The 57,671-nt window shown below is 44.6% G+C and carries 59 protein-coding genes (2 of these 59 running past the window's edge); 9 read left to right on the top strand and 50 right to left on the bottom strand.

The genetic code is table 11. The features are described from left to right. The 4 genes in view from IPM19_03085 to IPM19_03100 are tightly spaced (at most 7 nt apart) and all read right to left on the bottom strand, a layout consistent with a single transcriptional unit that may run on beyond the window. On the bottom strand, window positions 1–1,202 hold the 5' portion of the coding sequence (locus IPM19_03085; protein QQS22590.1) for a S41 family peptidase. The gene continues 64 nt to the left of window position 1, outside the view; only the first 1,202 of its 1,266 coding nucleotides appear in the window; its start codon is at window positions 1,200–1,202; its stop codon lies beyond the left edge, outside the window. Window positions 1,203–1,209: 7 nt separating this feature from the next. Continuing rightward, window positions 1,210–2,775, bottom strand: coding sequence for an O-antigen ligase family protein (locus IPM19_03090; protein ID QQS22591.1), 1,566 nt, complete (start codon window positions 2,773–2,775; stop codon window positions 1,210–1,212). Next, window positions 2,768–3,871, bottom strand: coding sequence for a glycosyltransferase family 4 protein (locus IPM19_03095; protein ID QQS22592.1), 1,104 nt, complete (start codon window positions 3,869–3,871; stop codon window positions 2,768–2,770). Before IPM19_03095 ends, IPM19_03090 begins: the two co-directional genes overlap by 8 nt. Continuing rightward, complete coding sequence (locus tag IPM19_03100; GenBank protein ID QQS22593.1) at window positions 3,865–4,269, bottom strand: hypothetical protein; 405 nt, start codon at window positions 4,267–4,269, stop codon at window positions 3,865–3,867. The genes IPM19_03095 and IPM19_03100 overlap by 7 nt, the downstream gene beginning before the upstream one ends. Before the next feature lie 66 nt (window positions 4,270–4,335). Between IPM19_03100 and IPM19_03105 the strand changes: the two genes are divergently transcribed. Next, entirely contained in the window at window positions 4,336–4,851 is a 516-nt protein-coding gene (locus IPM19_03105; GenBank protein QQS22594.1) for a hypothetical protein, read from the top strand. 47 nt (window positions 4,852–4,898) lie between these two features. On the opposite strand, the gene IPM19_03110 is transcribed toward IPM19_03105, so the two are convergent. Both IPM19_03110 and IPM19_03115 read right to left on the bottom strand, forming a co-directional pair. Then, window positions 4,899–5,288 (bottom strand): M48 family metallopeptidase, encoded by a 390-nt coding sequence (locus IPM19_03110; GenBank protein ID QQS22595.1) that lies wholly within the window; start codon window positions 5,286–5,288, stop codon window positions 4,899–4,901. Further along, window positions 5,251–5,601 carry a hypothetical protein gene (locus IPM19_03115; GenBank protein QQS22596.1) on the bottom strand — a complete coding sequence of 117 codons (351 nt, stop codon included), beginning with the start codon at window positions 5,599–5,601 and terminating at the stop codon, window positions 5,251–5,253. The genes IPM19_03110 and IPM19_03115 overlap by 38 nt, the downstream gene beginning before the upstream one ends. Before the next feature lie 91 nt (window positions 5,602–5,692). Between IPM19_03115 and IPM19_03120 the strand changes: the two genes are divergently transcribed. After that, complete coding sequence (locus IPM19_03120; GenBank protein QQS22597.1) at window positions 5,693–6,034, top strand: hypothetical protein; 342 nt, start codon at window positions 5,693–5,695, stop codon at window positions 6,032–6,034. 23 nt (window positions 6,035–6,057) lie between these two features. On the opposite strand, the gene msrB is transcribed toward IPM19_03120, so the two are convergent. Next, on the bottom strand, window positions 6,058–6,459 hold the full coding sequence (gene msrB / locus IPM19_03125; protein ID QQS22598.1) for a peptide-methionine (R)-S-oxide reductase MsrB: 402 nt from the start codon (window positions 6,457–6,459) through the stop codon (window positions 6,058–6,060). Between the two features lie 160 nt (window positions 6,460–6,619). Between msrB and IPM19_03130 the strand changes: the two genes are divergently transcribed. After that, on the top strand, window positions 6,620–6,901 hold the full coding sequence (locus IPM19_03130) for a hypothetical protein (GenBank protein ID QQS22599.1): 282 nt from the start codon (window positions 6,620–6,622) through the stop codon (window positions 6,899–6,901). A gap of 60 nt (window positions 6,902–6,961) precedes the next feature. Here IPM19_03130 and IPM19_03135 read toward each other — a convergent pair whose 3' ends face one another. The 7 genes from IPM19_03135 to IPM19_03165 form a co-directional block, all read right to left on the bottom strand. Next, the gene (locus IPM19_03135) at window positions 6,962–7,780 is read right to left on the bottom strand and encodes a hypothetical protein (GenBank protein QQS22600.1); all 819 of its coding nucleotides are present in this window, start codon (window positions 7,778–7,780) and stop codon (window positions 6,962–6,964) included. A gap of 1 nt (window position 7,781) precedes the next feature. Next, complete coding sequence (locus tag IPM19_03140; GenBank protein QQS22601.1) at window positions 7,782–8,078, bottom strand: hypothetical protein; 297 nt, start codon at window positions 8,076–8,078, stop codon at window positions 7,782–7,784. Window positions 8,079–8,197: 119 nt separating this feature from the next. Further along, complete coding sequence (locus IPM19_03145) at window positions 8,198–9,802, bottom strand: hypothetical protein (GenBank protein QQS22602.1); 1,605 nt, start codon at window positions 9,800–9,802, stop codon at window positions 8,198–8,200. After that, on the bottom strand, window positions 9,799–10,449 hold the full coding sequence (locus IPM19_03150; GenBank protein QQS22603.1) for a sigma-70 family RNA polymerase sigma factor: 651 nt from the start codon (window positions 10,447–10,449) through the stop codon (window positions 9,799–9,801). The genes IPM19_03145 and IPM19_03150 overlap by 4 nt, the downstream gene beginning before the upstream one ends. Before the next feature lie 143 nt (window positions 10,450–10,592). After that, window positions 10,593–11,480, bottom strand: a complete 888-nt coding sequence (locus IPM19_03155) for a hypothetical protein (protein ID QQS22604.1) — start codon at window positions 11,478–11,480, stop codon at window positions 10,593–10,595. Between the two features lie 85 nt (window positions 11,481–11,565). Next, window positions 11,566–12,108, bottom strand: coding sequence for an adenylyltransferase/cytidyltransferase family protein (locus tag IPM19_03160; protein ID QQS22605.1), 543 nt, complete (start codon window positions 12,106–12,108; stop codon window positions 11,566–11,568). Further along, window positions 12,095–13,540, bottom strand: coding sequence for a flippase (locus tag IPM19_03165; protein QQS22606.1), 1,446 nt, complete (start codon window positions 13,538–13,540; stop codon window positions 12,095–12,097). The genes IPM19_03160 and IPM19_03165 overlap by 14 nt, the downstream gene beginning before the upstream one ends. Window positions 13,541–13,637: 97 nt before the next feature. Between IPM19_03165 and IPM19_03170 the strand changes: the two genes are divergently transcribed. Next, the gene (locus tag IPM19_03170) at window positions 13,638–13,943 is read left to right on the top strand and encodes a hypothetical protein (GenBank protein QQS22607.1); all 306 of its coding nucleotides are present in this window, start codon (window positions 13,638–13,640) and stop codon (window positions 13,941–13,943) included. A 55-nt stretch (window positions 13,944–13,998) separates the two neighbouring features. On the opposite strand, the gene IPM19_03175 is transcribed toward IPM19_03170, so the two are convergent. From IPM19_03175 to rfbB, 9 genes are all read right to left on the bottom strand, one after another. Beyond that, entirely contained in the window at window positions 13,999–15,855 is a 1,857-nt protein-coding gene (locus IPM19_03175; protein ID QQS22608.1) for a hypothetical protein, read from the bottom strand. 87 nt (window positions 15,856–15,942) lie between these two features. Further along, window positions 15,943–17,838 carry a S8 family serine peptidase gene (locus IPM19_03180; protein QQS22609.1) on the bottom strand — a complete coding sequence of 632 codons (1,896 nt, stop codon included), beginning with the start codon at window positions 17,836–17,838 and terminating at the stop codon, window positions 15,943–15,945. A 63-nt stretch (window positions 17,839–17,901) separates the two neighbouring features. Beyond that, a complete protein-coding gene (locus IPM19_03185; GenBank protein ID QQS22610.1) occupies window positions 17,902–18,627 on the bottom strand; it encodes a glycosyltransferase family 2 protein in 726 nt (241 codons plus the stop codon). A gap of 192 nt (window positions 18,628–18,819) precedes the next feature. Continuing rightward, complete coding sequence (locus IPM19_03190; protein QQS22611.1) at window positions 18,820–19,893, bottom strand: hypothetical protein; 1,074 nt, start codon at window positions 19,891–19,893, stop codon at window positions 18,820–18,822. A gap of 45 nt (window positions 19,894–19,938) precedes the next feature. Next, window positions 19,939–20,658: a hypothetical protein gene (locus tag IPM19_03195; protein ID QQS22612.1), complete on the bottom strand. Its 720-nt coding sequence runs from the start codon at window positions 20,656–20,658 to the stop codon at window positions 19,939–19,941. A 391-nt stretch (window positions 20,659–21,049) separates the two neighbouring features. Further along, entirely contained in the window at window positions 21,050–22,561 is a 1,512-nt protein-coding gene (locus IPM19_03200) for a sortase (GenBank protein ID QQS22613.1), read from the bottom strand. A 71-nt stretch (window positions 22,562–22,632) separates the two neighbouring features. Then, window positions 22,633–23,562 carry a glycosyltransferase family 2 protein gene (locus tag IPM19_03205; protein QQS22614.1) on the bottom strand — a complete coding sequence of 310 codons (930 nt, stop codon included), beginning with the start codon at window positions 23,560–23,562 and terminating at the stop codon, window positions 22,633–22,635. 74 nt (window positions 23,563–23,636) lie between these two features. Then, window positions 23,637–24,653 (bottom strand): glycosyltransferase family 2 protein, encoded by a 1,017-nt coding sequence (locus IPM19_03210; protein ID QQS22615.1) that lies wholly within the window; start codon window positions 24,651–24,653, stop codon window positions 23,637–23,639. A gap of 65 nt (window positions 24,654–24,718) precedes the next feature. After that, on the bottom strand, window positions 24,719–26,893 hold the full coding sequence (gene rfbB / locus IPM19_03215; protein ID QQS22616.1) for a dTDP-glucose 4,6-dehydratase: 2,175 nt from the start codon (window positions 26,891–26,893) through the stop codon (window positions 24,719–24,721). A gap of 181 nt (window positions 26,894–27,074) precedes the next feature. Between rfbB and IPM19_03220 the strand changes: the two genes are divergently transcribed. Beyond that, the gene (locus IPM19_03220) at window positions 27,075–27,506 is read left to right on the top strand and encodes an FdtA/QdtA family cupin domain-containing protein (GenBank protein ID QQS22617.1); all 432 of its coding nucleotides are present in this window, start codon (window positions 27,075–27,077) and stop codon (window positions 27,504–27,506) included. 40 nt (window positions 27,507–27,546) lie between these two features. Here the strand turns inward: IPM19_03220 and rplU are convergent, their stop codons facing one another. The 5 genes from rplU to IPM19_03245 all read right to left on the bottom strand — a co-directional run bounded on the left by rplU (window position 27,547) and on the right by IPM19_03245 (window position 31,595). Further along, window positions 27,547–27,855, bottom strand: a complete 309-nt coding sequence (gene rplU, locus IPM19_03225) for a 50S ribosomal protein L21 (protein QQS22618.1) — start codon at window positions 27,853–27,855, stop codon at window positions 27,547–27,549. Window positions 27,856–27,931: 76 nt separating this feature from the next. After that, a complete protein-coding gene (locus IPM19_03230; protein QQS22619.1) occupies window positions 27,932–28,366 on the bottom strand; it encodes a hypothetical protein in 435 nt (144 codons plus the stop codon). 116 nt (window positions 28,367–28,482) lie between these two features. Continuing rightward, window positions 28,483–29,550: an undecaprenyl/decaprenyl-phosphate alpha-N-acetylglucosaminyl 1-phosphate transferase gene (locus IPM19_03235; GenBank protein QQS22620.1), complete on the bottom strand. Its 1,068-nt coding sequence runs from the start codon at window positions 29,548–29,550 to the stop codon at window positions 28,483–28,485. Next, the gene (locus IPM19_03240; GenBank protein QQS22621.1) at window positions 29,550–31,217 is read right to left on the bottom strand and encodes a glycosyltransferase family 2 protein; all 1,668 of its coding nucleotides are present in this window, start codon (window positions 31,215–31,217) and stop codon (window positions 29,550–29,552) included. The genes IPM19_03235 and IPM19_03240 overlap by 1 nt, the downstream gene beginning before the upstream one ends. A gap of 3 nt (window positions 31,218–31,220) precedes the next feature. Beyond that, entirely contained in the window at window positions 31,221–31,595 is a 375-nt protein-coding gene (locus IPM19_03245; GenBank protein ID QQS22622.1) for a hypothetical protein, read from the bottom strand. A gap of 46 nt (window positions 31,596–31,641) precedes the next feature. Here IPM19_03245 and IPM19_03250 point away from each other — a divergent pair, with 46 nt between their 5' ends. After that, a complete protein-coding gene (locus IPM19_03250; GenBank protein ID QQS22623.1) occupies window positions 31,642–33,360 on the top strand; it encodes a phospholipid carrier-dependent glycosyltransferase in 1,719 nt (572 codons plus the stop codon). A gap of 4 nt (window positions 33,361–33,364) precedes the next feature. After that, on the top strand, window positions 33,365–34,927 hold the full coding sequence (locus IPM19_03255; protein ID QQS22624.1) for a glycosyltransferase family 39 protein: 1,563 nt from the start codon (window positions 33,365–33,367) through the stop codon (window positions 34,925–34,927). Window positions 34,928–34,989: 62 nt separating this feature from the next. Here the strand turns inward: IPM19_03255 and IPM19_03260 are convergent, their stop codons facing one another. The 20 genes from IPM19_03260 to IPM19_03355 form a co-directional block, all read right to left on the bottom strand. Continuing rightward, the gene (locus IPM19_03260; protein ID QQS22625.1) at window positions 34,990–35,736 is read right to left on the bottom strand and encodes a hypothetical protein; all 747 of its coding nucleotides are present in this window, start codon (window positions 35,734–35,736) and stop codon (window positions 34,990–34,992) included. 73 nt (window positions 35,737–35,809) lie between these two features. Further along, the gene (locus tag IPM19_03265; GenBank protein ID QQS22626.1) at window positions 35,810–36,961 is read right to left on the bottom strand and encodes a hypothetical protein; all 1,152 of its coding nucleotides are present in this window, start codon (window positions 36,959–36,961) and stop codon (window positions 35,810–35,812) included. Further along, complete coding sequence (locus tag IPM19_03270) at window positions 36,962–37,879, bottom strand: D-alanine--D-alanine ligase (protein QQS22627.1); 918 nt, start codon at window positions 37,877–37,879, stop codon at window positions 36,962–36,964. It abuts the gene before it with no gap. 3 nt (window positions 37,880–37,882) lie between these two features. Then, entirely contained in the window at window positions 37,883–38,323 is a 441-nt protein-coding gene (locus tag IPM19_03275) for a hypothetical protein (protein ID QQS22628.1), read from the bottom strand. Next, window positions 38,313–39,143, bottom strand: coding sequence for a hypothetical protein (locus IPM19_03280; protein QQS22629.1), 831 nt, complete (start codon window positions 39,141–39,143; stop codon window positions 38,313–38,315). Before IPM19_03280 ends, IPM19_03275 begins: the two co-directional genes overlap by 11 nt. A gap of 16 nt (window positions 39,144–39,159) precedes the next feature. After that, a complete protein-coding gene (gene serS / locus IPM19_03285) occupies window positions 39,160–40,506 on the bottom strand; it encodes a serine--tRNA ligase (GenBank protein QQS22630.1) in 1,347 nt (448 codons plus the stop codon). Window positions 40,507–40,515: 9 nt separating this feature from the next. Continuing rightward, window positions 40,516–41,061 (bottom strand): non-canonical purine NTP pyrophosphatase, encoded by a 546-nt coding sequence (locus IPM19_03290; GenBank protein ID QQS22631.1) that lies wholly within the window; start codon window positions 41,059–41,061, stop codon window positions 40,516–40,518. Between the two features lie 4 nt (window positions 41,062–41,065). Continuing rightward, window positions 41,066–42,601, bottom strand: a complete 1,536-nt coding sequence (gene lysS, locus IPM19_03295) for a lysine--tRNA ligase (protein QQS22632.1) — start codon at window positions 42,599–42,601, stop codon at window positions 41,066–41,068. A gap of 183 nt (window positions 42,602–42,784) precedes the next feature. Further along, entirely contained in the window at window positions 42,785–43,246 is a 462-nt protein-coding gene (greA, locus tag IPM19_03300) for a transcription elongation factor GreA (protein QQS22633.1), read from the bottom strand. A gap of 41 nt (window positions 43,247–43,287) precedes the next feature. Further along, window positions 43,288–44,148 carry a bifunctional 5,10-methylenetetrahydrofolate dehydrogenase/5,10-methenyltetrahydrofolate cyclohydrolase gene (locus IPM19_03305; GenBank protein ID QQS22634.1) on the bottom strand — a complete coding sequence of 287 codons (861 nt, stop codon included), beginning with the start codon at window positions 44,146–44,148 and terminating at the stop codon, window positions 43,288–43,290. Window positions 44,149–44,187: 39 nt separating this feature from the next. Then, entirely contained in the window at window positions 44,188–46,119 is a 1,932-nt protein-coding gene (mrdA, locus tag IPM19_03310; protein ID QQS22635.1) for a penicillin-binding protein 2, read from the bottom strand. A gap of 32 nt (window positions 46,120–46,151) precedes the next feature. Further along, complete coding sequence (locus tag IPM19_03315) at window positions 46,152–46,715, bottom strand: hypothetical protein (GenBank protein ID QQS22636.1); 564 nt, start codon at window positions 46,713–46,715, stop codon at window positions 46,152–46,154. A gap of 5 nt (window positions 46,716–46,720) precedes the next feature. Beyond that, complete coding sequence (gene mreC / locus IPM19_03320) at window positions 46,721–47,518, bottom strand: rod shape-determining protein MreC (GenBank protein ID QQS22637.1); 798 nt, start codon at window positions 47,516–47,518, stop codon at window positions 46,721–46,723. Window positions 47,519–47,658: 140 nt separating this feature from the next. After that, window positions 47,659–48,711: a rod shape-determining protein gene (locus IPM19_03325; GenBank protein ID QQS22638.1), complete on the bottom strand. Its 1,053-nt coding sequence runs from the start codon at window positions 48,709–48,711 to the stop codon at window positions 47,659–47,661. Further along, window positions 48,711–49,973, bottom strand: a complete 1,263-nt coding sequence (locus IPM19_03330) for a hypothetical protein (protein QQS22639.1) — start codon at window positions 49,971–49,973, stop codon at window positions 48,711–48,713. Before IPM19_03330 ends, IPM19_03325 begins: the two co-directional genes overlap by 1 nt. A gap of 45 nt (window positions 49,974–50,018) precedes the next feature. Further along, window positions 50,019–51,176, bottom strand: a complete 1,158-nt coding sequence (rseP, locus tag IPM19_03335) for an RIP metalloprotease RseP (protein ID QQS22640.1) — start codon at window positions 51,174–51,176, stop codon at window positions 50,019–50,021. Beyond that, window positions 51,176–51,733: a ribosome recycling factor gene (gene frr / locus IPM19_03340; protein QQS22641.1), complete on the bottom strand. Its 558-nt coding sequence runs from the start codon at window positions 51,731–51,733 to the stop codon at window positions 51,176–51,178. Before frr ends, rseP begins: the two co-directional genes overlap by 1 nt. 33 nt (window positions 51,734–51,766) lie before the next feature. Further along, complete coding sequence (locus tag IPM19_03345; GenBank protein ID QQS22642.1) at window positions 51,767–52,813, bottom strand: hypothetical protein; 1,047 nt, start codon at window positions 52,811–52,813, stop codon at window positions 51,767–51,769. A gap of 4 nt (window positions 52,814–52,817) precedes the next feature. Beyond that, on the bottom strand, window positions 52,818–53,678 hold the full coding sequence (locus IPM19_03350) for a hypothetical protein (GenBank protein ID QQS22643.1): 861 nt from the start codon (window positions 53,676–53,678) through the stop codon (window positions 52,818–52,820). A gap of 58 nt (window positions 53,679–53,736) precedes the next feature. Continuing rightward, complete coding sequence (locus IPM19_03355; GenBank protein ID QQS22644.1) at window positions 53,737–54,291, bottom strand: cupredoxin domain-containing protein; 555 nt, start codon at window positions 54,289–54,291, stop codon at window positions 53,737–53,739. A gap of 43 nt (window positions 54,292–54,334) precedes the next feature. Here IPM19_03355 and miaA point away from each other — a divergent pair, with 43 nt between their 5' ends. Beyond that, the gene (gene miaA, locus IPM19_03360) at window positions 54,335–55,444 is read left to right on the top strand and encodes a tRNA (adenosine(37)-N6)-dimethylallyltransferase MiaA (GenBank protein QQS22645.1); all 1,110 of its coding nucleotides are present in this window, start codon (window positions 54,335–54,337) and stop codon (window positions 55,442–55,444) included. A gap of 60 nt (window positions 55,445–55,504) precedes the next feature. Further along, on the top strand, window positions 55,505–55,921 hold the full coding sequence (locus tag IPM19_03365) for a hypothetical protein (protein QQS22646.1): 417 nt from the start codon (window positions 55,505–55,507) through the stop codon (window positions 55,919–55,921). A 41-nt stretch (window positions 55,922–55,962) separates the two neighbouring features. Here IPM19_03365 and IPM19_03370 read toward each other — a convergent pair whose 3' ends face one another. Beyond that, a complete protein-coding gene (locus IPM19_03370) occupies window positions 55,963–56,844 on the bottom strand; it encodes a DMT family transporter (protein ID QQS22647.1) in 882 nt (293 codons plus the stop codon). A gap of 82 nt (window positions 56,845–56,926) precedes the next feature. After that, window positions 56,927–57,671, bottom strand: the 3' portion of a protein-coding gene (gene gatB, locus IPM19_03375; GenBank protein ID QQS22648.1) for an Asp-tRNA(Asn)/Glu-tRNA(Gln) amidotransferase subunit GatB. It continues 809 nt past the right edge of the window; only the last 745 of its 1,554 coding nucleotides appear in the window; the start codon falls outside the window, past its right edge; the stop codon is at window positions 56,927–56,929.

Consider the following 57,671-nt stretch of genomic DNA (forward strand, 5'->3'; position numbering starts at 1 on the left):
TCCGTCATCTTCACCTCTATATCCGGTACCAACCCGTCTTTGTGCAAATTCTTTCCGCCTGGGGTAATCCATTTTGCCACTGTTACCTTCACAGCTGTATTTTGAGACAATGGCACCAGCTCCTGGACACTGCCTTTTCCAAAGCTCTTCTCGCCAATGAGTATTGCTTTGCCATTATCCTTTAAAGCTCCCGATAATATTTCCGAGGCGCTAGCAGAACCGCCGTTAATGAGCACAACAGTTTTAATGTTCCCTAATCGGTTTAACCCCGAAGAAGTATAGTCTTTTACATCCTTTTCGCTATGAGCTTCTTTCACGATCAACTTGCCCCGCTCGAGCCAATCCGAAGCGACATCTACAGAAGTATCCAAGTATCCGCCCGGATTATTGCGCACATCCACCACAATACCTGCTACATTCTTGCTGCGGATATCCGAAACAGCTGCTTCGAAGAGTCTTTCGGTATCATCGCCAAACCGGGAGATCTTTAATATCGCAACTTGCTTGCTGCCCACCTGCTTATAAGAAACTTTTACGCTCTTCAATTCTATCTGCGCACGGGTAATGGTCACATCAAAAGTGCCATTGCCGCCTTCGCGGAATAATGTCAGCTTTACCTGAGTGCCAGATTCTCCTCGGATTATATCCACCACCTGGTCGACATTCTTGCCGCTAACAGATGCGTCATCTACGCGCACAATTATATCGTTAGCCTTTAAGCCGGCGCGCTGCGCAGGGCTGTCGTCTAATGGCGCCACAACAACTATGTTGCCTTCGCGCTTGCCTATTTCTGCACCAATGCCGCTAAACTTTCCTTCTAACTCTGTCTTAAACTGAGCCAAAGTTTCCGGGTCAAAAAATTCCGTGTACTCATCCCCAGCAGCCTGAACGGCGCCCTGGATTGCCCCGTACAAAACTTTGCGCTGGTCGATGTTGTCTTTTTCGATATATTTATTGCCGACTACATTCAAAGCTTCCCACAATAAGCCGTAATCCACTTCTGCGGTCGGACTAGTTTTATTTACAACTTTGAATTCCCGCAAGGAAAAACTATATCCAGACTGCCCAAAGTTGTAGCCCAATCGAAAGACTATCCCCAGAATAATTACAACTAGCAGAATGCCGCCAATATATTTGCGCAGAGATCTTGTGCTTACAACAGCGCTGTTAGTTTGGTTTGAATTATTTGTTTCTGAATCCATAAATATTTTAATTTTCTTGCCCTTTCTTAAGCGACAGATTTACGATTGCCGCCAAGGCCATTAGATATAACAAAACACGTTCATTAAGAATAGTAACATCAAAGAACCCGTAAGCCAACAGCCACACCATAGCCAACCCGATATTTAAAAGCAGGGCTGTATGGGCGTTGAATTCAAATTGATAGCTCTTCAGCTTTAACCAAATATTTTTAAAGAAAGACAGCCATACGATACCAAACAAAATCAAGCCAGCAACTCCCAATTCCACCAGCAGATGCAGATACAACGAATGGGCAGTGATAAATTTTTGGGGAAGATTATAGCGGAGATTTTTTTCTCCAGCCACCTCTTCAAAATTGCTGCTATTGCTGTGGGTAATTGACGAAATAAAATTGCCATAGCCGGTCCCTAGCGGGTGAGTGAAAGCATAGTTAATGCTGGATTTCCAAATCTCTAGTCGGCCAACGTTAGAGCTTTCATTTAAGTCGTATATGCTCGTAGCCCGGTCTAAAAAGTTGTCGTCTGTATTAATGGTCCGGATTAAATTCAACCCGGAAGAAATCAACGGAGAAAGCACGAATAAAACTACCACTATGCCATAGCTAACAAAGGGCAACAAAAGCAGTGATCGAGCTCTATGCCGGGCCAGCAAAAATAACCCTACCGCGACCGGGGCAAGCATGGCCAGCCATGCCCCGCGCGTACCGCTGGCGATGACAGCAAAACATAAGCCAACCAATCCGACCCAAAAATACCAGGGTAAAGATTTTAGAGAGCGGCCGGCAAAACGAGCTATCCACAAAGCCAGGGCGAAAATAACGATAACCGAAAATGCATGAGTGTCCTGCAAGATACCGAACATGCGCAGGCTTTGGCCGCCGCCGTTAGCGCTGAACCATGAATTGGAATAACTCAGCACTTCTCCCAAAGAATCTCCGTAATAACTGCTGGATACCAAAGTTGCCCAGTACTGCCAAAAATAATATGGTGTTGCAAGCAAGCTGGCTCCATATTGAACAAATCCCAAAATAACTGTAATCAGCAAAGAAAATTTTACATAATAAAGCAAACTAGAAAGAAACTCTTTCCCCGCAGCGGCAATTAAGCAAGTCACGTACAGCAAATAAATATTAAACAGAAAAATAATTTGCTTCGCGCCATGAATCTTAAAGCGCGCAGCCAGCAAAGATAAAACTCCTATAATCAACAAACCGAACAGCCACTTATCCCAGGGAGCGAACATTTTTAAAGACTTCAAAGTGAGTTCTTTTATACCCCCTAGGTTTTGCAGAAGATATTTGGCACAAACAACTAGAAACAGCCATGCTACCAGTGGGCGCCACATAGGCAATTCTCCAATCGGCAGCACAATCATGAACGGCAATGAGAGCAGAAACAAGCCTACAGCGTCCAACTTCGGTAAAATTACAAACAAAGCCGAAAGCAAAGCTAAATTAATCAACGCAACGGAATCCGGCCATACGTTGGTGGAGATTAATCCCACAGATATAAATTGCCAGGCGATTGCGATCGCTAGAATGAGATTATTTTTTTGTAACAATTTTTTAAACATGTTTGTTCTTCCCTGCTTCTATTAATACCGCCAAAGTTTCTCTAGCGCATTTTTCCCAGCTAAAATCCTTTAGCCTATGGTACCCTTTCTGAACCATATCCGCTGCCAGGCCTTCCTGGGTTAAGACTTTTAATATAGTTTGCTTAATCTCCTCTTTGCTATTAGGGTCAAAATAGATCGCCGCATCCCCGCCGACTTCCGGCAAGCTAGAATTATTGGAAACAGCAACCGGCACTCCGCATTCAAAAGCTTCCAGAATCCACATGCCAAAGCCTTCGTAAAAACTCGGATGAATGAACAGTTCGGCCCGATGAAAAATTGGCCAGCGATCCTGATCATCTACCCTGCCCAGGTAAACGACAATATCCTTATTGGCTTCCATGGCCTCCAGGCTCTGTTCGTACTTCCAGCCGGGCTTGCCTACTACTACTAATTTATGAGGCAATTCTGGGCGCTCTGATTTTAATTCTTTAAATGCGTCAATCAAGCCGATTAAATTTTTTCGCGGCTGGATAGTAGAAAGAAAAAGTATATATTTCTCCGGCAGTTTGTCGGCTACCTGCGGAGAAAGATTATTAAAATCTCGCCCCGTTTCTTCGTAACCATGAGGTACGACACTAATCTTTTGCGGGTTAACTCTATAGTGCTTTATTAGATCCTGTTTGGTATTTTCCGATATCGAAATAATCTTTGTCGAAAATGTTCGGGCTAGCCAGGAGAATATCCGATGAAACCAGCGCATGTAAAAGGTAAAAATCTCCGGATAATAAATCCAAGCCACATCATGTTCGGTGTAAACGCTTTTGGGATGGACAAAAGGCAATGTCGAAGCCGGAACAAACAGTACGTCCGGCGGATACCAGATCATTTCCCAGCTCAGCCGAAGCTGAGTCCAAAACACCGGAAACGGCATCACCTTAACCTTGAAGTTAGCCGGTAAAGATAAAAACCAGTCTTCTGGCTGGGTTTGTAAGTATAAAATATATTGATTGTCGGAGTCGATTTTTGCCAGATGCAAAATTAATTGCTTGGCATAATGCTCAACTCCGGTCTTAACGCGGTTATTCGCGCGTTCGGCTTCGATACCAATTACCATACTTGAGAATCATTGTTTTCGTAAATAAAAGTTCCATTGCGATAGCCAATGATTTCATCATCACCGGCAATCTTTTGCGCGATTTCTTGCTCAGCCGGATCTAGGGCCAAAAACTTAATGCTGCCATCACCGACCGTACGCCAAAATCCAAACACGTCGCGATTTTTCTCATCTTTATTCGGATAGATGTCTATTACGCCCAATTCTTTAGGCCGGTACTTGCCTTGCTCTTTATTCCGAACCAGAGTTCGAATAAGTCCCACCGTGATGGGTTCGTGCAATGGCTGCTCCCCTTCATTTGCGGCTTCGGTTGCTGCCAGCTCTGTTTCCGGCTTCGAATCGGCAACCTCATCTGGTTCCACGCCTGGCAAATAAGGATTTTCGTAATTTCTGTCCATGCATTCATTATATAAAATTTAGCCCGAAAGTGCTATAATGGAACAAAAGCTCATTAATCTAAATCAATGAAACAAAAGACTAACAAACATTTAATTGAAGGCCTAATTGCGCTGGTGCTGATTATCGGCTTAGGCTGGCTAGTTTTGCGCAGCCGCAATGCTTCTGCTCCCACAGAAACTACAAACACGCAAAATTCTCAACAACCAGCTACCCAGACTCCGGCACCGACTAACACCACTCCGGCTACGAATCAGTTGGCCAGCAACGACTCGGTTGCGGTGAGCACACAAAGCGACAATACTAAAGTTGTATATATAGACAATGTAAACTTGAGCAAACCGGGATTTGTTGTCATTACAACAGAAGGGCCTGATGACGCAGTTAAAGTGATCGGTACAAGCAAACTAATCACTGCCGGCGAAAAGCAGGATTTGCAAATTACGCTCAGCAACCATATTCTAGATTCAAGTATTAATTACAGCGTTTTACTCTATCAGGATAATGGCGACAAAGTCTTTAACATTAAAACCGATACACTACTCACCGGCAAAAACTCTTCCGCAACATTCATCGCTAAATAATAATACCTCTAAATAACAAAAAAACCGCTCTGCTTATCAGGGCGGTTTTAAATTTTCATCAATCCGTAAAGCTTGAGCAAATAGTTGCGCTGCTTATAATCCACAAATTTTGCGGCCATGGCCAATTTAAATTCCGCACCATGGTTTAAGTAAATCAGATGCAGGCATTCATGAAATACAACCAGTTCCACTAATGATTGCGGAAGCAACTTAAGCTTAGTATTAAAAGACAAAACCTTATGTTCGCTGCAGCTGCCCCAGCGGCTCTTCATAGTCCGAAACTTAAGCTGCTTGTAATCTGTCTGAAGTTCGGTCGTGTATTGCGCTACCAAATTAGCCACCCGCAGTCGAAACAAGTTTAAAGGCACATAAGGCAGTGGGTTTTGTTTATACTCAGCCTTAAGCTTTTTTAAATCTAACTGTAAAGACGGGTTCATATTTTTGATCGTTTTCATCGACAAGCTCCACTGTTTCGCCCGACATCAACTGATTAATCGCCAAGTCAGACATGAGTTCGTTGTCATTCTGAATATGCATTTTATAAGCTTCTAGTTTTTGAATCTCGCCCTGTAAATCCGATTTAATATCGGCTTCTATGCTCTTCTTGCGCGCTTTTAAATTCTCTAGCTTTTCTAATAGCTCCTGATATTCTTTATGCTGAGTTAATTCATCTTTATATAGAGCGCGAATTTCCTTTTGCTTGCGCTTGGTTTCTTTTATTCTCGCAAAGACAGTCTGCAGGTCGTTCATTTTGTTTCTAAAATCTTAATGTTAACTTATTGATTATATCACACAGGCAAGATAGAATAAGTAATACTAAAAGCATTCTGGAGGAATAATTATGTTCGAGGAAATTGACCCAGATATAAGCTCCATGCCTATTTATAAGCTGCAGCAGCTCGTCCAGAAACAGCGCAACGAGGCGAGAAAAGCCCTTAAAACCCTAGCGGCAAATGGGAATGACAACTGCTGGGATGACTTGCTCAAAGCTTTGGAAAGCATTTTGCCGCCGGAGGAAAGAAAGCTATTCAAGCTGGGTAAATTTAATATGTGCCCGACGGATATATTAAAGCATTGCGAGGCATGGATACGATATCAGGCCAGCCAAGGAAATATTTTAATAAAACCCTCAGATGATGATTCAAAATTTGCCAGGCTTAACAAATTTATCCTTATAGTATAAAACGAGCTTAAGCTCGTTTTTATTTATTCTTTCTTCTCAAAATTTAAAGCGCACGAATTTATGCAATAGCGCTTGCCACCTCTATCCCGCGGACCATCGTCATAAACATGGCCTAGGTGGGAACCGCAGCGCTTGCAAGTTACTTCCAACTGATGAATACCCATATAGCTATAATCATCTTGAAGCTCAATGTTCTCTAAGTTCGCGGGATCTGTAAACGACGGCCAGCCGGTGCCAGAATCAAACTTAGCACCAGAATCAAACAGCTGCAAACCGCAAGCTGCGCAAGCGTACATGCCGTCTTCGTGGTTATCTACATACTTACCGGTAAAAGGAGCCTCGGTTCCTCTCTCTCGCAAGATTTTATATTGTTCCGGAGTTAAATTCTTTTTCCACTCTTCTTCGGTTTTTATCAATTTGTCCATTTAGTCATTAATTAATATTAAACACCCTCCACCAAAAACTTCTTCTGCAACGCTTTTCATACCACAATAGTAACATATCCCACTTGAAAATAATCGCACAATATGCTAAAATGTTATGGTTGTTATAGAAAGAGTGACAGCACAATGCCAAGGGGGTTCCATGAGAAGACCAGACGAAATTTTTGAAGTCACCGGAGTATTCGCCGGTTTTACAAACACAACATACAACTGTATGTTTGTGGAACATAATTTCAATTCAGCTAATAGCTCCGCTATACAAATGCCTGCCGTATTCGAAATTATCGACCCCGCCCTGATTGCTAGAGCAAAAGAATTACCAGTGCGGTCAAAACTTAAGCTCACAGTCACCCGCAAGACAACCGCTACCGGTCTCGCGGCCATCATTCATAATTTCGAACACATTACAAAGCCTGTCAGTTAATCCTGGACAGGCTTTTTTATAACAAAACCCGCTCAATATTCTGAGCGGGTTATTATTTTTTTAAAAGCCTACGGTGACATCGCTGACCCGTTTAGGATTGGCGGTTTTCCAAAAACCTATTTCATCATAACGAATCATCAGCAAATGAGCGATCATCTCATCGCTGGGACAAAGAAAACCGGTGTAAGTGTTGGCGTAGTAACCGGTGGGGTGTGAACATAATCCAGACACAAAGTGGAACGAACCATCTTCCTGGGCACGAAATGCCAAGGTTGGCCTGTTGCGCCGGATGATGTAGTGCAAACCGCTCCGGGTCTTTGGCTCGCAGAAAGCATCAGTCAATTCTAATGCACGAACCTGAGCCGGCCGAAGCAAGCTAAGCAATTTTTCGCGGGCAATTTTTTCGGCATCAGCATTTTGCCAAATGAAAGCTTTTTTTAGGCTTCGGCAAGTTAGCATCATGCGTTCATTGTCAGAAGATAAAAGCTCCTCTATCTCATGGCGGCGTTCCTTAGTTAAAGCATGCTCGTAAATGATAACCTCGTAGCGCTTCTTGGAACCAGCTTTGCAAGTAGTCCAATTGTTCAGCACTCCCCAATTCTCATTTGCCTTGCACTGCTTTTTGAACTCCCTGTTCTTTTTGGCTTCTTCGCGCTTTTCTTTGGGGGTCATAAAGGCAGCCCGGAGTTTTCGGCGCAGTGTTATTAAAGCTGCGTCATCGGTCATTATATCGTCCCAAATAAATCCGGCCGGCAAGCCATAAGGAAACAGGTCTGTTAGATTATGCTCTTCCAAAAGTTGCTCTTCCAGGAGAATATCTTCCTGGCCCCGCAACGTCCTTTCCAGAAAGCCATCTTCATCATCTGCAAGAGCAAACATATTAACCTCCAGCCATTGGGGACACTACGAGCACGTCAGTGTTTCGGCTGGGTGCGCGTTTGGTGGGTCCAACCAAAATCCACTCGTTGGTTTCCTGGTCGTATCCTGTGATCTTGAAGTGCTCTTTGCCTACCTCCAAAAAGCAGGTGGCCTTTTCTTTGATAAGCCTGGTAATTTCCTCTGCAACCTGCGCACGCCCCTCGGGCGTATCCTCATAGATCTTTTCCTTGTCGCCGGCACTGGCATGAAGGTTTGAAATCCGTATCTGTCCAACTTCTTCTTTGTTAGTCTTAGCCATCGTATATTCCTCCTAACATATAATGTCGATAAATCGACTTACTATTTAACCATAAATACGGAGCAAAGTCAATGGTAAACAAAAAAGACCTCACTAGTCTGAGGTCTTTTTTTATTTGCTTATTCCCCGCTAGGAACAGTTGTTTCGGCTGGCAAAACAGCTGGTTCCGAATTGGTAGTCGCAGGCGGATCAACCAATGGAATTGGCTGGCCTGGATACTGAGGGTTTTCGTTGTCTAGAATGTCGCGCACCAAAGGTACAATTACATTCTTGCGCCAGTAGTTATTCTGGGCAGCGTTATTAATCGGGAAAACTAAGGCTGGGATGTATAATTCTTCGCCTGGACCTTTGTTATCTTTGCTATACCACATCTTTACCAAGTTCACGGTCGGTGTGCCTAATTCTAGGGTCACAACTTTTCCCGGGTACTCGTAAACATAATTGCGGTAACCGCCGCGCTCTGCGATTTCGATAATACGATTCTGATCGGTTTCGCCTTTGTAGTTAGACTTCTGGTACTGCTTAGTTTCTAAGCCATACATAGCGGAAACACGCTTGCTGCGAATATCGATGGTGATGTTGATGCCAGAGTTCATGCCGCTTTCGTCATACACGTCCTTTTCTTCCAACACTAATGGATAGATTACGTTAAGCTGCTCTGGAATATATATGCTGCTCTTATCCGGCGCTTGGTCGTACAAGACGCGCCAGTTGCTATAGTCATAAACAAATGGCTTGCCGAGTCCTTCTCGAGAAATCTGGTAATCATTCATGAATTGAGCGGCAATCCTGATGAGCTCATCATCGCCAGGAATGTCGGACGGGGTTAGGCGCGGTTGAGTGCCGCACGAGTAGCCATAACATCCGTATTGGTACTGGGGCCACTTCTCCCAGTTCTGGTTCATGTTGATGGTGCCGTAATTGAGGTTGATGTATGCCGCTAAGCCGTATTCCTTGTCCTCAAGAAAAGAAACGGACTCCATGCGAGGATTTTCGAACTTGCCTAAATCGACCAAGCCAAAGCTGAACATGCGAATCAAGCGGCTGATCAAAGTCGGCGGCTGAACCGGTTTAGAACGCTTTAATACTGATTCTGTCTCAGATAAGTTGGCCAGATCGCTGCCTACATACTTAAATTTATAAGAAACCGCTTCTGGGTAAGGGTAATAACCGCCGCCAGTACCGCCGCCTGGTTCTACTGGCATAGCAGCGCGTTCGCCCTCTGCACCAGGAGCCGCCATGTCTGCAGCAGTATTATTACCGCCCTGATTGTTGCGGCTTGGGTCAGCGATAATGCTGACTTTGTTTAAGTCGCCGAAAGAATTTTCGTCCACTTCGGTAACGGCATATTTTCCGGAAAGCAGTTCATTGCCTTCTACTCCAAGCAAAGCAGGATCATTTTTACTGGCAAACCAGTAACCGGTTCCGGATGCAATCACTGCAACCGCAACCAATGGAATAATAATCTTATTCATAAAACTAAAAAGTGTTAATGGTGGTTTATTGTTTGAGCTGGCAGAATTAGCATAATGTGCCGCAGCCTGCTGATTCGCTTTATCGGCGATTTCTGCGCGCAGCATAGTGCTAAAATTGCGGTCAGGACTAATTTGATTAGCCTGTGACTTTAGCTGTGCCAGCTTGGCCAGCGTAGCCTTATCGCTATCGCTTAGCCCGTTCTCGAAACTGTCGTTATCGAGATTGAATTTTCGGTTATCTAAATTCATAGGTTGGTCCCTCCAATCACAAAGACAATAAATAAAAGTAATTGAGGATTCTCCCGCAAGCCGGCGATGATGCGAGAAAACTGCATCTTCAAACTTGCTTCGCTTTTATCCATAATCTTGGCGATTTCAGCATATGGAAGTTCTTCCCATATCCTTAAGATAATTAATTCCTGAGCCTGTTCCGGCAAAGTACCCATTAAAGTCTGTACTTGCGCGATAGTTAGCTCCCGTTCCGTATCTTGTTCCGGAGAGCTGTCGGAAGCTACGTTCTCTGCAGCTTCTAAATCGACATTGCGTCTTGGAATTCGATAATGGTCTATTAATAAATTATGAGCAATGCGGTACAGCCAGCTTTGGAAAGTACCTTTGCTGCTGTCGAAACTGTTTATTTTATCCAAAGCTTTCAAAAATGTCTGGCTAGTCAAGTCTTCGGCGGTTTCCTGATGATTGGTGCGGAAGTATAAAAATCGGTAAATTTTGTCCAAATAAGAATCATAAAGCAACACAAAGTTTTCACTCATGCCTGCCTGAACTTTTGCAACTAAAACCCTATCTCTTTCGGTTTGGGTTGCGATGTCTGCCTGATTGTTTAAGTCCATATCTACCACAGCCGTAAATCCGGCCAAGTTACTTGTCTCTAGCATCATTTTATCTTATTTTAGGCATATCTTAAAGCGCTTCTGACTACTATTACGCATTTCGGACATAAAGGTAACAATAGGAAAATAAAAAAGCGAGCCGTTTCTGACTCGCTAAACTTAACAATTCGTTTTTTCAACGCAAGGCCGGGCTACTTAGCGGCTGCGGCAGTTTTCTCGTGCCAGGCTTCGATGATCTTGAAGCTCTCAGGCAGCGGAAGATCGTCGATAAGCATCTGATATTCTTTCCCTTGAAACACTTGCACTACCGAGTAGTTCTGGTAATGCTTGTTTATCTCCAAGGGCTGAATAGTGGATCCAGAAACCTTTCTGCCGCCAGGACCACGCAGGTATTTAACCAGCACTAGATCTTTGCCGTCGCGACGAGCATTTTTCCAGCATTCCGGCCGGGAATGGAAATAGGCTTCAGTTGCTTCCAGCGACCGCATACTGCCTTGGTATATCTTGGGAAAGAGATACAGAGAACCTGTGCTCGGGGACCAACGATAGGCGTACATGCGTACATCGCAAAAGTGAGGATCTTTATCGTGCAAAAAGGGAGCAAACTGAAACCGAATCATGGATCCCTGCGTAATCTCATAGTGCAGGACCCTGCCGCAATTTTGGCATACGCGACCGTGAAAGATGACCTTGTTACTCTGGTAAGCGCCGCAGGAATCGCACTTCTTATGCGTCTCAACTTTAAGCCGCGCATCCCACATATGGGCGCCTTGTTCGATAAGAGTCCCGCGGCTGACCGGTATGCCGTTAGGCCGGCCAACTTTGCCGATCCAGTTACGGTCGTTGGTGACGTTTCTATTCGCTTCGAGGAATTTATCCACTATGCGGTAACCGGCATTTTGCAGAAGCCTCTTGAGCGGCTTTAGCGCCGCCTCGTCATCGACGAGAAAAGAATTGTCTGCGAAGCGGACACCAGGAACATCCAATGCGGACTGCAGAGCCTCGGGCAAAGTTTTGCCCGAACCCACAATCTGTACCGAATCACCTTCGTCCATATCTGCGAAGAATGAATTGTTCATTATTAAACCTCCAAAATGATTTTCCTAATTCTATCATATTTATGAGGTTTTGTCAATATTTAGCTCAAGTAACAAAAGAACAGGCCTATCGCCTGCTCTTGCTAGGGGCGCTTTTGATCTTTTCGCTTGCCGCCTGTCTTTTGGAAATTATAGAGGTTTTGTACAAATGCGGTTTATAAGCTTTTAGCTTAACTATTCTCACTTTTAAGCCCTTGCTTGCCAGCAATGTTTTCAAGCCTTTTACATAAGCAACCTGGTCGTACCCTATGGCTATGATTTGGGGACTTTCTTTTAAGATGTGAGGAATATGATCTCTGTAACCGCCCACCACGGCCTTATCCACTTCAGGTGCAGACTGTACCAAAATGCGGCGCTCAAACTGGTTCTTAGAAGGACGGCGGCCTTTGATGCGGAGCACATTTTTATCCCTCGCTATAGAAACAATTAAGAAAGGCTTTTTAGCTAGCTTGCGGGCCTGGCTAAAAAAATCCCGGTGCCCTGGATGAACGATGTCAAAAGTACCGAAAACCATAATCCGCGTTAAGTCGCTATTATTGGAAGAAAATTTTGCTGAATCTTGCGCGCCTAGATTGCGTCCTAACGCAACATCCTTGCTAAGAAGCGTCATAACTTTTGCGCATTAATTTTTTGAAAAAAATTAAATCATCCTTCCTGAAGAATCCCAGAGCCAAAAGTATGCCTACGTACACCACCGCGCCGGCCGCGATAGGTACCAGTAAGAACTGATCACGGACCAAATAAACCATCAGACCCATTATGCTGCTGGCAATAAGCGGCTGCCACAAATTAGAAAGAAATTCGAATTTTGTAATTTTATTGCGGACGAAATAGAAATAGAATAGCCCCTGAAGACCCTCGGAAACTAGAGTCATGATGGCAGCACCCATAATGCCGATGCGCGGCAATAATATAAGGTTGCCGATAATATTAATGGCTACATTGGCGCCGGTGATGAAAGTGGCAAATTTTGTGAGCTGAGACACCACCAAAGAATTTACCACGACGTACATAAACAGCACGGCCGGCGCCCAAGCCAAAATTGCCAAGGTAGTTGCAGCTGGCGCGAACTCCTCACCAGCCAGCAGACGGATAATAGGACCAGCCAACAGCATCGCTCCAGTTGCCATAGGCAAAGCTACAGCAGCCATAAAACGCAAATAGCGCTCGAGCATGCCGCGGACTTCGGCCAATTTGTTCTCGGCCATCAATGTGGCAAACAACGGATATAGAGAATGGGAGACCACTGCCGGGAAGAACGCCATCAAATCGAAGAATTTATAAGCGGCAGTATACAAGCCTGTTTGAGTGTAGCCCAAGATTTTAGTAATGAGTACTACATCGAGGCGATTATACAAAGTACTGAACCCGACTAGGATCGCGAAAGGCAAGGCAGCGCGGAACATGCGTCTCATTAACTTAAAGTCCAGCGATTTAATCCCCTTCATCACCTCCGGCGGTCCGATATAGGCTTTTACGAACTGATAATACAAAGTTATAGCCAGCAATGCATAGATTATCTGCTGCGAAGTAAGCAGGACAATCCCGCGATTTAACCAGATCACTGCAAAAATAATCGCGACGTTAATTACCGAGGATATAAAGTTCAGTAGCGCCGCTTTCTTCAAATCGTAAAAAGCAGTGATTACTGCCAAGAACGGATAGGTCAAGCCGTGGAGCGCCGCGCCAAGGCCGGCAACCATGATGGCTTTGATTACCACAGGCTCATAGCCATTGTAAAAAGCGATGCCAACCAGAGCGCCGTACACCATTGCCGCCAAAGCAACTTCTACGGCTAAAAAATTGTGGAAGTAAAGCTTAGCCTTGCTGCGATCTTCGCTGATCTTTTTAATAATATATTGCTGTATGCCGAAATCAATGACAACCCCGAAGAGCGCCACGTACGAAAGCACGAACTGAAACTTGCCAGTCGTCTCCGGGCCCAGATATCGGAATAGCTGCGTGTAGGCCAAAAATAAAAGGACCAGCGAAATGACCCTAGAAACAGATAACCATAAAATGTTTTTGGACGGCGTAGACATTCAGTAATATAAAATCTATCTTATTCTACCATAGCATTGACAAAGGTGCTATAATGTGATAGAATCTGATGTTAGAAATACAATCATAGGAGGGAAAATGGGAAAACAATTTTTAGGCATCCCAAAAGCAATCGGCACCTACGCCACTGCAAGCGGCCATTTCAAGCAGAGCCTGATAGAATGGTCTGCTCAGGGCAACGACACGTCGACGATTAACGCCGAGCATCTCGCCAAGTGCGAAGATTGCCAAGAGAGGGTCGCGAAAGCGCGGGATGAGTTCATACTAATGGAAGCGTCATCGCCTCCTAACAGAGATGGCGTGCCAGCCGATAAAAACCGGGTGAATAAGACCGGCAGATCCAGCCCCCGCTACGTGGCGATGATCAGCACCAGCATTGGCTAACAATAAGCAAAAGCTCGAGAAGTTTCTCGAGCTTTTTTATTTTTATATAGAGAATCTAGCGTTCTCCGGCACCCTTGCCTAAATACCGCGCAACTTCTGCTGCAGGCAAAGTCACTACATTCTTGAAACTCAACTTTCGAGCCGCAAAATCTGCGCCGCTAAGGGCGACCGGCTGGCTCTTCTCGATAATATACACCGCCGGACTGTTATCTGCCTTGATCAAGGTTCCGTCTCTAGGAAAGATCGGATCGCCTTCCGGCCAATTCTTAACTTCATCTGCACTAAAGGTAACATCCGGTGTTATGCCGCGCTGCTTGGCGACAAAGCTAGATAAGAAGTGCCGGCTGGAGTTTTTATATATATACAATTCCCCGCTGCCCGCAACCTGATAGTAAGTCGGATCCTTCGGTTCTGCCAAATTCCCGATCGGCATCGCCAGCATCTCGTCATCGCTGATAGTTTGTACGTCCGAAAACTTAAAATTATAAGTACGGAAGACTAAGTAAGTCATTGGGCGCTTGATACGGTCGACAACAAGGAATACAGTCTGTACCGAAGGAGATTTTATAAGTGTGCCATTCGCAGGAGCTAGAAAGCCGCCCTTCGGCAAAGTTGCCAATTCGCTATCCGGCATCAGCTGAATCTTGCTAGCCAGGTTGCGCTGAGCGAATACTAACGCAGAAACCAAACGAAGCTGTCCATTCTCCACCACGTATACCGCAGGGCCGTTATAACCGCGTAGTACAGATCCCTCGGCCGGAGTCAGCTGAGGGCCGTCCGGGTACGGTGCCAGATCTGCTACCGAAGCAGTAATAGCGTTATTCAAACTTAAACCGCGCTGCTTGAGGATAAATTCAGAAGCCGGGTGTTTCTTGTTATTAAGAAAAACATGCACCTTTCCCTCTGCTATGGCTACTGTATTGTCCGCTAAACCCAGCAGTCCGCCGTCCGGATAGCTTTCCAGCTCGTTAAAGCTCAGCAGAACCGGGCTGGCAGTATTGACGTTGCGCACGCGGGCTATAAAATCATTGATTTGCATGCGGCTGCCATTTTGGATCATGAATTTTTGCCCGTTTGGAGAAGCGATGATGGTACCGCTAGGATAACGGAACCACTGGTTCATGTAGCGCCAAAAGTTATAATTGCCATTAAAAACATGGGGAGTATATCTGTACAATGCAGCAGTAGCGGAGTTTTCCAATGTAACGCTTTGCTGAGCCTGAACTCCGCTGTAACCACCCAGGGTATTGCCAAGGACAATGGTCTCGCCCACCTTGGACACCGCTCCATTATATAGTGGTCCGCGTCCGCCCGGGGTAGTAAATGACCGCATCAAGGATTTAGCCGCACCTAAATAACGGTTATTTTCCGAATCTACATTACCGAAAATCTGAAAGTAAAAGCCTTTATATAATCCCGCGCAACCGCCAGAATCCGGACAGCCAAAGCCCATCGCATAATCCAATGCGGTTTGGAGCCGTTCTGGGGATGAGCCTTGATGGCCTGTGGTTAAGCTCTGCTCCTTTTGCAAAGTCACAATTATGACTTGGGGATTAATGCCGCTGGATTGGCTAGCATCCCAGATTAATTCTGCAGCAGTGCGCAAGCGATCCATGCTGGGACGAGGATCTTCTAACGTAACTTTTAAAGTCGAATTGGTTGGTTCGCGCAGCTTGGCAACAAAATCGCTGCTAGTGTTAGCTAAGATGCTATTTTTGCTTTCTAAAAATTTCTGAATCCCCTCCGCGCTTCCCATCGCAGTTTTATCGCTGAATACAGAATCTTCCACCAGACGGTTTGGATTGAATCCTGGCAAAGGGGCTTCTTGGGCCTGAGCTGTATTAACTAAATTTAAAGACGTTACAAATAACGTAAAGATAAATATTGAAAGTAGAATTTTTGTTTTGTGCATATTCTTATCTTAATTCATAGGGTTAATTAACTCAAATTTTGTGCAGGAAAAAATTTAATTGGGCATATTCAGGATAAAAACCGAACATTAATCCAAAACGTAACTTGCCCCTGTTGGCAGTTTTGTCAGATCATTGTCCGAAATGTAAACCACCGGAAAGATGCTTAAGCCTCGATCCTGGTAAAACTTGAAGTTTATCGGATGAAGAACCTCGCCTACTACCCAATACACTGTCGGGTTTTTCCCGGTCCTCACTAAGGTGCCTTCCGGCGGGGTTAGAAAACTGCCGGCGACCCAGGAATTAACTTCCGATGACGATAGAGTGTAAACGTTTTTAAAATCAAAATTGCGCATCAGGAAAATCTGATAAGTCACAGGAAGGCGCAGGCCCTTATTCATATAATATACAGTGCCGCTATCGGGAGTTTTGATTAAAGTTCCATCGCTAGGCTCTGCATACGAACCCTCGGGAAAGCGTTCTAGCTCGGACATGAACACTTGCTTTGGAACAGCCGTACTGTAACGCTGATTCCTTACAAATGCAGAAATCAGCTGGCGCTTGCCCCCGTTAATATAGTACCAATCGCTGGTACCGATTACCTGAACGATATCGCCGTCGGTAATAGAAATGATTGCATCCTGCAAACTCTTGGCCACGTTAATGCGCCCGCTTCCCATTAGCCCTTTACAAGATTTGCCACCGCACTGATAAAGATTGAGGTTATCAATGTTATCCGCGGTAGAAATAATGCGGTCCCGAATTTGGCGATTAGAAGCCAATGGGAACAAAGATTTTAACAAGGCAGCTTGTGCGCTAACATATGGGGTCGCCAAAGAAGTGCCCGAAGCGTAAGCATAGCTGTCTGGGGCATCCAACCCCGTTGCAGGATCGTGGTTAATAGTAGAGAGAATGCGTCGTCCGGGCGCCGCTACGTCTACGCACGCTTTTCCGTAGTTTGCAAAACTGGGCTTGAGGTCGTTCACATCCGTAGCGGTAACTCCGATCACCATGTTCTTTCCGTTGTCGTTGCAAATCGGAAACACCGGTTCAATATCCAAATTGCCGCCGGTAATGGCTACATCGTTCCCGGCCGCCGCTACTACCACCACGTTTTTATCAAACGCGTAAGTAATAGCATTTGCCAAGGTAGTGTCGTGCGAAAATCCGATGCCACCCAATGATAAATTGATAATATTAGCACCGTTGTCGGCTGCCCATACAATTCCTTCGGAAAGATTGCTGGCAGAACCGCTGCCACTGGTATTAAGCGCCTTTATCGGCATTAAGGTCACGCTCCAATTGGCCCCGCTGATACCAGTAGCATTATTTGTGACAGCCCCTATTACTCCAGAAACCAAAGTACCGTGGCCGTTATCATCTGAGTTTGTATAATTGATAATTTTCTTTCCAGTCATCACATTATACCCGTCGATAAAACGAGTCGCGCGAATATCTTCGTGAGTACGGTCGATGCCGGTATCGATTACGGCAACAACGGTTGCAGTATTGCCTTTAGTTTTATCCCAGCCTTCGATAAATTTAGCTTTGGCTAACCCCCACTGCTTATCTATATTGAATTCATTTGTGCTGAAGCCTGGGTCGTTAGGCAGCTGAGTAACCGTGAGCTGCTCAGCCTGTACAGCCTGGTTGTATTCAACATATGCGGCGCTGGCTGGCGACTGCCCTACCAGTTTCTGACGCACTGCATTTGCAGGCAAAGAAGACTGGAATGTATAAATATTCTTAAACTGTGCGGCGGAACTGAATTCAAATTCTTTATTGATATTTACCGCCACCTCTCGAAGCAGTGAAGTGTCTGCAGAATTGAGTTTTGTTATATATGAAAAGTTAACCGCGAAGGCCGATGGACTTTCCGTCTGCGCCGCTGCGGAAGCGAACGGCTTGCCGGCGCCGAAAACACCCATGAACAAAATTGCCGCAATTATCGGCAATATTGTATTTCGGCAAATTTTATATTTCAAAAACATGAATTTGGTTGGGGTTCTCTACCTTATTTAGACGCAATTGCAGCCAAAAAGTTTCAGCTATTTATTATATTGACCGCTGAGAGAACGGAGTTTGATTTTAAACAAGTCGATAAGAGACTCGATATACGCGCTTAACGGTACATGCCCGCCGCCGTGCTCGGTCCAGGATACGCCGATCTCTTTGATCTTATAGCCCTTGGCTAAGGCTATGGTAAGCACCTCCATATCGAACCCCCAGCGCAATACTCTTACCTTGGGGAAGATATCTTTGGCAGCCTTGGCTGTAAAAGCTTTAAAACCTAATTGAGTGTCTTTGATTCCAGGAACAGCTAAAAATTGGATTAGCAAATTGCTCATGCGGGACAATAAAATACGGTAAAATGGCTGGTGCACTTTTACCAAATCGGGATTGGTGTAGCGGGAACCGATCACTACGTCGAAACCCTGGTCAAAGTAAGGCAGGAACTTTTCGATCTCAGAAATTGGAGTAGCATTATCGGCATCCATGAACATGACGATGTCGCCGGTGGCCTTTTCTAAAATGCCACGGCGTACCGCGTTGCCCTTGCCGCCCTCTTTTAAATTCATAGCAACTGCCTTTTGGACAGTGGTCTTTTCCAGCTCTTGAACAACTTCAAAGGTGCGATCCTTGGTATTATTGACGACCACGACGATTTCGTAGTCATAAGATTGCTTCTCTAGATAGCTGTCTATGTTCTGCAGAGTCTCGGTAATGCGCTTTTCTTCGTTATACGCCGGTATAACAACGGAAAGTTTTTTCATATGTATTTCTTTAAAAATGCTTTATTTTCCTTATTATATCATTAAATTCGGTTATTCCGAACTAGTGATTAGCTTCCGTGCCCGCTTAACTGGAAGGTGAATAAAAGAGTTAAAAACTAATAATATATGCGCGGCAAAAAAAAAGACGGCCCAAGTATTACCTTGAACCGTCGAATATAGAACAAATTATTGTCATGGCCTCCGCGGCCTAGTAGGAACTGTCCCTAAGCCGCTTCCGCTGCCCGTGGGGTTTCCATCGGAACCAGTGGAACCACCGGTAAAGGTGGTGCCGCGCGGAGGCTGCTGCACAGTGTTGGTTTTCCTTGCCTTGTCGCTTCTTTTTATGAAGTAGACAACAGCAGCGCCAACTGCAGTGCCGACCAGGAACGAAACCCAGTTCCAGCCGCCACTCTTGGTGAACCACCTGACCTTGATCCGAGTTCGCTCATTTTCACAAGCGCCCTGCTGGATCATCAGATAGTTTACCTTTTCTTTTGTGACTTGTGCCACAATAGCGGACTGTAGTTCGCCCGGCAATCCTCCAATAACCTCGGCTACCTTGAATGACTTGCCGAGCTTGCCGTTGAAATTGCCGTGCTCGTAAACATCGAGCCAGGCCCCGGGCACGCATTCTTTTACGTACTCGGTTTCCTTCTCGATCTTTGTTTCGATCTTAGTGCGCACGATCGTTCTTTCGATACGGGTTGTACACCCGTCCGAACTGGTAACGATCGTTACCGGAGAACCATCCTCTTCGGTGGCCATCTCCGTCTTGGTCGTCATCTCGCCCGGAATGCAAGGACCAGGGGTCTTGTCGCATTCCTGGAACGAGTAATCCGATCCAAGCTGCCGCGTCCAGTTACCGCAATTGATAATTGCGATGATCTGTTTCGTAGCAATTTTTCGACGAACGTAGATCTGCTGGCCATTTACGACAGGGCTCAGATAGCCCATGTAAATGTTGTTGGCGGAGGTCATGGTAGCGACCAAAATGCGCCGCTCCAACTTAACATCCTCTTCGTCTATGCCAGGAGCGGTGCGAAGACCGCCACGCACCTGGGGGCTGGCGCCGATCTGAAGATCGACGCGAGAGACGAAAACCTTGCGTGAGCGAAAGAAAACGGAATCGTCGGAGTAGTACTCCGAAGTGCCGACTACCGTCTGAACGTACGGACCCATCGCTTCGTTGCTCTGGGTACGAGTGCTCTGACGGCGTGTCTGCGCCGAAACCGAAACCACAGCTACCGGCAATGAAGTTAGAACCATCGCCAGTAGGATACCAAACGTTATTACCTTATTTCTCATCTTACTTTATAACGCCCTCCTCTGGCGCGAGACGGCCCTGTCGGACTCTGTCCCTATTCTGTTCTCAAGCTTCTTAGCTTCGGCATACGCTGCCAAAGCAAGTAATTGTTTCGGCCTGGTTTCCTGCGGATCTAACTCCGCCGGAAGCCCACCGATGACTTCGATCATCGGTTCCTGCCCGTACATCTTATGCTCTTTGAGCACAACCGACTTAGAGCCGGAGTAAAAGGCAGTGACCTTGCGAGTTTCGACATCGATTAGCTCCATCTCTACAAGAGAGACAAGCTCGGCCATGCGGAATTTTTGCTGAGCATACCTTGGGGCCACATACCGTGAGACAGCAATGTCTCGGCCGATCTGAGCACCAAGCCTGACCCAACCATTTCCAGACCGGTGGCGAATTCTGCGAACTGCGCGCTGAGACTCTCTTTCGATCGTCTTCAGCATCGCGTTGCGGTTCGCTACCGACTGGTCAATTTCGTTCCAGATTTCAATACGCTTCGTTTTCGCCGTTACCTTGAGTATAAGCTCAGGATGCGAGCGAACCAATCGCCAAGTCTTCATGATCTCCTTGTCCGACTGGACATCTTTAGATATCGCAGCCAGCGCAGCCGCGTTGTCTTCGAAACCGGAGACAACAATCTGCACATTCCACCGATCGCCCTGTGAAAGGGCAACGGTCGACAAAGAAAATAAAGCAACGATTATAACAATAATTTTTTTCATATGCCCTCCTTAAGGCGTTTTCAAAGTTCTGCTGTTTAACGCCGCTACCGCAGCATATTTCTGCTGCATGGCGCGGTGCCAGACATGTTTACGCTCGTTTCCTGCCAGACTGTAGGAAAATACCTGGGGAACCGAGCAAAAACGTATCCAACACCTAAATATATACCTAGTTTTGCTATATATCAAGCAAATTCGTCTTGGGAATAAGGTCTTTTACTTGACCCCGTATATTAGCATAAAATAGGCATTTTGTCAAGCCTGATCCAGGACCGAAAGTAGGCTTATTAAAAACAAAAAAGTCCAGTTTTCGAACGATTCCGCAGACCTTACCCGTGATTACTGGAGGCCGAGGACTAGTGAGAAAATTTGGACTTTTTTGTTGTTTTTAAATCTAGCTTCTTTCTGTTTGGGTTAGCTTACCAAATAATACAAGCCTACGAGCTGTTGTGCCCACCGGCCAGCAGGTTGATAATGCCACTACAGAGTCAGCGGTGCTGATAAATTGAGCCTGATCATTAGCGGCATATTCACCGCGGCGTTCCACTACATAGTTAAAGCGCACTGTCTTGCCGTTCTTCTGGGTTGCCGTAATGGTAAATGAAGTTCCATCTTTAACATCCCCCAATACTGCGAAGATCTGCTTGTACGGACTCTTGTCCCATAAATAGCCGCTGGAGTGCCCGGAGATGTAAGCGGTACCAACTTCGCCTGGCATCGCGGTGCCAGGGTAATGGACTACGCCTTTCTTAAGATCAGGGTCAAAGTTTTTAACATCCTGTGTCCAGATTAATGGCACAGAAATTTTATTGCTCGGGATTTCTAATAGGCCGGGCTTGCTTTGATCGATGCTTTCATCCGGACGCAAATTAGGAGCTGCGGCTACAGAACCACCCGGTCCTGGATTACCAGCGCCAGGCTGCGTGTTCACAGGCACGCTGCCAAGAGTAGTAGTAGCTATCTGAGTTGGAGAAACGATAATCTGACCATTAGCTCCCATCTGCTGCAAAGTCTGCGGGTCGATGTAATAGGGTGAATCGTCGTTTACATATTGAGCATACTTAGTTACTCCGCGGGTAATAGCTGCTGCCGTAATTCGATTGCTGATTAATTCCGGATTGATATATTTTTCCACCAGCGCTTTTTGCTTGTCCGTAAATTGCTTTCCTGTCCACGGATTTATACCTTCCAATACAAGCTGACCGTCGCCCACTCCGCCGCGGGTAGCATAGACTTTCGGATTTAAATTAAGCAAATACTTTTCGAAGTTGGACAGGCCGTTTCCAGACACGTCGGCATCCATGCTTATAATGCTGTCGTCATTAATATCTACAAAAAACTGGCTAAGCCATTTTCTGTAATCCCCTTCTGCGTCCTTTTTAAGCTGCTCGTATTCCTTATTAGTTTCATCCTTTGTTAAGCTCTCGATCTTTAACAGGTCAGAGTTGAAAATGCTATTCAAGCTAAAGTCACTAAAGTAAAAGAAGTACAAACCCAAGCCAATGGCGAAAATTGCTGCGTAAGGCAAAATACTCTTGAAAACAGAACCAACGGAACGTGTACGAGCCTCTTCCGGTATAGAAGGTTCGGCGCCAGCGGATTTATGCGTACCCAAACTAGCTTCTGCTTCTTCCTTGGCTGACGTTCCAGGCATCTCTGCAGGTGCGGGTTTTTCGACGGGTTGATCTTCTGCAGCTCTCGGGGCTGAGTCCACAGGCAAATCTGCCACGGGCAGATTGCTAGGAGCCGCGACTGTTTTATCCGAAAACATTGAATGAGCCTCAGCTGATTCTGGGCTATTATCTTCTTCATCAACAGGCTGGGGAGCCTGTTTGTTAGGATCAATATTTAACAAGCCGGCAACGCCTTCGCTCGCATTGGGAAACTTTTTGTCGTCTTCAGCCATAAATATATACTGTTATTAAAATTAAACCACATTATAACTAAAAATGCCAATTTTGTCAAACAAAATACTGCTTAGTTTATTGACGGTTTCTTTAAATACGGATTAGGATTGCCGTTAAAAGACGCGCCCGGATAAACTTTGAATCTAGAAATTAACAAATATCTACCCCAAATGGCCAGCTGGATTAGCCAAGTCAGCATGCGCGGATACTTATCTACGTAATGCTTATAGTAGAACAAAATCATGGCGCGATGAAACTCCCAAGTCGGGCGCGGGTTATGCTTCTTCTTTGCAGTCTGCTTGCCAGACAAGTAGCCCTTGTAATGAAAGATTGTGGTTTTCGGGTAATACCATACTTCCCAACCGGCTTGCTTGGCGCGATAACACCAGTCGATGTCTTCGCCGTACATATAGAATGTATCGTCAAGCAGTCCGATCTGGTCCATGGTTTCGCGGCGAATTAATTCGAAGGCACCAACACAACTATCTATCTGATACGATTCGTCTTCATTCAAGTATTCTAAATTGTACTGATTGAATAATTTGCTCTTTGGAAACAGATTGGCCAGCCCGGAAAATTTTGTAAAAGACACCCATGGGGTAGGAAAGCTCCGTCGACAAGCTTTATCTAACTTCCCGTTAACCGCTAACACAACTTTACCGGTAGAGATGCCAACTTTAGGATTTGCATCCATAAACGACACCATGGTTTCGATTGTGTCGCTTGATAGTTCTGTATCGGCATTCAGTAAAGTTACATAGCGGCCACTGGAAAGCTTAATGCCTTCGTTGTTCGCTGCTGCAAAGCCAACGTCTCCGCCGCGAATCAGTTTGACCTGAGGAAAATCTTTTTCCACCATCTCTAAAGTACCGTCGGTTGACCCATGGTCGTAAACAATAGCTTCATAGGTAAACTTTGTCTGGCTGTTATAAATTGATTTTAGTGTTGCCTCCAGCAAGTCGCGGCAATTCCAAGGCGTGATGATAAATGAGATGTCCATAATAATATTTGAATATCGTAATTTTGAGTGCGAGGATAAGTATGTACCCGTTGCGATTTTCTCAACTTACTTTCTTAGATAATAAAACGGCTGATATTTTCGTCGCCTAGCACGCTCCGATTTTTAATTATGCGTCGCTTGCGAAGAATGCTCGGCAGTTGGCGGATCATTGTCGGGACAATCAGCAAAGTCTTGGTTTCGAAAATTGTAATAAAGCCTAAAGTGGCAATTTCCCTCACGAGTATCCGCGGCCAATCGCGTCGCAGAGTTTTCCCAAAATCATTTTTTAGAGTCAAAAAGATTTTATTGCGCCAAGACAACTGTTTGGTCATGGTAGAAAACTGCTTGCGGAACTTTACCAAGGCGAAAATATTTCTGTAACCGCCTGGACTCTGACCCACTCCCCGCTCGTGGTAAGAGATAGCCGTGGGCTGGTACCAAAGCTTCCAGCCTTGATGGCGCAAGCGCCAGCCAAGGTCGGAATCGTCAAAAAAAGCGCGCATATCTTCGTCTATAACCTCGCCACTAATAGCTACATCCATCAATGCTGCGCGGCGATAAACCGGATTAGAGCCGCAAATAGCTAAGACTTCCTGAGGGGTATCGTACTGGCCTTTATCTACTTCGAGCTGGCCGCGATCCCGCACTATGCGCATGCGGTCTATTGTTAACCCAGTACCATCAATGATTTGCTGCTCATTAGGATCGTTAGGATTCTTTTTGGGACGCAACGTCTTGCCCTGCACTCCGGCAATCTTTTCGTCCTGCATCAACGCTTTCACAGCTTCGGACAGATAATTCGGGGCGAGCTCTAAGTCTGTATTTAAAATACACACCAACTCGCTATCTGTAGCAGCGATGCCCTTATTATGAGCCGGGCCATAATGACGATTTTCTCCGGTTTGCAAAATCTTTACTTGAGGGAAATTTTGGCGCACAAACTCTTCTGAGCCATCAGTTGAAGCGTTGTCTATATACAGCACTTCAAAATTAGGATAGTCTTGTTTGAAAATGCTAGTAAAAGCTTTTTGCAAATGGTGCTTCTCGTTGGTTCCAAGTATGTTTACGGAAATTTTGGGAAATTGATTCATGAATACACTACTTTTTAACAGAGCAAAAGCGCGCTTCGGTTAGCGCGCCATCTGCTGTTAAACTTTTAACTGTTCTTATTAAACAAGTGGTTGATTACCTGCGTCTGCTTGAGATCCTTCTTCTTCTGGTCTTCCTGGGCAGTAAAGGCCAGAATCTCTCTTGCCGACTCGCTGCGCAAATTATCCCGCAGGACAGTAATAATGCCGCGCAAGCGCTGATTGATTTCTGGCATCTGAATGCCTTCGCGATTCAATTTTGCAATTGAGAGAATCGAATCGGGACGGCGAACTGCATACATCTTTTCTACATCTTCTTTAGACAAAACTTCCAATTGCATATCAGGATTAATAATCTCCTTTAGCATGGTAGCTATCTTGAGCGGAGAACTCAGACCTGGATTTACAACATTATACAAACCTGTCTTCTGATCTTGGACCAGCTTATCTGTAGCGACCACCAGATCTTCGATGACTGTCATCGAGCTATGAATATCGTGGAATTTATTATAGATAGTCATTTTTGCCAAAACATTCTTGGGGTGAGGCACCGCAGATAAAAGCATGTTGGTTCGGACAATTAACACCCGCAAACCCTGCTTTGTAAGCTGCATCAGGCTTTCATCGGCTTTGGCTTTAGAGTATGCGTAAAAATTGATCGGGTTAGGCTGGTCGAGTTCTGTTCGTTCGTCGTTAACGCTGACGGAACTATGAACATAGCCAGTAGAGAAATGTACCAGATAAACATTCTTCTCCAAACAAGCGCGCGCGATATTTTCTGCGCCGCCGATATTAACAGCTGCCGCTTCATCCTGATTAGCTTCTGCCCAATCTACATTCGTAGAGCCGGTGCAGTTGAGCACTATGGTTGGCTGGACTTCTGCAATCGCATTTGCTACCTGGGCATAGTTAAGGACATCCACATTCGGACGAGAAACGACCGCTACTTCTACACCTTGCGACTGATAGTACTTTTGAAAGTGCATGCTTAGTTGACCGTTGCCGAAGATTAGAACTTTATTTTTTTTTTGAGCTGCAATGGTTATTGGTGACGGTGTTGTAAGCGGATTGGAGTTTTCTAAAAAAGTAATAGGCTGTTGCTCGTTCTGAGTAATAACTTCGCTAGCTTGGCCATAAGATGCTTGCTGGGTGTTATCTGCAGCTGCAAAGGCAGAAGCACCATAAGGCATAGATACAGGAATAGAAACAGATTTGGTAGCTGTTTCCTCTTCCCTATGGCCAGTGCTTCCCCACGCAAAACTCTGCTTAACCAACGGGCGCCACCAAGCTTCGTTGTTCTTGTACCAATCCACAGTCTGAACTAGCCATTCGTCGAAGCTGAACAAAGGCTCCCAGCCAAGCTCGCGGTTGATCTTGCTCCAGTCTAATTTATATGCTTTGTCGTTGCTTGGACGGTCTGGGACAAATTCGATACGTTCGTCGCCTACACCGAAGATCTGGCAAATGCGCTGTGCAACTTCTAAAATGGAAAGCTGGGCGCGGCCCGCAACCAAATAAACTTCGCCGAGTTTGCCGCGACGCAAGACTTGCTCGATTGCACGGCAATGATCTTCTACAAACAGCCAGTCACGGATATGATCGCCTTTACCGTGCAAACGGATATTCTTGCCATCGATTAAACGGGTAATACATAGAGGGATGAATTTTTCAGGGAACTGATATGCGCCAAAGTTGTTAGAGGTATTAGTGATGGTCGCCGGAAAATCGTAAGTCTTATAATAAGAGCGGACAATCATATCCGAACCCGCCTTGCTGGCAGAGTAAGGGTTATTAGGAGCGTACTTGGTCTCTTCTGTAAATAATTCGTCGCCTTCGACAGTTAAAGTTCCGTAAACTTCATCAGTTGAGACATGGTGAAAGCGCCAGACACCAGCGTTCTTCGCTTCTTCCAAAAGAACTTGGGTTCCGATTACGTTAGTGTTAACAAAATTTCCAGGTTCAACAATACTGCGATCCACATGAGAGTTAGCTGCAAAGTGTGCCACTACATCTACACCTTTCATTGCTTCGCGAACAGCGGCTGCATCTGTAATATCACCATGAATAAATTTGTAGCGATCTTTGTATTCCGGGTTAACTGTTAAGTCATGCAGGCTTTCTAAATTGCCCGCGTAAGTAAGCGCATCAAAATTTACCACCGTGTCATTTGGGTGATTCTTCAACCAATAGCGAACAAAGTTGCTACCAATAAATCCGGCTCCGCCGGTGACTAAAACTTTCATAAAACTTTTTAATTTCTTAAGATTTTACAGTGTTACTCTACCTGTAATTCTATCAAAACAACCTCTAAAGTCAAAGCTAAAATGTTTTGCATATTTGCGTAAATTCAGCATAATAAATACCTAAAATTCGATTAAAACAGCATCTCATTTTTGCTATAATGAAATAAATTAAATGAATTTTATGAAACTCGAATTTAAGCAATTAGACATCAAGCACGTTAAAGGCCGAGACAACATGTACGAGCTGTACGAAATTGATGCGGCCACCTATGTCGACTACGACATAAAGCGGGTCTATTATTTAACAGATCTTAAAGGTAACACCGGCCAGCACTGTCACTTCATAGAAAAAGAATTATTCGTGATGGCCAAAGGTTCTTGTACAGCTATCATTGATCGAGGCTACGGACTCGAGGAGTTCCCCATGGCTCAAGGTCAAGCTATCTACGTGGGCAACTATGTGTGGCATGGCTTTAAAGATTTTTCCGAGGATGCAACTTTTCTTGCCTTATCTTCTACCAAATACAACGCCGACCGCAGCGATTACTTGGAAGACTACGAAGAGTACCAAAGAAGAATCAAAGACGAAGGCTGGCAGCCGGCTGATAAATAACTCTATAAAAACAAAAAACCACCCGTTCGGGTGGTTTAGTTTAGATCTTAGTGATTTCGACTTCTGTAAAAGCCTGGCGATGACCGATCTTGCGACGGTACTTGCTCTTTGGCTTATACTTTAAGACATGAATCTTGGCACCGCGGCCCTGCTTGATAATCTTGCCTTCTACAGTCTGGCCGGATAAAGTCGGTTTGCCAATGGCATAATCTTTATCGGTAACGGTAGCGAGGACTTGATCAAAGATTACCTGGTCACCAGCTTCACCTTCTAGTTTTTCGATCTGAATTTTTTCACCTTTGGCAACTAAATACTGTTTTCCGCCGGTGGCAATAACTGCAAATGACATAAAGTAATAAAATTAATACCCCGTAATTCTAGCGAATCCGGGGTTTTTTGTCAACACAAAGGTTGAGGTAAAGGGGTTATGCGGTTTGAAAGTGACGGGGTTTTAGGTTGACGAAGTCAAATCCTTTGCTGTAAACAGCGTCGGCGACAGCCTGGCTGAGTTCATGGTACTTAGCTAATTTCTGCTCGAAGTTTCCAGACTTCAGGTAGTGATTGATCCGCCGGGAAAAATCAACCTGAATCCCATGGGTAGCTTTAGTGATTTCTAAAGGGAATTCTTCTTCGGAAAAATTGCCAAATTGGTAAACCATATCGATGATCAAGGTGCAGACTGGGCAGTTTTTTTGAGTTCCAGCGTACTGGAACAAATCGCGCCAATTGGCCATCAGATTTTGATCACAAAAATACCTGACTGCTGCATCTTGCTGGTTGGAAAGCAAGAGATTTTTTAAGCACACATAGTGCCTGACTACGCTATCTTCCGTAACCTTCTTCATTCGAACTTGCGGCATACAAGTTGGGGCCTCCTAGGGGTTGGATTACGATCTAAGGGTTTCTATTTCAAGGGGTTAACTTTTTATAGATCCACCTCTAATTATAACAAATAGGATTTTATTTGGTCAACATCTTACCGCGCCAGCATATTAGCAGCTTGCTTGCGGCGGTACGCAAAGATCACGCCAAGAATGAGCGCGGCCATTAAAACGAACAGCACGCCCAGCGCTACCAGCTTGCCACGGCTCTGCAAAAATACTGCCGTGAATCCAAATACGGCAGAGATAGCATACAAAACCAAAGCTGTTTGCCTCTGAGTGAATCCTAAATCTAAAAGCTTAAAATGGAGATGAAGCCTATCCCCTATGAACGGGCTTTTTCTATACCATAATCGCTGGGTAATGACCCACGCCACATCTAAAATAGGAATCCCCATCACCAATAATGCCGTTGCAATTTTCCCGCCCAATATTACCGAAAAGACTCCCAGGAAAAAACCAACAATGGTACTGCCCCCCTCGCCTAAGAATATTGAGGCCGGATTGGAAGCATAAATTAAATAGCCGGCCAAAGCCCCTACTAGAATAATTGCCAATGTCGCTGTGATCGGCTGATTCACTCTTTCGGTCAAAGACAAAGCAAATAAAGTTAAGCTGGCGATCAGGCCAATTCCGGCCACAAGCCCGTCTAAGCCGTCCAGGAACTTAGTGGTAAACATCATGCCCATTAGCCAAATAAAAATGAATATGCCGGAAGCAGGAATCATTCCGATCATAAAATTTAGATCAATCGGATCGCCAAACGGGTTAGACAAAAATTTTATGCCAATGCCAATGCCGGAAAACACTACAATCAGTGCGGCGGCGGCGGGGAACGGCCATAAATATTTTGCCGGCAGATCCAGCTTGTCATCCAACAATCCGCTGATAACTAAAACCAATCCGCCTAGCATTATTGCCCAAATAAATTTTTGCGGCACAATATTAAAATCAATATGGCCGGTGAGCCAAAAGATTCCGATAGAAATCGCGACCGCTAGATAAATTGCAGCGCCGCCTAGTTTAGCAACAGGCTTGGAATGAAGATTTCGCGGAGGGCGAGGTATGTCCATATAGCCAAATTTGGTTGCAAAGCTGCGCACTAACGGAGTGATGCCCATTGCCAGCGCAGCAGCTATGCCGAAAAATAACAAGTACCACATTACTTTGCGCCTTTCATTTCTTGCATATCTCTTCCTGTCACTTCGCCTTTGCGGGCCTTAGGCGTAACCCAAAATTCCAAATACCTGCCTAGCATCAGGCGAGTTTGCGCCTCAATTGCCGGCAAACTGCCAAATACCACCGACGTAATCGGCACTAGAAACCACTGCAAATACATCATTACGCTCTTGGTCCAGCCGTACTTCTTAGGGCGTGGCGGCAATAAGATTAAATTAATATACACGCTAAAAATCAAAAACCCTGTAGCAATCGTCATTAAAGTGCGGGTAGCCGTAGGCAGGTTATAAGCAATAACCGTCTGCTTAAACTCCGGACCGCCGATGATTAGTGGAAGCCAGCCTAAAGTAGTAATAAGCAGGCTCGCTGTCGCCCAGTTAAAGTTCCCCTCCACATACTGGAACAATTTCTTTGTCTTATCCCATAGTGGAGCCTTAAGCTTTAGCATGGCCGGAATGAGATGCGGGTAATATTCCACGTTATAAGCCCAGCGTTTCTTCTGCTTATACTGGTTCTTTAAGGTCTGCCAAAAAGTATCCGCCAAACACGTATCTAACGAAATCGGAATAAACAACGGCACCACTTCGTAATCGCCTTTGTAATGCATGTAGCATTGCCAAAAGATATAGCCGTCTTCATTGATAATGTCTTTCTTCCAGAAACCGACATCGATTAAAGTTTGCAGCGTCATGGAATGGGAAGAAAAAGTGCGGAGACGATCCGGACGAGAGCTTTCTGTAAATTGCCAAAACGAATTAGACACCGACACTACGCGAATAAATGCCGGGCTATCCCAAATGTTATTATTGTATACCGAAATCGGCTGATAGCTGCGTCGATATGGTTTTTCGTTGGTTAAAAATTCATACATCACGCGGGTAAAATATTGCGGATGCACGATAGTGTCGCTGTCGAAGTTGGAAACTAAAATTTCATCCTGCTTGATGCCCATTTTTTCGAACTCGGGCAGCAACGAAGAAACTGCATAGCTGGCATTAGCGCTCTTACCCTTGATCTCCCCTGGTAGACCGTCGGGGTGAACAGTAATAAACATTTTGGCAAATAAGGAACCAAACTCTTTTTCCACTGCCTTTGCTGTCTGCTGGGCCGCATCGCCGGCGCGCTCTTCGGAAGCAAGAACAATCATCATTCTATCTTTAGGATATTCAACTTCTGCCAAAGCTTCAAAAGTGGAACGAAGAACCATAATCCCTTCGTCTACAAAAGGCACCACAATTACATGGTAAAAATCCCTATACGGACGGTTAATAACACCGTTGGGCTTCATATTGCTCAAATATTTGATCTGTTTGCGGTAAAATTTGCGCTCCAGTGAGCGAGTAGTCTTAGGCAGGCGCTCTTTATATAGAGTGATTAACTTTTCCTTTTCGGGTAACAGTTCCACAAACTCCATCCAATTCAAGGTTACGTAAACTCTAAACCGACGGTAGCTGGCAATGAGGTGAACAGCAACATTACAGGCCTTGAGGACCCAGTATAAGTCAAAGCACACAATAAAAATCGCTGCCCAGACTGGTCGGTAAAAAGAAAGGAGGATTGCGCCAAAAAAGACAGTCCAAAAAGACAGTCCCGGGATAATTTCCCACAATCGGTCTACTCGCGTACGCTTTCTAAAAACAGGTGCACTCATAAATTAATTTACTTGGAACAACAGCACTGCAGCGAGCAGCAAGATAATATTTAATGATAAGGTTACCAGTGCAGCAAGCAAAGGAAGGATCTGCTGGCTGGATTTATTCAGCTTCACTAATGCAAAATTTACAACGCCAATCAAAAAACCCGCCAAAGGCAGCTGAAATAATTGATAGCGGCTGCCGATTTCGGTTACACCGACAATAATATTATAACGGAGAGCCGAAACTTCTGAAGAGCTAAAAACTTTGATAATTATTACAACCAATGATAAAATAAATACAATCACTGCCAAGACCCACATTAATGTTGCGACCTTGGCAAACTGGTTCTCGGCATGCATATTTTGACTGCTAGGATGGGTTAAATCACTCATAATCTGGAGTCATTATAACAAACTCTGCAGGTAGTAACCACCAGATATGACATCAAAACAAAAGTATCTTTTTTTCGCGGTAATCATTGTAGCAATATTTTTCCGCTTCTACCTGATCGGGCAAATGCCCGGCGGGCTTTTTCCTGATGAAGCTGCCAATGGCCTGGACATTAATATGATGGAAAATGGCCAGCTTCAGCCTTTCTACGAACGGGGCAATGGCCGTGAAGCATTATTCTTCTATATGCTATGGGGTAGTGTAGAAGTTTTCGACAAAGGCCCATGGCAACATCATATAATTTCTGCATTAGTCGGGGTACTGGCGACAATTTTTACATTCTATCTAACACGCCGCTTACTACTTCTTTCCGGGAATGACGATGATGACGAATTTACTCGCCGGACTAACGAAGAGCGCGCTACATGGATAGCTTTGCTTGCGGCCTTTATTATGGCAGCATCATCATGGCATGTTGTGCTGTCCCGCACGGCTTTCCGTGCCAACCTCATTCCCCTATTTACCACTTTAACTTTATTCTTCTTGGTTGCTACGTATCAGGCAAGGTCGCGCGCTAAGCGCTACTGGCTGGCGGCCGCAACCGGGGCTTCCTTAGCGCTAGGCTTTTACACCTATATTGCATATCGAATTTTCGTGCCAGTCGTGGCTATCGTGGTCCTATGGCCTATGCTATTGGACCTATGGAACGGAATTCGGTTTAAAGGAAAGGCACCACTCAACCAAGCTGCTTCTGCGTTCTCTAATCGATTTGCTCAGATCAAGAAGTTTTTTGTTCCGGCGGTGCTGGCTGCTGTCGTGTTCGCAGCCGTGATCGCTCCGCTCGCCCACTATTTTTATACCCACCCAGGCTCTTTTGTAGGGCGCAGCGGGCAAGTCTCCATCTTTAACCCCGAACTCAATCAAGGCGATTTAATCGGCACACTAGGTCAGGTTACAGCCTTAAGCTTGAAGGCATACTTCGCCGACGGTGATCTAAACTGGCGCCATAACATTTCTGGAGAGCCATTCCTCTCTATTATAATCTCGCCTTTCTTCCTCATCGGCTTAATTATGGCAACCCTCCGCGCAGCCCGCTATACCTTTATGCCAGGCAAGCATAAGAAAGATTGGATGTACTTTTTGTTGGCCGGATGGTTCTGGTCCATGCTTATCCCTGTCGTTACCACCGCCGAAGGTATTCCTCATGGCTTGCGCGCCATCGGCACAATTCCGCCGGTCTTTATTATGGCAGCGCTGGGAATCTGGGCGGTTAAGGAACGTGCCGAAGCTATTGGCCATCCTTACATGATGCAAATCTCCGCCTGGAAGCAAAAATTGATCTTAAGTGCCGTCGGAGTGATGTATGCAGCTTTTGTACTTGCACTAGTATCTCAAACTTATATTCACTATTTTGTGAAAGCGTACAACAGTCCGGAAAACTTCTACGCTTTCCGCAGTGACTTAACGCCGGTTTCCGAATACCTCAAGTCATATGGCAGCAAAGACGACACCTATTTGATTTTAGATAAATTCTCAGTACAGACCACAGATTACTTAACATCGGATTACGGTCAGCCATACAAACAGGTAGACCCAGAAAATTCCTGGGAATTAACCGGCTTAAAGCCAGGTGATAAAATCATCTTCACCCAGTCGAGTATCTTTGATATCAAAAAGTTCAAGCAGTATCACCCTAATGCGGCACTAAGCCAAGAGATCCGCAATAAATTCGGGCAGACTGTAATGGCTTTGTACGTTATAAAATAACTTGATGATTCACGCAATTAAAAACTTTCTCAATAAGCACTGGATACTGTTGTCTATCACAGCAGCGGGTTTGCTGTTGCGCTTATACAAGCTAACAGCTATTTCTCTCTGGCATGACGAGGCATTCTCTGCTTTGCTCATCAAATATTCCTGGGGGGAAATGACCTACCGCATCGGCTTAGATGTTCATCCTCCGATGTATTATTACTTTTTACGTATTTGGTCTTATATATTTGGCAACTCCTTGTGGAGCTTGCGTGGGATGTCGGTATTATTCGGAGTAGGCACAATAGTTGCTACCTATCTGTTGGTTAAGAAAATTTTTGCAAACAACAGCACCGCTTTAATTGCTGCTGGCTTAGTTGCATTAAACCCGTTTCAAATTCAGTACGTTACAGAGGCACGCATGTATACCATGGGTGCATTTTTCGTGGTCCTCACAGCTTACTTCCTCGTAATAGCGTTACAGCACACCAAGAATTATTACAATCCAACCGGACACGTTCCTCGTCCAAGTCACAAACGCATGTTAGGCAGCTACTTAGCTTTTACCATAGGGGCTTCTATCTTAACTTATACTCACTACTACTTACTGTTCTCAGTGGCAGCTTTAGGCCTATTTGGCTTGTTCTACTTGTGGAAAACTTTTCGCTGGAAGCTATCGCGTTATATATGGTTAATTCTCAGCGGTATCGGTATCGGAATTTTGTTCCTGCCGTGGCTGAAAATATTTTTGTTTCAATATAAACAGGTGGGGGCAGGATATTGGATTCCCCCAATGGACCAATGGAGCATTCCCACCACGATTTATGATTTAATGCTGCGCATAGACGGAACGAGCAAACTAATCATTGCACTGGTAACTATATTTGTTCTGATAGCGCTCTGGAAAGTGATTCGCAGTTTCCAACAGCCCGAAAAATGGCTTATTCTAGGATTATTTTTCGCTCCTTTCGCCGGCAGCCTATTATTCGCTATTTTATCTAAACTGCAGGGTCAGGATTCATCAGTGTATTTGGTCAGATATTTCCTCTTTTCCTCTTCGTTCTTGCTAATGGCGCTAGCTTTATGGATGCAACAGCTTAAAATTCGAGGTCTAAAGCAAATTTTCTTAGTCGTATTTTTGATTTTGAACTTATTCAGCATTTGGCGTTACTGGCACAATTTAGACGTAGATAAAAAACCAGGCATGGCCGCCATGGCCGCAGTTATTAATGCCAATGCTCAGCCAGACCATAAAATTTTCTCTGCCAGCAGCTTTGAATACTTCAACTACAAGTATTACAATAAAACAGGCATTCGTCCGCTGCTATACACCAATAACCAACAGGTGGAAGACTTGCCGCATTTTGCCGGCACCGCCATTTTAACTAATGAAGACTTGGTGCTAAATTTTGCCGAAGGCGCACAGCAAGGCAACACTGTCTGGATGATCTGGACCAACGGCTTCGGCGGCAGCAAACCGACCGTGCCTGCAAACTGGACTCAAATCGACGAACATGGCTTTGCCGAAGTTAGGCCATATGTCGGGACTTGGGTCGTGGTTACGGAATACAAGGTCAACTAAATAACTTAGCGAACTAAATCATAACCAGCCTAAAATAAAAAACCGTTCAAGCTTTGAACGGTTTATTTTACAGGAACCATTGGCAGATTGTTACTCAATAACTTGCGTATATCCAAAATTTCTCTAAACTCCTCCGTAGAGAGGTCTGTTTTCATACGATTAGCTGCCTGAGCCAGGTCTTCTTCGAATCTATCTTTTAAATCGCTGGTCATCGCCATGTTACTGATTATAACGTCCTCCAGCTGATCAAAAATATTTTTTGGCGTGTCAACCAGCTTATCATACAACTTAACTTTCTCCTCTAAGATATCATGGTTTGCCTGCAGAACATCACAAGCCTTATCTATCAAGTCGAAAAAATTTGAGTTTTCGTCTTCTGTGAACATGGCTACGCGGTACTTAAAAGCAGTATCAACTACTTTCCATACCGAGTAATGCTCCTTTAGAGACCTGTATAACTGTTCTGTTACAGGGGCTGTTACCATTTTTTGTGCGCTCAAGAATTGTTTTCGTTTATAGGGGTCATCCCCCTTTAACCACACCCAATAAGTTAAAGCAAGCACTACCCAAATTATAGATCCAAAAAAAGCCAACATGTTCACACCAAGCCCAGAGCATACTACCCCGAAAATACCCACTAAGATCAGCATAGAGGTCAGTGCTCTATCCCAGAGATTATACTTACCCTGAACCATAATGAGCCCCCATCTATACTCTAAATATTGTGAGGACCCGACGCTTAAAAACGTACGGATCAATTTCGACTCTAATAATTCCGACCTCTTCTTTTCTGAATTGCCTCCAAACATAACTACCTCCTTAAATGCTATTATGGAAAATTATTTCAGAATGCTTCGGTATTGTCAACCAATGAACACAATCTTATCTCCTGCAAGGTGCATTTAACAGGCACAAATACGCCTTATTCTCGATACGCATATCTATGTAATAAAGCTGTTCGAAGCGTTCTGGAGCTGTTTGGGATAATAGCAGCTTAAAGTCCTCGACCGGCTTGCTTACGTCACGGGTGGCATCAAATATCACCCTAAAAGTACGGCGGCGGTCTGTGCCTTTATAGAAAAACACATGAACCTCGGAACTATTAAAGGGGAGTTTTAATTCTGCTGGTTTTTCCTCTTGCTTTGGATCTGCGGTTGTCGAAACAGCAGCTTCGGTTTTTGGAACGGCAGTCTCATTATCTTCAGCCACGCCCTCTTGAGGAATTCTCTCTTCGCCAGACTGATCGGAATCTTCTACTCCACCATCTTGCTGCTCGACCTCAACCACTTCTTCCAGTTCTTCCTTAAAACCATAAAAAGCAATCTTGAGGTTATCTAAGCTTACCAATTGGTCGTTGAGCTTGTTCATGAAGTCGCGCAAGGACGTTTCGAACACTTGTTGATTAGAGGAAAGGTTTACTGGCAAGTCAAATTGAACCTTAAGCATATTAGGATTTTCTACTCCTTGCCACTCCGTGCGCTTTACGCCGGATTCGGTTTTGACCGAGCCATCATTGTATACGTCAAAAACTTTATCATGGGTCGCCACTAAATATTTTTCATATTTACTCTCGGCAAACACCTCCAAAGTACTCCTCTTAAAATTCTTTTTCACCCTGCCAATAGTGTTCACGCTAGAAACTTTTAAAGCTGCGGCGTTAACTAAATTCGGACGGAAAAATAACATGTTTCTTTGAGCCGTAAAAATATTAGATTCGGCAATCTGATTGCGGATCTCTAGTTCGAGATCGCGGGCTTGAGATTCGGACAACCCGCTAATTTTAATATTCTGCAAAGTTAAAGCGTTCGGGAAATACACAATATACAAAACAGTTAAAATTATAAACCCCACACCAATTTGAGTCCATTTGGAACCAAGCCCCACTTTAGTGAGCCTTTTTTGTAGCTTGCTTTCCGGGACCGCGTTAGCCGTGCGTTTGTAAGTTCGGGCGGACTGCAGCTTGCCGGTAAACTGTTTATGCTGAAAACGCACTTTGGCATCTAATTTTGGTTTTTTCTTTTTGCTAAAAAACATTTAAGAGGAAAGTTCAATGATTTTATCTATCAGCCGCGGAAAATTTATACCAGCGTGCGCTGTTGATTCTGGCAATAGTGATGTCGAAGTGAGTCCAGGAATAGTATTAGTCTCTAGATAATATAACCCATCCCCGTCAAGCAAATAATCGGAACGGGACATAGCCTTGCACCCAAGCAAATTATGAATGGCTAAAGTATAATCTCGTAACGCTTTTGCAATATCGTCAGGCAATTCTGGGTCTACAAGATGGCTGGATTTTCCTGGTGTATATTTGGCATCATAATCATAGACTTCGTTTTCACTAAGAATTTCTATGGCGGGCAAAACCTCTTGGCCAAGTACCGGCACCGTTAATTCTCTGCCGAAAATTCTTTCCTGCAGCAAACAGCCATCATAATCCTGTTGAATTTGTTTCCAATTTTGCAACAAATGATCTTTGTCCAGCAACTGCAAACCTTCTGTTGAACCACTATCATTTGGTTTGATGATTAACTTATCCGGGAGATTATTCAAATCTATTTCACCCTTGCCTATAATCCAAGTCCTCGGCATGGCAACTCCCAGAGTTTGGACTTTGGTTTGCGTTAAAAATTTATCCATGGCGAGCCTGCTAGCCTTGCTGCCACTGCCAGAAAATGGCAAATCGATTCTCTCAAAAATTTCTTGGATGGTACCGTCTTCGCCGTATGCACCGTGCATAATGATCAAAGCAAAATCAATTTTGGATTTAATGTTCTCCGGTGACACGCCTTCCGGCCACTGTCCGGATTTAGAAACTTCGAACTGATAGACGTCGTACTTATTCCTGTCTATATGCTTGTAAACCTCACTAGCAGATATCACCGAAACTTCGTGCTCCTTTGAGGGTCCTCCGTAAAAAATCCCGACGCGCATTTTGTTTTTTGTAAGTTCCATACTTTACTCTAGCCACTTCCCGTACTGGCGTGGCAGCACATTACTGGCGCTCATAGGATCTTGCAACAATTCTTTAGTGATTTTTTCCATGCGAGCACCCTGCGAGCCCTTTATTAAAATTACCGATTCCGGTTCGATATTGTTACGTACAGCTTCTTTGGCTAAATCACTATTTTCATACCAGCTGATCTTTTCCTGAGAATACCCAGCCTCTACCGCACCTGCAATTATGCCTTGTGCTAAATTACCTACCGCCACTAGCTGCCAAGGACTTATTTTTGCAACCAAACGGCCTATTTCCTTATGAGCTTCCTCGCTCAAAGCGCCGAGTTCTAACATATCTCCTAAAATCACTACTTTTTTTTGCTGAGGGGTGCGCTCTATTACAGCCAGTGCTTCCTTAACGGAGTTTGGAGATGCATTATAGCTGTCATCAATAATCACAGTCTTTTTTGATACCGGCTAATATATTCAAACGTCCCACCACCGGCCTGTAGGTTTTAATTCCCTTAATAATGTCTTCCTGAGGAATATTCAAATTCAACCCCACTGCAATACCGGCAGCTATCGCACTTAGATGGGGTGTGCCCACCCCTGCTACAGTAGCCTCAAAACTATTATAATGAGTAACGACTTCGATTTTTGTGTGGCTAGGCGGGTTAAAATCCTCTTCAATAATCCTGATGCGAACATCGCTATCGTCGCGGAATCCGTAAGAAATGCTGCGTGCTTGGGTTTTGCCGGCCTGGGCCTTGGCTAATTCGTTGTCGTTGTTGAGCACAGCAAACCCATTGTCAGCCAGGGCTTCAACGATCTTTCCCTTCTCAGCAGCTACAGCTTCCTGAGTCTTAAAAAATTCATAATGAGAAACGCCAATGTTTGTTACCACCGCAATATCCGGGCGGGCAATATTAACCAGATAGTCCATGTCCCCTGGCTTATCAACACCCATTTCCAAAACCATGACCTGCGGTACAGAAACGCCAAACCACAGCATCAGGTAACCTTTAGCAAATACCCATAGCCATTTAACAGGATTGCGGCCAGGAGTATCTACCCCCAAAATGGCAAAAGGCAACCCGAACTCATTGTTAAAATTCCTTTGCCCTTTACGAACCGAAAAAGCTGTAGAAACTACAGCATAAATCGCGTCGCGAGTAGAGGTCTTGCCGACACTGCCGGTTATGCCTATTACTTTCGGTTTGTGTTTGGTAATAATCAGCTTAGCCAAGCCTGCCAGCCATTGCTGCACAAATTTCTTCATATCAATTATTACGGGATTACTTCTTTTTAATAACATCAGTGCCCACATAAGGAACCAAAATTTCTGGAACCTTGATACTGCCGTCTTCCTGCTGGTAGTTTTCCAAAATAGGGATCAAAATGCGAGGACTAGCTACTGCGGTATTGTTTAAAGTAAATGCCATCTTTATAGTGCCGTCTGCGTCCCGGTAACGGATGTTGAGGCGACGGGCCTGCCAGTCGGTTAAGAATGAATCACTATGAGTTTCGCCATAACCGTTGCGCGCCGGCATCCAAGTCTCGAGATCGTACATTTTATATTTGCCGGCACCCATATCGCCGGTGGAAATATTAAGAACGCGATAAGGTAATTTTAAATCTTGTAAAATCTGTTCCGAAATTTCGCGCAATGCTTCGTGCCATTTTTCACCTTCCATCATGTCGGCCTTGCAGATTACAACTTGTTCCACCTTCATAAACTCTTTGACGCGGTACAAGCCCTTTGCGTCTTTCCCATAGCTGCCAACTTCGCTGCGGTAACAAGGAGAAATTCCCGATACTAAAATAGGCAGCTGGTGAGCTTCTAAAATCTGATCGGCATAATATGCGATTAAAGATGGTTCGGATGTACCGGCCAAAAATTGTTTTTCCTTGCTGCTTTCTTCTTCCATCCCTGCCGCATTGGCTACCTGGTACACTTCGCCTCGTCCTGCCGGAAAATGACCGCTGCCCAACAACGCAAATTCACGCACTAAAGTCGGAGTTTGCATCAACGTAAAACCCTTTTCGCGGAGTTTATTGATGGCATAAGCAAACAAGCCGTACTGCATTAACACCAGTTCGTTTTTTAAAAAATAGCCACGAAAACCGGAGACATTGGTTCCCTGTTCAAAATCGGCCAGGTCTAGTTCGGTCGCTAAAGTGACATGATCTTTTGGTTCGAATGCTAACTTAGTCGGAATCTGTTCTACTTTATCGGTCTCCTTTGGGTCAACATGACCTAATTCCGGAGACCAGTAGCTCCATGGAACATTAGCGGTATCGTCTTTGCCTACCGGGGATTCTGGCGAAGGAATATTTGGGACCAAATATAACAGGCGGTTAAACTCGTCTTCGATAGTGCGAAGATTTTCTTTGAGCTCAGTCTGGCGGGCGTCTAATTCCTTCATTTCCAGCAGTTTAGCTTGCTTATCTTCTGCGGATAATGTCGGTATTTCTTTAGAGAAAGAATTTTTTGTAGACTGTAATGCTTCGACTTCCGACAACAGGTTACGGCGCTTTACATCCAAATCCAAAATTTGATCTAAGTCTAGATCAATATTTTTGTCTACGATTGCTTTTTTAACAGCCTCCGTATTGTCTCTAATAAATTTTGTGTCCAACATATAATAAATTTAAGTATTTGTTTGGGTTAAATATTCTTTTAGCTTTTCGATTGCGATTCTTCTCATGCTAATTTGATTCTTTTCCTGGCTTGTCATTTCGGCGAAAGTCTTTTCGTAGCCATCGGGCTGAAAGACAGGATCCCATCCGAAAGTTGTTTCACCGCGAGGACTAACTATATTGCCTAGTATGCTGCCTTCGAAAAATTTAATGTCATCTTTATTTTTAGCATAACCGATAATTACTTTTGCGGAAGCGCGAGTATTGCCGGAATTCTGAGCTAAGGTTGCGATACCTTCCGTATCTAATTTTTGCAAAAACCATTTGATAAACGGACCAGGCAAGCCATTGATACCGTCCAAATACAATGAAGTGTCTTCGACAATAAATTCTCCATCATGGTGATTCAGCGCTTCCTTCAGCTTGGCTGCGATAATAGAATGAGGGTCAATATCCTGGATTTCCACCAAATCGATATCTAACTGTTCAATATTTGGGAGCACAGCCTGAACTTCTGCGAGCTTATTCTTATTTCCGGTAATAAACTTTAATGCCATGCTGTTAATCCTTTTTCTTATCTCTTTTGTCGGAAAATGACTTCTCGCCTGCTAATTTATCGCCAGCTGCTTTCATTGGCGGAAACACCACAATTTCTCTAATAGAACGATCTGTGAGAATAGAAAACAATCGTTCGGAAACTCCGAATCCCGCAGCAGGAGGCATGCCGTATTCCATTGCTTCCACGTAGTCTTCATCTAACATCTGTGCTTCGTTATCGCCCGCTTCGCGCAGCTTCATCTGGTCTTCAAACCGGCTGCGCTGATCAATAGGATCATTCAATTCGCCGAAGCCTTTGCCTAATTCGGTTCCATAAGCCAAGATTTGTAAACGCTGCACCACTTGAGGATTGTTTGGATCACGCTTCGCCAAAGGCTCTAACTCCACAGGTTGATTGATTAAGAACACCGGTTTGTCCGTATTAATTTTGGTGCGAACTTTCTTAAAAATTAAATCAATTAACCGACCGCGCTGAGCAAAGTCTTCAAATTTAATATTCTGGGACTTGGCATAATCTTTAAGCTCATCATCGCTGCAAGTTTCCAAGTCGATACCGGTATGTTCCTTAAATAGTTCGATGTAGTTAACCTGCTCCCAGTCGCCGCTCCAATCACAAGTCACGCCGCCAGAAGTGATCTGCAAAGTGCCGAATGTTTCTTGCAGCACGTGCTGATACATTTCCTGCAAAAACTTTTGCAGCTTTTCAAAATCGCCGTACGCCCAATAAAATTCCATTTGTGTATAATCCTGCAAATGGGTTGTAGAAATCCCTTCGTTGCGGAAAATACGACCGATTTCGAAAACTTTCTCGTAACCAGCAACCAGCATTTTCTTTAACGGCAACTCCAAAGAAATGCGCAAAAAGAAATCACGATCCAAAGCATTATGATGAGTTGTAAACGGTTCTGCCTCTGCGCCGCCCGGAGTCGCTTCTAAAATTGGCATATCCATTTCCAAAAAGCCGCGTTCGCTTAAAAAGTTGCGCATGCTCTGCCAAAATTTATTCTTTTTTATAAATAATTCTTTTGTTTCCGAATCTAATAAAATATCTAAGTATCGCTTGCGAAGTTTAAGCTCGATATCTTCGATGCCAAAATGTTCGGACGGAATAGGACGCAAGCTTTTTGCCAGCATCTGATAGTCGTAAGCTTGTAAAGTTTTTTCACCTGTCTTAGTAACGAAGAGCTTGCCGGTGGCTTGAATAAAATCACCTAAATCATAATTGTCTAAGAAAAAGGCAAAGCGCTCCTGGCCAATCTCGTCTGCTTTAATTAAAACCTGAATACGGCCATTGTTTTCGCCGCCGGAGCCGTCATCAATATGAACGAAGATGAGCTTGCCCATACCTCGCATGCTGCGGATGCGGCCAGCTAAAATAACCTGCTGGTGCTGGCTTTCTAAGGTTTCGAAACTCTCTAAAGCTTCCTTATTAGAGTGAGTGCGGTCAGTTTTTGACGGGTACGGATCCTGGCCGACGGCTTTAATGTTTTCGAGTTTCTGCTTGCGGTGATTGATTATATCTTCTAGTCTTTCGCTCATTTTTAACGATTTTATGGCTTATTTAGTCCTCTAATTATAGCAAATTACATGGAATAAGACATACTTGATTTTTAGCAGATTATTCCGCATAGTATGAAAAGGGGGTAAAGTACCACTTTTATACATTTTTAAAGGGGATCACCGCTACTAGCGAGTGCTTTGTTAAATCTTTGATAGACAGGGTTAACCAATCGAAACTACTTCGTATTCCTTATCTCCGGCTGGAGTAGAAACTGTAACCGTATCGCCGACTTTTTTCCCCAGCAAAGCTTTGCCTACAGTTGATTCGTTAGAAATCTTGCCTGCACCTGGATTGGCTTCATTGCTGCCGACAATGGAATATGACTTTTCTTCTCCGGATACTTTCACAGTAACAGTCGAACCGATAGTAACGGTGTTGTGTTGAGTAGAATGGGTAATGATCTCTGCGTTTTTGATCATATCCTCAATCTCCTGGATGCGGCCTTCGATAAAGCTCTGCTCTTCGCGAGCCTGAGCGTAATCGGCATTTTCGGAAAGATCACCATGGGCTGCAGCTTCGCGAATACGCTCGATAACGTCTTTGCGCTTTTCTGTGACTAATACCTTCAACTCTTCATTCAATTTTACCAAACCCTCTTGGGTCAATAAGTACTTTTTAGACATTTCAAAATATTAAAGTTAACTCGCTTAGTTTACCCTCTTTTTTAAAGAGTGTCAACTGTGGATACCTTTGCCTCTGCTACGGCTACCACATTCTCTATTAATTTAGCTACTGTGAGCGGACCAACGCCGCCTGGAACTGGAGTGATGAACTTGGCTCTAGGGCTAACTGTTTCAAAATTAGCATCGCCGGCAATAGTTCCGCCAGATTCGGATGTGCCGGCATCGATCACAATCACATCATCTTTCACCTGTGTTCCGTTTAAAAAATTCGGCTTGCCTACTCCCAAAATAATGCAGTCTGCCTGCCGCAGCAGCTCATCCGGATTTAAAGTCTGGCTGTGAACGACCTCTACTTTGTAGCCTCTGCTTCGCAATAAATGAGCTACCGGCATACCAACTAAGTCGCCGCGACCAACTACTGCAAATTGCTTTTGATCCCATGGTTCAGGCAAACTATCGATTATATGCATGATAGCTCCTGCAGTGGGTGGCACCAAGCTAAAGCCGTTTACATCAGCTGCATTTGCATAAAAACCATTTGCGGATTGTTCGTTTAGCAGATCCACATCCACAGCTAGAGGGATAGAATTTATAATTTCTATTTGGTCCACGTGCCCCGGCAAAGGCAGCTGAACGATCAAGCCGCATAATTCATCCCTTTTGCTAGAAGCTTCTATAACATCAACAATTTCCTGAGTAGTACTGTCTGCGGGCAAATGAGCAAGTTCAAAAGCTAAACCGTACTTTTGAGCTGTGCGCTGCTTAATGCCTACATACGACAAAGAGGCAGGATCATTTCCCACTAAGACATCCACTAATAAAGGACGAAAAGGCAAACGACCAATCCGCTGCTGAGTTTGCAAATTTAATTGCTCTGCTAAAGCTCGCCCGTCTATATTCATTTATTTATTCTAAATTAAGTTTTTTAGCGCTGACTAAAACTATTTTCCCATGCGATTCTCTGCCCACCATTGCAAAGCATTTTTAACGATCGGCACCGCAGCTGCATGACCTTCACCACCAGCCTCTACTAACACGGTAATAGCTATCTGGGGATCTTCGTATGGCGCATACGCAGTATACCAGGCATGTGTTCGGCTCGGATCCGAACCGTCGAACTGGGACGTACCCGTCTTACCAGCAGAAGTAATCGGCAAAGACGCCAACTGGCGACCGCTTCCTTTAGCTGTGGTTACATTGTCGCGCATCCCGGCCTGAACAGAACGCAAGTGCTCAATGCTAATACCGCTGTTAACCAGCTCCTGAACTTGTGGGGTAAATACTGTCTCACCTCTCTGGTTCACAACCCTCTTTAGCAAGTACGGACGGTTAACCTTTCCGTCATTCGCTACTGCTGCCGTAAAGACAGTTACCTGCAAAGGAGTAGTAAGCATGTCCCCTTGCCCGATTGCAATATGATAAGTATCTCCCAAATACCATTTTCCCTGCAACGGATCGTTCTTCCAATAATTCATCTTCCAAGTCGGGTCAGCCACGCGGCCTGGTTTTTCTCCATTTATATCAATTCCTGTCTCTGCACCCATGCCAAACCTACGATAATATTCAGCGAGCTTCTCTGCACCCATGCCGTCGATGGTCATAGACGGATGCCCTCCCGCGACCGCGTAAAAATAAATATCACTGCTCTGCGCGATCGCGCTTCTCACATCCATCGGACCCAAACCGTCACGCTTCCAACCCACAAAATTGTAAGAAATAGCAGGATTAAACTGATTCGGGATTACCAAAACGCCGCGGTCATTAATAATAGTGTCTTCAGTCACTATGCCTTCCTGCAACGCAGCCGCCGCAGTCACCGACTTAATTGTAGATCCAGGGGGATAAGTCCCACTTATCGCCCGATTAAATAAGGGTAAATTTTTATTTTCCAGCAGCGCCTTATAATCTTCCGTCTTAATGCCTGGCGCAAAGAGATTATTATTAAATCCCGGCACAGACACTAAAGCCAAAACCTCGCCAGTCCTGGGATCCATGGCTACAGCCGCACCCTTATTACCCACGGGACTTTTGATAAAATCCTCATAGAGCTTTTTTTGCAACCCGGCATCTATATTTAATTGAACAATATTGCCTGGTTCGGGTTGGGCTTCTCCTAACTCTTTGATAGGCAGACCCATACTATCCACCTCCACTTGCTTGTTGCCATTCTTGCCACGCAAATATTTTTCGTAGGATTGCTCGATTCCAGACTTGCCAATGAAATCGTTCAGGTCATAATTCTCGGAGCGCAGAGATTCATACTGCTCATCAGAAATAACCCCAGTGTAACCCAATAAATGGGAATAAACCTCGGCCGAAACATAATCGCGCACCGGAATATTAACCAAAGAAAAACCCGGCAGCCTGTTTGCCAATACTTCAAACTGAATGCTTTCCTGCTGGGTTAGATTGCGCTTAACAATGATCGGATCCAGCACTCCGCCGGTGCGCTTTTTCATCTTCTCTTCAATTTCTGTCGACGGCACGCCAAATTTTTCTGTTATCAATCCAAAAATTTCTATACGCCCCTCTTCGGGTAAGTCCACTGGCGTAACGGCCAAGTTAAAGCTTGCTGTATTCTTTGCAATCACTTCACCATTCCGGTCTTCGATGAATCCTCGAGGAGCTAGAATCGTCTGCAGTCGAAGACGGTTACCCTCCGCTAAACTCCTCATCTTGCTACCCTGAATAATCTGCAGATTAAATAACTGACCAGCCAAAATTACGCTGCACACTATTAGCAGCACTCGAGGCCAGCGGATAGAGCGCTCAGCGCGGTCATCCTCGTCAAAAGCCTGAACCTGGTTGTTAGTGACCCCTTCTTCCCATTCCAAACCAAGACCGCTTTTGACACGGCCCGAGGCTTTGGACATTTTAAATGGATTTAAACGCGATTTGCGCATAATTAAAGGCGATAATTAGAACTCTTCTTATTGATAGATAGATTGGCAAACGAACCGCCCGATCTCTGAGTTAATTTTGCCAGCAATTCGGTAATAATTAAAATCGGATAGGTCAGCAGAATATTTAACAGCATCGCCGGCAATAAGGTTCTCAGCATTGTTCCGCTTGTTACCACAACTTCAGACCAGTTAAAGGCAAATAAAGCACCTGTGTAGGCCCACATCCAAACATGGACGATGATAGTTCCGAATATTATTGCGCCCAAAAAGTACTGCCAAGGCTTTTCCGAGTACAGCCAGCGATTAATGACAAGGTACGCCAGACTGCCGACTAAAATTAATCCTACTATGAGGCTGCCCACAGGAAACCCCATCATGGTTTCCATCCAAAATCCGCCAAGCGCAGCAAAAATTAAAAAATCAAAATTATTAAACGACCAAACCACCGCCAAAGTGAATAACAGCAAAAGATCTGGAGTGAAGGATCCTAAATGAAAAACATTGAATACGCTCTGATCAATGATTACAACTAGCAAGATAATTAAGATATAGAGCAGCCACTTCATGCAAACTATTTAATCACAAAAACAAAATCTAACTGATGCGCCTTAATCGGCGATACCAAGGTTAATTTTTTAAACAAATCATTCTGACCAGATAATTCCTGCCCTACTTGGCCGATCATTATATTCTTAGGAATTTGCGGATCTATGCCAGCAGTAACAACCAGGTCACCCGGAGCGACGTCCGCGCTTTGAGACACTAAGTCAAATACCAGTCCGGAACCAAAAGACCCTTTAATCACTCCCTCAACATTATTTCTCGAAACTCGCGCATCGATAGAACTTTGGTTATTTGTAATAAGCACTGCGGTAGAAGTATACTTTCCCACATGAACTATTTTGGCCACCAAATAACCTCCGCTCACCACACCCTGACCAGATTGCACTCCGTCCGGCTCGCCGCAGTTTAATATAAGAGAATCATTGGTGCCTTGAGTATCGCGCGAAAGCACAGTGCATGGCTGCAAATTATGCGGCTCCTTATTTTTAAACCCAAGTTCGCTTTTAAGTAATTCATTTTCGCTCTGCAACTGATCATAATTGACCTGCCGCTGCCTTAAATCGGTAAGCTCTTCACGTAGGGAATTATTTTCGGCCACTACCTCCTTCATTGAGCCCAACGTTCCTGCGACAGAAGTGATGGGCCGAAAAATACCAGTTACGAAATTTATAACCGGCTTAGGCGCCTGCGCAGCCAGATACTGAATTCCGCCCAACCAGCCATTTACCTGCAAAAACAAAGCTATAACAACCGCAACCAGTACGCCAGCAAATATTAAGAATGTTTTTGTGTAAATGAATCTCATAATTTTTATTTCTGGTTATAGTGTCGAATAATATTCTTTTCCACTCCTAACTTCTACGCCGCCCGCGCCAGAGGCCTCTGACGGGCGGCTGGGAAGTGAGGTCGCTTAAAAGTTACTCATTCTCAAAAACAAAATCAAAGCTATCTTGGAATCCTGGAAAAATCAGTCGGGAGCAATACCTCGCGAAGAGCCTCTAATTCTTCTACTACAATACCTGCGCCGCGTGCTACGCATGTTAATGGATCATCAGCAATTGTAACAGGCATTTTAGTTTCATCCTTTAACAAGTGATCCAGACCCCGCAGCAAAGCGCCTCCGCCAGCCAATACGATTCCACGGTGCATGATGTCGGAAATGATTTCCGGAGGAATTTCTTCGATTACCGCCTTAACGTTATTAACAATGTTTTTGATAGACGGAGTCAAGGCTTCGCGAATATGAGTGTCGCTCACGATAATTTCCTTTGGCAAACCCGATACCAAATCGCGGCCCCGCATGTGAGCTGTTAACGGCTCTGCCAACGGGTAACAAGAACCAATGCGCATCTTTAAATCTTCGGCTGTGCGGGTACCAATAAGCATGCCGAAGTTATCTCGGGCATACTGAACAATCTGTTCGTTCATAGCGTCACCGGCAACACGCAAGCTGCGCGCTATAACCACGCCACCAAGAGACAGTACAGCAATTTCGGTAGTGCCACCGCCGATGTCGATGATCATAGACCCTTGCGCATCCTGCACTGGCAAGCGCGCACCAATACTTGCTGCCATTGGCTCTTCTATTAAGAACGCCTCGCGCGCGCCAGCGTTGACTGCTGCGTCTTGCACAGCACGCTTCTCTACTTCGGTTACACCGGACGGAATGCCGATTACTACTCGAGGACGGCGCAAAAAAGAATAAGTCTGATTATGAACTTTATCGATGAAGTAGCGCAACATGGCTTCGGTTATCTCGAAATCAGAAACCACCCCGTCCACTAACGGACGGGTCGCGACAATATGAGTTGGCGTTCGGCCAACCATGCGCTGCGCTTCTGTACCAATAGCCAAAATCTGTTTGGTGCGCTGGTTAATAGCCACCACAGAAGGCTCATTGATAACAATACCCTTGCCTTTGACATAGACGAGGGTATTAGCGGTTCCGAGATCTATCCCTAGATCCTGCGAAAATCTTTTAAATATTGCGTCAAACATTAAGTCAGTTTTTTGATCAAATCTTCAATTGTTAACATTTCGGACTCTGCAGAATTTCTCGGCTTAAACTCGACCTTATTTTCTCCCATAGTCTTGGCGGAAATAACTACCCTGTAAGGGATGCCAATAAGGTCGCTGTCGGCGAACTTTTCACCTGCACTAGAGTCTCTGTCATCATATAGTACCTCAACCCCGGCAGCTTGTAAATTTTGATATAAATCACTGGCCGCCTTGCTCACAGTTTCGTCTTTTGCGCCCAAACCGAGCAAATGCACCTTAAACGGAGCTATGCTTTCCGGCCAGATAATACCTTTCTCATCAAAATGCTGCTCCACTACTACCCCCATGCACCGGGACGGCCCAATGCCATAGCACCCCATTAAAACCGTTTTTTGAGAACCGTCTTCATCGGTGAACTTCAAATTAAAGCTGTCGGAGTATTTTGTTTTCAACTCAAAAATATTTCCGACTTCACTGGCCTTAGTTTCGCGGTAATCTCTGACATTGCAGTTAGAACAAACTTTCTGGTCATCAAAAATTTCTTTGTTTACTGCGAGACTGCACTTGTTACAAACATATACGGTGTCTTCACCATTTGGGGTCTCTACCTGAAACTCGTGCGAGTACTTAGAAAAAGTGCCGCCACTAGCTTCTACATACAATGCAGGAATGCCAAGTCGCTCGAAAATCCTTTTGTAAGCCCCTGCCACCTTATTATAGTAAGCGGTTAAATCCTCTTCATTAGAATGAAAGCTATACAAATCCTTCATACGGAATTCGCGTCCACGCATTAAGCCAGCCTTGGCGCGGGCCTCGTCTCGAAATTTGGTCTGAATTTGGAATACTGCCTTTGGAAGATCCCTATACGACCCTATGATTTCCTTTGCCATAGGTGTAACAATTTCTTCATGAGTAGGTCCTAAAGCATAGCTGTACGTTGCAGGCAATGGATCATCATTTTTAGGATGCCTTGAACCCAGTTTAAACAATACATCTAACTCATCCCAACGTCCGGTGGCTACCCAATTCTTCGAGGGCTGCAATGCAGGCATCAACACTTCGCTTGCGCCGATGGCATTCATTTCTTCGCGGATGATATTCTCTACCTTTTGCAAGACCCTCAAACCCAATGGTAAATATGAGTAAACTCCTGCCATGACTTTCTGCACGAAACCTGCCTGCTCCAACAAGCGAGCGTTCACAGAAACGTCGTCTTTAGGGGCAGCCTTGCTGGTTTTTAAAAAATATTGTGATTGCTTCATAATGTTCCTTTGTCTGTAATACTACTTGGCCGGCTAAAAGTTGATTTAGCTGAACAAGTTCTTAATTGATTCCAACTGCGACACATCCCGGACAGTGATCACAACCATCAACAACAACAGCAACATAAATCCAATCGCGTTTGCGTATTGTTCCACCGACTGGTTATTAGGCTTGCCACGCAACTTCTCTATTATTAAGAAGAGCATGCGACCACCGTCCAGAGCGGGAAACGGCAGCGAATTTAAAATTGCGAGGTTCAGAGACAAGAAAGCGGTAAATTGCAGCAATGGCAGCAAACCCAAATCGGCAACTTGGCCAGTAAGCTGAGCGATCTTCACCGGGCCGCCGACGCCCTTTACCCCGTCCTCAGATGTAAAGATTTTAGCAATGCCGCTAAAAATAGCCTTCAGCTGGTTAACTGTAGTTTTTGCACCCTGCCACAAAGCAACATGGGGCTGGAATTGCATCTTGCCATAATAAGCCAAACCCACCCCGACCACGCCTTTAGTAGGATCATTCTGTGTCTCGGTAACTACTTCTGTTTTTACAATTTCGTTAATGCGCTTAACTTCGAAGCTCATGGTCTGGCCGGCTTTGGAACGAATATAATCCTGGAGCGTTTCTATCTCTGTAAATTGCTGGCCGTCGACAGATAAAATAATATCGCTTTCTTTTATATTTGCTGCTTCTGCAGCAGAACCTTCCCGAACGCCGCCAATCAAAATTTGTTGCTGACTAAACCTCGCACCAGAAGGGACTTCGTCCAAACCATTAATAGCCACGGGCAAGCCGATCATAAAACCGACCGAAAGAATTACCCATGCTGCCAGAACATTCATCGCCACCCCGGCAAACAAAGTTAAAAATCTGGCAATAAAGGATTTGTTGGTAAAACTGCGAGGGTCTTTCGCTTCATTATTATCTTCACCCATAATCTTTACGAATCCACCCAACGGAATAGCATTAACGGAGTAAACAGTTTGACCCTGGTCGACACTATCTGCGACTGCCTGTCCCCCCTTGCCCCAAACCAACCGCCATTTGCCGTCTTGCTTCTGAATTCCAAACACTCTTGGTGGAAAGCCGAAACCGAATTCGTGCACACCCATACCAGCCCGCTTGGCAAACAAAAAATGACCCAGCTCGTGAACAAACACGAGCAGGCTGAGAATAGCAACAAAAATTATTATTGTAAGTATCATTAAACTGTCATTAATTCTTTTTCTTTATCCGAAGCCGTGTTTTTGATCTGTTCGTTATATTTATCGATTACGTCCTGAACTTTCTTTTGAGCACTGGCCACATCGTCTTTGGTAATCTGTCCGTCGCTTTCCGCGCGCTTCACTGCTTTCAAAATTTCCTCTCGCACCTGCCTCACTCCAATGCGTGCCTGTTCGGCAATCTGGCCGACTAGCTTTACCATTTCCTTGCGGCGCTCTTCGGTAAGCATGGACAAATTCACGCGTACTACTTGTCCATCGCTGGACGGGTTGAACCCTAAGTTTGCTGCGGTGATGCCTTTTTCAATTTCTCCTAATTGAGATTTGTCCCACGGGCTGATTGTCAACGTTCTAGCATCGCTAACTGTAACGCTAGCCACTTGTTGTAACGGCACCTTCGAACCGTAACTTTCCACCATTACTGTCGCCAGTAGTGCCGGATTGGCGCGACCTGTGCGCACGCTAGATAGCTCATGATGAAAATGCTCCATAGCTTTTTCGAACTGTTCTTTGTGTTGATTGATTATATCTTGGATCATTTACTCTATATATTACTTTTATTGGAAACATTATTACCGGGATACTCCGGCGAAAGCGATTTGAGGGAGATCTCTGCTAATCAGGATGACTCCAACTAAACCATTAGTATTAGTACTGGTCGAACTCCAGGTCGCACCACCATCTAGCGATTTAAATATGACGGAATTGCTACTGGCATAAATTACAGAACTGGAGCTTGGCGCCACACTCACGGCAAATGGCGACGCGTCACGCTGTCTAAATGGCATATTAACATAATTCCAGCTACTTCCGCCATTAAATGACCGGAATAAACCTTTATCTGTAGCAAGCCATAAATTTGAAGAACTGCTTGGATCGATCGCTAATTGGCGGTATTGGCTAATTCTGCGGCCAAAGATCGATGAACGGGAATTATTGATTGTGGGCACTAAAGTTTTGGTAATCTGCTCAAAGCTTACGCCATTATCCGTGCTCCTAAACACCCCAGTTTCTTGTGCTAACACATAGACCTCACCCGGCAACCAATGGATTCGAGTAATTCTATCGTTATAGCTTTGGACCAATTTCCAGGAATTGCCGGAGTCAGAACTGCTAATAACCGAGCCCTTACCCAAACCGATCATAATCTCTGTGGTGTTATTTGGGTTAATCGCTACTGTACGAACCGGATTTTTATTACCTGCATCGCTGTAGACTTCGGTCCATGTCTTGCCGCCATCACGAGTATTGATTAAACGACCGCGATCGCCCAAATAACTTGCTGCATACATGATGTTTTCGTTAGAAGGGTCAATGGCAAAATCGTAAATAAGAACTCCGCCTAAAACCTCAGTCCAGTTTTCTCCCGCATCTTCGGACGAGAATAAGCCGCCATCAAAGCTCGAAGCAAATATCTTATCGCCTGCCGCATTAAACTTCATCTGGGAAATACTTCGCGACAACAAAGACTTTTCGTTATTCACAATTTTATTTGCGGGTTGCCAATCTACCCCGCCATTAGCAGTCTTGACCACCCCTACTTGAACCTGTTGGCCGCTAAGAGTGCAAGAAGCCCCCAACAAACTTATCGCAGCTATGGTTAAAAGAATTTTTTTCATATTTTTATTTTGTGTTCATTAAAAATTGTTGAAGCACTAATTTTGAATTATAACTGCGTTTTAAATCTTCGTGAAAGTTCTGGGCAACTTTTAAATTATGAATGATCTCGGGCAAATTTCCCGGCTGGTCGAGCTGAGCCTTGAGACTGATAATCCAAAGCGACACCAGCATTTGCAGGTCTTCGGTTTCTAATTGAGTGAGAGAGTTAAGATCGATAAGATTTAACTGATGAGACCCTAGCTTAGACAATACATCGCTTAGCCGCTGGGTACGCTCCGGGTCGCTTTGCAGCTGCTGCCCCAAGCCCGGATAGTGCTTAACTATTTCTAACAAGTTCCCAGGGAGATCAAAGTCAAGCAAGGATTCATCTATTCCAACCTGATCTAAAGGGAAACAGCGGATGGCTACGCAACGTGACATAATAGTCGGCAAAACTCGCTGGCCATTGGCGATTAAAATAAACATACTGCTAGCGGCTGGTTCTTCCAAGGTCTTAAGCAGAATATTGCTGCTAGATGGCGATGCGAGTTCGAAATTCTTCAAAATGAAAATTTTCTTGGCACCGCTGGTTGTTAAGCTGGAAAAGGAGATCAGCTCTCGCAAATTTTCTACACCACCAGATTCTTCAAAATCAAACTCTAAAATTTCGGCGCGCGTTTGTGACGACGAATTGAATTCCGAGATCTTTTTGGCGAACTCTACAGCCAAAGACTCCTTGCCTACGCCACGAGGACCCAGGAATAAAAAAGCGTGCGGAATGCTATCAAAGTTTGCCGCATTAACAAAATTATCTAGCAAATGCTTAGCTCCTTTTTGACCAGGGGTTTGCCAGCTGCTTTTGTTATGTTTTTTATCGGTTTTCACCTATTTATTATAACACAAAACGTGCCCTAAAACTGAGCTCTTATATGCAAGACTCAGGCTAGTTTTGGACCTTAATGGTTCCCTTAGCGGAAGGGTTTATATGGTCATGAAAGCCCCAGGTTCCAACCTTAGCAAATTTGAATTCATATTTACCACCGGCATTGATGCCAGTATCAGCATCGAACTCAGGATATATAGTATGATTCGGATGGTCATCAGAAGCTGGGCGGAACTTGCCATCGCTGTCATTCTTAAAGATCACAATATCCCCTTTTTTGACGGTCAAAGATGCGGGACTAAAACTAGTGCCGTTGTAAATAATTTCATAAACCATTACGTCCGGAGACTGAATATCGTCTTCACCGGTTGGGGTACTGGAACTATTGCTAGTATTAAAGTTAGAGGGCTTGGTAGTTGATGTTGTAGGATTATCAGTTGGAGAAACTTCACTTTTGGTTATCGTATCCGTGTCTACTGTGGCTTGTGTAGTCGCAGTCGAAGCTGCTTCTTTGTTAGACTGCTCTGCAGTATTATCCACGGGATTAAAGATCAAATAACCAGCAAAGGCTGCCAATATCGCAACCCCGACGATAACGAGTCCCTTATTTTTCATACTATTTATTAGTTAATTATGGTACTTTAATTATAACATCGCCATGAACACCAAAAAGTTACAACCGAAAAAGGGCTCTAGTGGTAGCCATACGCTGAATAGAAACTACGACATCATTTGTGTTGTCGGCCCGACTGCTTCCGGAAAAAGTGAATTAGCTGTGAGGCTGGCAAAACAATACGACGGCGAAATAATCTCCGCCGATAGCCGCCAGATTTACCACGGCATGGACATTGGCTCCGGCAAAGTGGAAGGCAAGTGGGTAAGTAAAGCTAGATACATTGAGAGGAAAGCAGTCGGGAAAAATCTGAAACCAATAACGGGCGAACAAAGAGAAACTAAAAACAAAGACGATAAAATTTTTGTTTATAAAAATATTCCGCATTACTTGATCGACGAATCTTCCCCATCCGCGCAATATTCGGCGGCTAAGTTCCAGCGCCGCGCCCGCGCCGCAATTAACGACATAATCAAACGCGGCAAATTGCCCATTGTCTGCGGTGGTACGGGGCATTGGGTCGAAGCAGCTATTTTCGATACGGATTTTCCCAAGGCCAAACCCGATAAAGCAATCCGAGCGATGCTCAGCCAAATGGCGAAAGAAGAAATGCACGCCATACTACAAAAAATCGACCACAGGCGCGCGGCGGAGATTGATAAAAATAATCCACATCGCTTGATGCGGGCTTTAGAGATTGTGCTTACTACCGGAAAACCAGTTCCTGTTCTAACAAAAAGATCCTATTATAAGAATTTACGTGTATTATGGGTTGGCCTAAATCCAGGCAGCGAGGTGCTAGAAAAAAATATAGCAAAACGCCTAAAGGCACGGTTGAAAATTGGAATGCTCAAGGAAGTGGCGAATTTACACAAGGCCGTGCCAAAAGAAAAAGACGCACCATCCAATCATACTTTCAAAAAAAACTCAAAAGGCTTAAGCTGGAAAAAACTCGAGAGCTTTGGGTTGGAATACAAATACTGCGCCCTTTACCTGCAAGACAGAATATCTTTGGAAGATATGCAAAATAGTATTATTGTCGGCAGCCGGCAATATGCCAAACGACAAATAACTTGGTGGAAGCGCAACCCGGATATTCTCTGGGCTGCTTCGGAAGCCAAGGCTTTGGCTCTTGCAAAAAAACTCCTTTCCTGATATCATATTTTTTCGTTGCGCATTTATGCCCAGCGGAAATACAAGTTTAAGGAGAACCCTATGACCGCAGCAGCTGCACAAAAGGAATTATTAACCAAGCTTGATTCAAGAATTTTGCTTCTAGGAAGCCAGAAAGGCGGCCTTCAAGTAATTGAAATGTCCGAGGATTCGGGCATGGTCTTTCTCGATCCTTTAGAATTTGATGGCGAAATATGCATCGATCAAGGCGACGGCATAGTTTGTCATTATTCTCTGAAGGTTTTTGCTGCCCCAAGCAGTATCGCAGACAAGTCTAAAGTAAGTCTCGAAAACCTGCTGCTCTTCCCCCATGCTCTTTATTCCAGTTTGAAACTCTCTATTCGGGAAGAGATTGGGGCTAGGCTAGAAAGTCTTGAGTATAGCGAATTAGCAGATTACTTCGAAGTAGAAAGTATGGGTATCACCTATACGGTGCAATTCGGTGCCCTGCAGATCTAAAAGATAAAGCGACAATACCGTCGCTTTTTTATTTTGATCAACTACCCTTGCATGCGTGCCAGCAGCAACACACCTCCAATGGCCATAGCCACACCCAAATATTGATGCTGCCTCAATTTCTCCTTATTAATTAGCACGCCTAACAGGACGGCCAAGATAATATAGCTCTCACTAATAGTAATCGCGACAGAAATTGGAATATAAACAACCGCAAAAGCAAATGCGATCCAGGCCATGTTATCAAACGTAACCTCCGCTAAAACAGTGAGGGGATATTTCTTGATATGCCCCACCATCAAACCGAAGCGGTTGGTAAAAATATAATAAATCACACATGGAATTAAAATTATTAAGCTCGTTGCCCATATAGTCATCAAGGGGCTAGTCTCCTGACTAGCAAAACCGACTGTAAAATTACCCAGTGCCATAGCTATGGATCCGAAAAACGCTAACCATACCCCCCGTTCGAACTTTTTAATATGGCCATGCCAAAGATTCCTTAGTACATGCCTTCCTTCGGTCACTGTTAAAAAAATACCTATGAACACCAACGCGATTATTAAATATGTAAACAGATCTAACCGTTCATGACCCAACAGAGCGGCTATGATAACCGTGAATGGCAGCTCCAAACTTGCTGTAGGTTCGACTACAGAAAGCTTACCCTTCTTTAAAGCAGTGAATAAAAAGAACGAAGCGCCAATTAAGACTACGCCGGCAGTAAGTAATATATAAACAGTGCGAGCTTCAAGCAGAGGAAGTTCGTCCCATATGAAAGGCAAAAGAACTACGGCCGCCACAACATCGATAAAGAACATAGCATCGACAATGCCGGTTTTGCGCGAGGTTCTCTGTATAAAAAAATCACCTAAGCCCCAGCTAACAAGCGCTACTAAAGCAAAGATGATTCCTAAATATTCCATAAATAATTTTGATGTTGATGTTTATAAAAGCTTAAAAAGATTCAACTAACCATACTATTTTAAAAACCAGTTTCTGAAAAACTTAACTTAATTTCTTCCTAAGCAATTCATTCACCACCTGTGGGTTGGCTTTGCCCTGAGTTTCCTTCATAACCTGACCGACCAAAAATCCGAACGATTTTTGCTCGCCAGCTTTAAAATCGGCAACGGCTTTTTCGTTCGCAGCTATAACATTGTCGATAGCAGCTTCGATGGCGCCTTCGTCGCTTACTTGAACCAGGCCCAGCTCTTCTACTATATGATCCGGCTCGCCGCCCTTTTCGAACATAACCTTAAAGACTTGTTTAGCTGCGCTGCCGCTAATTTTACCGTTATCAATGAGCTTTACCAGTTCGGCCATGTTCTCGGCGGAAACCTTAGAATCCATTGGGTTCATATTATTGCTGTTTAACAAAGCAGAAAACTCCTGCAGGCACCAATTAGCCGCTCCTTTAACCAGCTTGGCTCGCAATTCTTGATGAGGAATTTCTTTCATGCCGCTGTGCACGCTATCATCTGCAACCATCCAGGCGTCGATTTCGCTAACCACGTTCTCAAAATATTCATTAAGTTCTTTCCAAGACAGCAGGTCTTCGATGGCATCATTGGCCAAACTAAACTCCTGAGCAAAACGCACGCGCTTAGCCGATGGCAATTCCGGAAGATTATTTCGCAGGTCATCTACGAATTCTTTTGTAAAATGCATTGGCGCTAGATCCGGCTCTGGGAAATAGCGATAGTCATTCGCCTCCTCTTTGCTGCGTTGTTCAACGGTTTCATTTTTCTTT

Source organism: bacterium (assembly GCA_016699995.1).
Classification (GTDB): domain Bacteria; phylum Patescibacteriota; class Doudnabacteria; order UBA920; family UBA920; genus UBA920.

Excerpts from the sequence above, each read along its gene's own strand:
- IPM19_03090 (QQS22591.1), bottom strand. The coding sequence starts at position 2,775 with ATGTTTAAAAAATTGTTACAAAAAAATAATCTCATTCTAGCGATCGCA.
- IPM19_03095 (QQS22592.1), bottom strand. The coding sequence starts at position 3,871 with ATGGTAATTGGTATCGAAGCCGAACGCGCGAATAACCGCGTTAAGACC.
- IPM19_03100 (QQS22593.1), bottom strand. The coding sequence starts at position 4,269 with ATGGACAGAAATTACGAAAATCCTTATTTGCCAGGCGTGGAACCAGAT.
- IPM19_03105 (QQS22594.1), top strand. The coding sequence starts at position 4,336 with ATGAAACAAAAGACTAACAAACATTTAATTGAAGGCCTAATTGCGCTG.
- IPM19_03110 (QQS22595.1), bottom strand. The coding sequence starts at position 5,288 with ATGAACCCGTCTTTACAGTTAGATTTAAAAAAGCTTAAGGCTGAGTAT.
- IPM19_03115 (QQS22596.1), bottom strand. The coding sequence starts at position 5,601 with ATGAACGACCTGCAGACTGTCTTTGCGAGAATAAAAGAAACCAAGCGC.
- IPM19_03120 (QQS22597.1), top strand. The coding sequence starts at position 5,693 with ATGTTCGAGGAAATTGACCCAGATATAAGCTCCATGCCTATTTATAAG.
- msrB (QQS22598.1), bottom strand. The coding sequence starts at position 6,459 with ATGGACAAATTGATAAAAACCGAAGAAGAGTGGAAAAAGAATTTAACT.
- IPM19_03130 (QQS22599.1), top strand. The coding sequence starts at position 6,620 with ATGAGAAGACCAGACGAAATTTTTGAAGTCACCGGAGTATTCGCCGGT.
- IPM19_03135 (QQS22600.1), bottom strand. The coding sequence starts at position 7,780 with ATGTTTGCTCTTGCAGATGATGAAGATGGCTTTCTGGAAAGGACGTTG.
- IPM19_03140 (QQS22601.1), bottom strand. The coding sequence starts at position 8,078 with ATGGCTAAGACTAACAAAGAAGAAGTTGGACAGATACGGATTTCAAAC.
- IPM19_03145 (QQS22602.1), bottom strand. The coding sequence starts at position 9,802 with ATGAATTTAGATAACCGAAAATTCAATCTCGATAACGACAGTTTCGAG.
- IPM19_03150 (QQS22603.1), bottom strand. The coding sequence starts at position 10,449 with ATGATGCTAGAGACAAGTAACTTGGCCGGATTTACGGCTGTGGTAGAT.
- IPM19_03155 (QQS22604.1), bottom strand. The coding sequence starts at position 11,480 with ATGAACAATTCATTCTTCGCAGATATGGACGAAGGTGATTCGGTACAG.
- IPM19_03160 (QQS22605.1), bottom strand. The coding sequence starts at position 12,108 with ATGACGCTTCTTAGCAAGGATGTTGCGTTAGGACGCAATCTAGGCGCG.
- IPM19_03165 (QQS22606.1), bottom strand. The coding sequence starts at position 13,540 with ATGTCTACGCCGTCCAAAAACATTTTATGGTTATCTGTTTCTAGGGTC.
- IPM19_03170 (QQS22607.1), top strand. The coding sequence starts at position 13,638 with ATGGGAAAACAATTTTTAGGCATCCCAAAAGCAATCGGCACCTACGCC.
- IPM19_03175 (QQS22608.1), bottom strand. The coding sequence starts at position 15,855 with ATGCACAAAACAAAAATTCTACTTTCAATATTTATCTTTACGTTATTT.
- IPM19_03185 (QQS22610.1), bottom strand. The coding sequence starts at position 18,627 with ATGAAAAAACTTTCCGTTGTTATACCGGCGTATAACGAAGAAAAGCGC.
- IPM19_03190 (QQS22611.1), bottom strand. The coding sequence starts at position 19,893 with ATGGTTCTAACTTCATTGCCGGTAGCTGTGGTTTCGGTTTCGGCGCAG.
- IPM19_03195 (QQS22612.1), bottom strand. The coding sequence starts at position 20,658 with ATGAAAAAAATTATTGTTATAATCGTTGCTTTATTTTCTTTGTCGACC.
- IPM19_03200 (QQS22613.1), bottom strand. The coding sequence starts at position 22,561 with ATGGCTGAAGACGACAAAAAGTTTCCCAATGCGAGCGAAGGCGTTGCC.
- IPM19_03205 (QQS22614.1), bottom strand. The coding sequence starts at position 23,562 with ATGGACATCTCATTTATCATCACGCCTTGGAATTGCCGCGACTTGCTG.
- IPM19_03210 (QQS22615.1), bottom strand. The coding sequence starts at position 24,653 with ATGAATCAATTTCCCAAAATTTCCGTAAACATACTTGGAACCAACGAG.
- rfbB (QQS22616.1), bottom strand. The coding sequence starts at position 26,893 with ATGAAAGTTTTAGTCACCGGCGGAGCCGGATTTATTGGTAGCAACTTT.
- IPM19_03220 (QQS22617.1), top strand. The coding sequence starts at position 27,075 with ATGAAACTCGAATTTAAGCAATTAGACATCAAGCACGTTAAAGGCCGA.
- rplU (QQS22618.1), bottom strand. The coding sequence starts at position 27,855 with ATGTCATTTGCAGTTATTGCCACCGGCGGAAAACAGTATTTAGTTGCC.
- IPM19_03230 (QQS22619.1), bottom strand. The coding sequence starts at position 28,366 with ATGCCGCAAGTTCGAATGAAGAAGGTTACGGAAGATAGCGTAGTCAGG.
- IPM19_03235 (QQS22620.1), bottom strand. The coding sequence starts at position 29,550 with ATGTGGTACTTGTTATTTTTCGGCATAGCTGCTGCGCTGGCAATGGGC.
- IPM19_03240 (QQS22621.1), bottom strand. The coding sequence starts at position 31,217 with ATGAGTGCACCTGTTTTTAGAAAGCGTACGCGAGTAGACCGATTGTGG.
- IPM19_03245 (QQS22622.1), bottom strand. The coding sequence starts at position 31,595 with ATGAGTGATTTAACCCATCCTAGCAGTCAAAATATGCATGCCGAGAAC.
- IPM19_03250 (QQS22623.1), top strand. The coding sequence starts at position 31,642 with ATGACATCAAAACAAAAGTATCTTTTTTTCGCGGTAATCATTGTAGCA.
- IPM19_03255 (QQS22624.1), top strand. The coding sequence starts at position 33,365 with ATGATTCACGCAATTAAAAACTTTCTCAATAAGCACTGGATACTGTTG.
- IPM19_03260 (QQS22625.1), bottom strand. The coding sequence starts at position 35,736 with ATGTTTGGAGGCAATTCAGAAAAGAAGAGGTCGGAATTATTAGAGTCG.
- IPM19_03265 (QQS22626.1), bottom strand. The coding sequence starts at position 36,961 with ATGTTTTTTAGCAAAAAGAAAAAACCAAAATTAGATGCCAAAGTGCGT.
- IPM19_03270 (QQS22627.1), bottom strand. The coding sequence starts at position 37,879 with ATGGAACTTACAAAAAACAAAATGCGCGTCGGGATTTTTTACGGAGGA.
- IPM19_03280 (QQS22629.1), bottom strand. The coding sequence starts at position 39,143 with ATGAAGAAATTTGTGCAGCAATGGCTGGCAGGCTTGGCTAAGCTGATT.
- serS (QQS22630.1), bottom strand. The coding sequence starts at position 40,506 with ATGTTGGACACAAAATTTATTAGAGACAATACGGAGGCTGTTAAAAAA.
- IPM19_03290 (QQS22631.1), bottom strand. The coding sequence starts at position 41,061 with ATGGCATTAAAGTTTATTACCGGAAATAAGAATAAGCTCGCAGAAGTT.
- lysS (QQS22632.1), bottom strand. The coding sequence starts at position 42,601 with ATGAGCGAAAGACTAGAAGATATAATCAATCACCGCAAGCAGAAACTC.
- greA (QQS22633.1), bottom strand. The coding sequence starts at position 43,246 with ATGTCTAAAAAGTACTTATTGACCCAAGAGGGTTTGGTAAAATTGAAT.
- IPM19_03305 (QQS22634.1), bottom strand. The coding sequence starts at position 44,148 with ATGAATATAGACGGGCGAGCTTTAGCAGAGCAATTAAATTTGCAAACT.
- mrdA (QQS22635.1), bottom strand. The coding sequence starts at position 46,119 with ATGTCCAAAGCCTCGGGCCGTGTCAAAAGCGGTCTTGGTTTGGAATGG.
- IPM19_03315 (QQS22636.1), bottom strand. The coding sequence starts at position 46,715 with ATGAAGTGGCTGCTCTATATCTTAATTATCTTGCTAGTTGTAATCATT.
- mreC (QQS22637.1), bottom strand. The coding sequence starts at position 47,518 with ATGAGATTCATTTACACAAAAACATTCTTAATATTTGCTGGCGTACTG.
- IPM19_03325 (QQS22638.1), bottom strand. The coding sequence starts at position 48,711 with ATGTTTGACGCAATATTTAAAAGATTTTCGCAGGATCTAGGGATAGAT.
- IPM19_03330 (QQS22639.1), bottom strand. The coding sequence starts at position 49,973 with ATGAAGCAATCACAATATTTTTTAAAAACCAGCAAGGCTGCCCCTAAA.
- rseP (QQS22640.1), bottom strand. The coding sequence starts at position 51,176 with ATGATACTTACAATAATAATTTTTGTTGCTATTCTCAGCCTGCTCGTG.
- frr (QQS22641.1), bottom strand. The coding sequence starts at position 51,733 with ATGATCCAAGATATAATCAATCAACACAAAGAACAGTTCGAAAAAGCT.
- IPM19_03345 (QQS22642.1), bottom strand. The coding sequence starts at position 52,813 with ATGAAAAAAATTCTTTTAACCATAGCTGCGATAAGTTTGTTGGGGGCT.
- IPM19_03355 (QQS22644.1), bottom strand. The coding sequence starts at position 54,291 with ATGAAAAATAAGGGACTCGTTATCGTCGGGGTTGCGATATTGGCAGCC.
- miaA (QQS22645.1), top strand. The coding sequence starts at position 54,335 with ATGAACACCAAAAAGTTACAACCGAAAAAGGGCTCTAGTGGTAGCCAT.
- IPM19_03365 (QQS22646.1), top strand. The coding sequence starts at position 55,505 with ATGACCGCAGCAGCTGCACAAAAGGAATTATTAACCAAGCTTGATTCA.
- IPM19_03370 (QQS22647.1), bottom strand. The coding sequence starts at position 56,844 with ATGGAATATTTAGGAATCATCTTTGCTTTAGTAGCGCTTGTTAGCTGG.